The 56,934-nt window shown below is 63.8% G+C and carries 50 protein-coding genes and 2 tRNA genes (1 of these 52 only partly in view); 18 read left to right on the top strand and 34 right to left on the bottom strand.

The window, feature by feature from the left end; all coding sequences use genetic code 11:
• The 6 genes from rplC to rpsL all read right to left on the bottom strand — a co-directional run.
• On the bottom strand, positions 1–582 hold the 5' portion of the coding sequence (rplC, locus tag E4S58_RS13115; RefSeq protein WP_136636893.1) for a 50S ribosomal protein L3. The gene continues 261 nt to the left of window position 1, outside the view; 582 of the gene's 843 nt are visible here — the first part of the coding sequence; its start codon is at positions 580–582; its stop codon lies off the left edge, out of view.
• Positions 583–596: 14 nt separating this feature from the next.
• Positions 597–905, bottom strand: a complete 309-nt coding sequence (gene rpsJ, locus E4S58_RS13110) for a 30S ribosomal protein S10 (RefSeq protein ID WP_009805820.1) — start codon at positions 903–905, stop codon at positions 597–599.
• 152 nt (positions 906–1,057) lie between these two features.
• Entirely contained in the window at positions 1,058–2,233 is a 1,176-nt protein-coding gene (gene tuf / locus E4S58_RS13105) for an elongation factor Tu (RefSeq protein WP_136636877.1), read from the bottom strand.
• An 85-nt stretch (positions 2,234–2,318) separates the two neighbouring features.
• Entirely contained in the window at positions 2,319–4,442 is a 2,124-nt protein-coding gene (gene fusA, locus E4S58_RS13100) for an elongation factor G (RefSeq protein ID WP_136636892.1), read from the bottom strand.
• A gap of 36 nt (positions 4,443–4,478) precedes the next feature.
• Positions 4,479–4,949, bottom strand: a complete 471-nt coding sequence (gene rpsG, locus E4S58_RS13095) for a 30S ribosomal protein S7 (protein ID WP_136636891.1) — start codon at positions 4,947–4,949, stop codon at positions 4,479–4,481.
• A 12-nt stretch (positions 4,950–4,961) separates the two neighbouring features.
• Positions 4,962–5,333, bottom strand: a complete 372-nt coding sequence (rpsL, locus tag E4S58_RS13090; RefSeq protein WP_005862801.1) for a 30S ribosomal protein S12 — start codon at positions 5,331–5,333, stop codon at positions 4,962–4,964.
• 366 nt (positions 5,334–5,699) lie between these two features.
• On the opposite strand from rpsL, the gene E4S58_RS13085 reads away from it, so the two are divergent.
• Positions 5,700–6,503, top strand: a complete 804-nt coding sequence (locus E4S58_RS13085; protein ID WP_136636890.1) for a glycosyltransferase — start codon at positions 5,700–5,702, stop codon at positions 6,501–6,503.
• Here E4S58_RS13085 and E4S58_RS13080 read toward each other — a convergent pair.
• The 8 genes from E4S58_RS13080 to rplK all read right to left on the bottom strand — a co-directional run bounded on the left by E4S58_RS13080 (position 6,493) and on the right by rplK (position 20,074).
• Positions 6,493–7,383 (bottom strand): DMT family transporter, encoded by an 891-nt coding sequence (locus E4S58_RS13080; RefSeq protein WP_136636889.1) that lies wholly within the window; start codon positions 7,381–7,383, stop codon positions 6,493–6,495. The two genes, E4S58_RS13085 and E4S58_RS13080, sit on opposite strands and share 11 nt — an antisense overlap.
• Before the next feature lie 272 nt (positions 7,384–7,655).
• Positions 7,656–11,897: a DNA-directed RNA polymerase subunit beta' gene (rpoC, locus tag E4S58_RS13075; protein ID WP_136636888.1), complete on the bottom strand. Its 4,242-nt coding sequence runs from the start codon at positions 11,895–11,897 to the stop codon at positions 7,656–7,658.
• Between the two features lie 71 nt (positions 11,898–11,968).
• On the bottom strand, positions 11,969–16,105 hold the full coding sequence (gene rpoB, locus E4S58_RS13070; RefSeq protein ID WP_136636887.1) for a DNA-directed RNA polymerase subunit beta: 4,137 nt from the start codon (positions 16,103–16,105) through the stop codon (positions 11,969–11,971).
• A 257-nt stretch (positions 16,106–16,362) separates the two neighbouring features.
• The gene (gene rplL / locus E4S58_RS13065) at positions 16,363–16,746 is read right to left on the bottom strand and encodes a 50S ribosomal protein L7/L12 (RefSeq protein ID WP_136636886.1); all 384 of its coding nucleotides are present in this window, start codon (positions 16,744–16,746) and stop codon (positions 16,363–16,365) included.
• A gap of 71 nt (positions 16,747–16,817) precedes the next feature.
• Complete coding sequence (gene rplJ / locus E4S58_RS13060; protein WP_136636885.1) at positions 16,818–17,330, bottom strand: 50S ribosomal protein L10; 513 nt, start codon at positions 17,328–17,330, stop codon at positions 16,818–16,820.
• Between the two features lie 421 nt (positions 17,331–17,751).
• Positions 17,752–18,819: a glycosyltransferase family 2 protein gene (locus E4S58_RS13055; RefSeq protein ID WP_136636884.1), complete on the bottom strand. Its 1,068-nt coding sequence runs from the start codon at positions 18,817–18,819 to the stop codon at positions 17,752–17,754.
• 129 nt (positions 18,820–18,948) lie between these two features.
• Positions 18,949–19,647 carry a 50S ribosomal protein L1 gene (rplA, locus tag E4S58_RS13050; RefSeq protein WP_136636883.1) on the bottom strand — a complete coding sequence of 233 codons (699 nt, stop codon included), beginning with the start codon at positions 19,645–19,647 and terminating at the stop codon, positions 18,949–18,951.
• A 1-nt stretch (position 19,648) separates the two neighbouring features.
• A complete protein-coding gene (gene rplK / locus E4S58_RS13045; protein ID WP_136636882.1) occupies positions 19,649–20,074 on the bottom strand; it encodes a 50S ribosomal protein L11 in 426 nt (141 codons plus the stop codon).
• Positions 20,075–20,386: 312 nt separating this feature from the next.
• On the opposite strand from rplK, the gene E4S58_RS13040 reads away from it, so the two are divergent.
• Positions 20,387–20,962: a hypothetical protein gene (locus E4S58_RS13040; RefSeq protein WP_136636881.1), complete on the top strand. Its 576-nt coding sequence runs from the start codon at positions 20,387–20,389 to the stop codon at positions 20,960–20,962.
• Between the two features lie 70 nt (positions 20,963–21,032).
• Here the strand turns inward: E4S58_RS13040 and nusG are convergent, their stop codons facing one another.
• The 7 genes from nusG to E4S58_RS13005 form a co-directional block, all read right to left on the bottom strand.
• Positions 21,033–21,566: a transcription termination/antitermination protein NusG gene (gene nusG, locus E4S58_RS13035; RefSeq protein WP_136636880.1), complete on the bottom strand. Its 534-nt coding sequence runs from the start codon at positions 21,564–21,566 to the stop codon at positions 21,033–21,035.
• Positions 21,567–21,748: 182 nt separating this feature from the next.
• Positions 21,749–21,940 (bottom strand): preprotein translocase subunit SecE, encoded by a 192-nt coding sequence (gene secE / locus E4S58_RS13030; RefSeq protein WP_136636879.1) that lies wholly within the window; start codon positions 21,938–21,940, stop codon positions 21,749–21,751.
• Positions 21,941–22,129: 189 nt separating this feature from the next.
• A tRNA-Trp gene (locus E4S58_RS13025) sits at positions 22,130–22,205 on the bottom strand.
• A gap of 85 nt (positions 22,206–22,290) precedes the next feature.
• Positions 22,291–23,268, bottom strand: coding sequence for a zinc transporter ZntB (locus E4S58_RS13020; protein ID WP_136636878.1), 978 nt, complete (start codon positions 23,266–23,268; stop codon positions 22,291–22,293).
• Between the two features lie 98 nt (positions 23,269–23,366).
• The gene (locus tag E4S58_RS13015) at positions 23,367–24,029 is read right to left on the bottom strand and encodes a CatB-related O-acetyltransferase (RefSeq protein ID WP_205965391.1); all 663 of its coding nucleotides are present in this window, start codon (positions 24,027–24,029) and stop codon (positions 23,367–23,369) included.
• A gap of 182 nt (positions 24,030–24,211) precedes the next feature.
• Positions 24,212–25,387: an elongation factor Tu gene (gene tuf, locus E4S58_RS13010; RefSeq protein ID WP_136636877.1), complete on the bottom strand. Its 1,176-nt coding sequence runs from the start codon at positions 25,385–25,387 to the stop codon at positions 24,212–24,214.
• 102 nt (positions 25,388–25,489) lie between these two features.
• On the bottom strand, positions 25,490–26,089 hold the full coding sequence (locus E4S58_RS13005) for a hypothetical protein (RefSeq protein WP_205965390.1): 600 nt from the start codon (positions 26,087–26,089) through the stop codon (positions 25,490–25,492).
• Between the two features lie 153 nt (positions 26,090–26,242).
• Between E4S58_RS13005 and E4S58_RS13000 the strand changes: the two genes are divergently transcribed.
• Both E4S58_RS13000 and E4S58_RS12995 read left to right on the top strand, forming a co-directional pair.
• Positions 26,243–27,646, top strand: a complete 1,404-nt coding sequence (locus E4S58_RS13000; RefSeq protein WP_240789559.1) for a cytochrome P450 — start codon at positions 26,243–26,245, stop codon at positions 27,644–27,646.
• 90 nt (positions 27,647–27,736) lie between these two features.
• Positions 27,737–29,554, top strand: coding sequence for a putative bifunctional diguanylate cyclase/phosphodiesterase (locus tag E4S58_RS12995; RefSeq protein ID WP_136636876.1), 1,818 nt, complete (start codon positions 27,737–27,739; stop codon positions 29,552–29,554).
• On the opposite strand, the gene E4S58_RS12990 is transcribed toward E4S58_RS12995, so the two are convergent.
• Entirely contained in the window at positions 29,539–31,755 is a 2,217-nt protein-coding gene (locus E4S58_RS12990; protein ID WP_169052672.1) for an ATP-binding protein, read from the bottom strand. The two genes, E4S58_RS12995 and E4S58_RS12990, sit on opposite strands and share 16 nt — an antisense overlap.
• Before the next feature lie 125 nt (positions 31,756–31,880).
• Positions 31,881–32,243 carry a response regulator gene (locus E4S58_RS12985; RefSeq protein WP_136636874.1) on the bottom strand — a complete coding sequence of 121 codons (363 nt, stop codon included), beginning with the start codon at positions 32,241–32,243 and terminating at the stop codon, positions 31,881–31,883.
• An 84-nt stretch (positions 32,244–32,327) separates the two neighbouring features.
• Between E4S58_RS12985 and E4S58_RS12980 the strand changes: the two genes are divergently transcribed.
• Complete coding sequence (locus E4S58_RS12980; RefSeq protein ID WP_240789558.1) at positions 32,328–34,742, top strand: CheR family methyltransferase; 2,415 nt, start codon at positions 32,328–32,330, stop codon at positions 34,740–34,742.
• Entirely contained in the window at positions 34,700–34,891 is a 192-nt protein-coding gene (locus tag E4S58_RS18040) for a hypothetical protein (RefSeq protein WP_240789557.1), read from the top strand. The genes E4S58_RS12980 and E4S58_RS18040 overlap by 43 nt, the downstream gene beginning before the upstream one ends.
• A 6-nt stretch (positions 34,892–34,897) precedes the next feature.
• Here the strand turns inward: E4S58_RS18040 and E4S58_RS12975 are convergent, their stop codons facing one another.
• The gene (locus E4S58_RS12975) at positions 34,898–37,207 is read right to left on the bottom strand and encodes a DNA topoisomerase IV subunit A (protein ID WP_136636873.1); all 2,310 of its coding nucleotides are present in this window, start codon (positions 37,205–37,207) and stop codon (positions 34,898–34,900) included.
• A 151-nt stretch (positions 37,208–37,358) separates the two neighbouring features.
• Here E4S58_RS12975 and E4S58_RS12970 point away from each other — a divergent pair, with 151 nt between their 5' ends.
• From E4S58_RS12970 to E4S58_RS12955, 4 genes are all read left to right on the top strand, one after another.
• Positions 37,359–37,925, top strand: a complete 567-nt coding sequence (locus E4S58_RS12970) for an SH3 domain-containing protein (protein WP_136636872.1) — start codon at positions 37,359–37,361, stop codon at positions 37,923–37,925.
• Between the two features lie 15 nt (positions 37,926–37,940).
• Complete coding sequence (locus E4S58_RS12965; RefSeq protein WP_136636871.1) at positions 37,941–38,771, top strand: SDR family NAD(P)-dependent oxidoreductase; 831 nt, start codon at positions 37,941–37,943, stop codon at positions 38,769–38,771.
• A gap of 73 nt (positions 38,772–38,844) precedes the next feature.
• Positions 38,845–39,042: a twin transmembrane helix small protein gene (locus E4S58_RS12960; protein ID WP_136636870.1), complete on the top strand. Its 198-nt coding sequence runs from the start codon at positions 38,845–38,847 to the stop codon at positions 39,040–39,042.
• Between the two features lies 1 nt (position 39,043).
• Positions 39,044–39,616, top strand: coding sequence for a cob(I)yrinic acid a,c-diamide adenosyltransferase (locus tag E4S58_RS12955; RefSeq protein WP_136636869.1), 573 nt, complete (start codon positions 39,044–39,046; stop codon positions 39,614–39,616).
• Here E4S58_RS12955 and E4S58_RS12950 read toward each other — a convergent pair.
• The 3 genes from E4S58_RS12950 to E4S58_RS12940 all read right to left on the bottom strand — a co-directional run bounded on the left by E4S58_RS12950 (position 39,613) and on the right by E4S58_RS12940 (position 42,199).
• A complete protein-coding gene (locus E4S58_RS12950; protein WP_169052671.1) occupies positions 39,613–40,566 on the bottom strand; it encodes a GGDEF domain-containing protein in 954 nt (317 codons plus the stop codon). The two genes, E4S58_RS12955 and E4S58_RS12950, sit on opposite strands and share 4 nt — an antisense overlap.
• Positions 40,544–41,062, bottom strand: coding sequence for a methanogen output domain 1-containing protein (locus tag E4S58_RS12945; RefSeq protein WP_136636867.1), 519 nt, complete (start codon positions 41,060–41,062; stop codon positions 40,544–40,546). The genes E4S58_RS12950 and E4S58_RS12945 overlap by 23 nt, the downstream gene beginning before the upstream one ends.
• A 150-nt stretch (positions 41,063–41,212) precedes the next feature.
• The gene (locus E4S58_RS12940) at positions 41,213–42,199 is read right to left on the bottom strand and encodes a 2-hydroxyacid dehydrogenase (protein ID WP_136636866.1); all 987 of its coding nucleotides are present in this window, start codon (positions 42,197–42,199) and stop codon (positions 41,213–41,215) included.
• Positions 42,200–42,307: 108 nt separating this feature from the next.
• On the opposite strand from E4S58_RS12940, the gene E4S58_RS12935 reads away from it, so the two are divergent.
• The 4 genes from E4S58_RS12935 to E4S58_RS12920 all read left to right on the top strand — a co-directional run bounded on the left by E4S58_RS12935 (position 42,308) and on the right by E4S58_RS12920 (position 45,107).
• Complete coding sequence (locus E4S58_RS12935) at positions 42,308–42,949, top strand: SH3 domain-containing protein (RefSeq protein WP_420821282.1); 642 nt, start codon at positions 42,308–42,310, stop codon at positions 42,947–42,949.
• A 57-nt stretch (positions 42,950–43,006) separates the two neighbouring features.
• Positions 43,007–44,344, top strand: a complete 1,338-nt coding sequence (locus E4S58_RS12930) for a mechanosensitive ion channel family protein (protein WP_136636865.1) — start codon at positions 43,007–43,009, stop codon at positions 44,342–44,344.
• Positions 44,345–44,429: 85 nt separating this feature from the next.
• Positions 44,430–44,504: transfer RNA gene (locus E4S58_RS12925), tRNA-Gln, on the top strand.
• 207 nt (positions 44,505–44,711) lie between these two features.
• Entirely contained in the window at positions 44,712–45,107 is a 396-nt protein-coding gene (locus tag E4S58_RS12920) for a (R)-mandelonitrile lyase (protein ID WP_136636864.1), read from the top strand.
• A 64-nt stretch (positions 45,108–45,171) separates the two neighbouring features.
• On the opposite strand, the gene E4S58_RS12915 is transcribed toward E4S58_RS12920, so the two are convergent.
• From E4S58_RS12915 to E4S58_RS12890, 6 genes are all read right to left on the bottom strand, one after another.
• Positions 45,172–47,049, bottom strand: a complete 1,878-nt coding sequence (locus E4S58_RS12915) for a bifunctional sugar phosphate isomerase/epimerase/4-hydroxyphenylpyruvate dioxygenase family protein (RefSeq protein ID WP_136636863.1) — start codon at positions 47,047–47,049, stop codon at positions 45,172–45,174.
• Positions 47,046–47,891: a shikimate dehydrogenase family protein gene (locus E4S58_RS12910; RefSeq protein ID WP_136636862.1), complete on the bottom strand. Its 846-nt coding sequence runs from the start codon at positions 47,889–47,891 to the stop codon at positions 47,046–47,048. The genes E4S58_RS12915 and E4S58_RS12910 overlap by 4 nt, the downstream gene beginning before the upstream one ends.
• Positions 47,888–49,405 carry a tripartite tricarboxylate transporter permease gene (locus E4S58_RS12905; protein ID WP_136636861.1) on the bottom strand — a complete coding sequence of 506 codons (1,518 nt, stop codon included), beginning with the start codon at positions 49,403–49,405 and terminating at the stop codon, positions 47,888–47,890. Before E4S58_RS12905 ends, E4S58_RS12910 begins: the two co-directional genes overlap by 4 nt.
• The gene (locus E4S58_RS12900; protein WP_136636860.1) at positions 49,405–49,974 is read right to left on the bottom strand and encodes a tripartite tricarboxylate transporter TctB family protein; all 570 of its coding nucleotides are present in this window, start codon (positions 49,972–49,974) and stop codon (positions 49,405–49,407) included. The genes E4S58_RS12905 and E4S58_RS12900 overlap by 1 nt, the downstream gene beginning before the upstream one ends.
• 109 nt (positions 49,975–50,083) lie before the next feature.
• Positions 50,084–51,082, bottom strand: coding sequence for a Bug family tripartite tricarboxylate transporter substrate binding protein (locus E4S58_RS12895; RefSeq protein ID WP_136636859.1), 999 nt, complete (start codon positions 51,080–51,082; stop codon positions 50,084–50,086).
• Between the two features lie 132 nt (positions 51,083–51,214).
• Positions 51,215–52,123, bottom strand: a complete 909-nt coding sequence (locus E4S58_RS12890; protein ID WP_136636858.1) for a LysR family transcriptional regulator — start codon at positions 52,121–52,123, stop codon at positions 51,215–51,217.
• Positions 52,124–52,235: 112 nt separating this feature from the next.
• On the opposite strand from E4S58_RS12890, the gene E4S58_RS12885 reads away from it, so the two are divergent.
• Together E4S58_RS12885 and E4S58_RS12880 are read left to right on the top strand one after the other, a co-directional pair.
• Entirely contained in the window at positions 52,236–53,927 is a 1,692-nt protein-coding gene (locus tag E4S58_RS12885; RefSeq protein WP_136636857.1) for an FAD-dependent oxidoreductase, read from the top strand.
• Positions 53,924–54,733 carry a sugar phosphate isomerase/epimerase family protein gene (locus E4S58_RS12880; protein ID WP_136636856.1) on the top strand — a complete coding sequence of 270 codons (810 nt, stop codon included), beginning with the start codon at positions 53,924–53,926 and terminating at the stop codon, positions 54,731–54,733. The genes E4S58_RS12885 and E4S58_RS12880 overlap by 4 nt, the downstream gene beginning before the upstream one ends.
• Before the next feature lie 22 nt (positions 54,734–54,755).
• On the opposite strand, the gene E4S58_RS12875 is transcribed toward E4S58_RS12880, so the two are convergent.
• The gene (locus tag E4S58_RS12875; RefSeq protein WP_136636855.1) at positions 54,756–55,244 is read right to left on the bottom strand and encodes a winged helix-turn-helix transcriptional regulator; all 489 of its coding nucleotides are present in this window, start codon (positions 55,242–55,244) and stop codon (positions 54,756–54,758) included.
• A gap of 169 nt (positions 55,245–55,413) precedes the next feature.
• Here E4S58_RS12875 and E4S58_RS12870 point away from each other — a divergent pair, with 169 nt between their 5' ends.
• Entirely contained in the window at positions 55,414–56,019 is a 606-nt protein-coding gene (locus E4S58_RS12870; protein WP_136636854.1) for a 2-hydroxychromene-2-carboxylate isomerase, read from the top strand.
• 25 nt (positions 56,020–56,044) lie between these two features.
• Positions 56,045–56,764, top strand: coding sequence for an SDR family NAD(P)-dependent oxidoreductase (locus E4S58_RS12865; protein ID WP_136636853.1), 720 nt, complete (start codon positions 56,045–56,047; stop codon positions 56,762–56,764).
• The last annotated feature ends 170 nt before the right edge of the window (positions 56,765–56,934 follow it).

Raw genomic sequence — 56,934 nt, 5'->3', positions numbered from 1 at the left:
GGCGCCCTTGACCATGATCAGACCACGTTCGCTGTCGGTCTTGATGACCTGCAGGTTCTGCGTGGTGACACGGACGGCACCCATGTGACCGGCCATTTTCTTGCCCTTGAACACCTTGCCCGGGTCCTGACACTGACCGGTCGAACCATGCGACCGGTGAGAGATCGAGACACCGTGCGTCGCGCGCAGGCCGCCGAAGTTGTGCCGCTTCATGGCACCGGCGAAACCCTTACCGATCGAGGTGCCGCAGACGTCCACGAACTGACCTTCGAAGTAGTGATCGGCGGTGATTTCCTCACCCACGGCGATCAGGTTCTCGGGGTCGACGCGGAATTCCGCGATCTTGCGCTTGGGTTCGACCTTGGCAGCCGAGAACACGCCACGCATGGCCTTCGAGGTCCGCTTGGCCTTGGCCGTGCCCGCGCCCAGCTGGACGGCGGTGTAACCATGTGCGTCAGCGGTACGCTGTGCAACGACCTGAAGCGTATCGAGCTGAAGGACGGTCACAGGAATCTGCTTGCCGTCTTCCATGAAAAGCCGGGTCATGCCGACTTTCTTTGCGATGATACCGGAACGGAGCATCTGATGTCCCTCCCTTACACCTTGATCTCGACATCCACGCCGGCGGCGAGGTCGAGCTTCATCAGCGCGTCCACCGTCTGCGGGGTCGGATCCACGATGTCGAGCAGACGCTTGTGCGTCCGGATCTCGAACTGATCGCGGGATTTCTTGTCAACGTGAGGACCACGGAGAACCGTGAACTTCTCGATCTTGTTGGGCAGCGGGATCGGGCCACGGACCTGAGCGCCGGTGCGCTTCGCCGTGTTGACGATTTCCTGCGTGGACGTATCCAGGACGCGGTAATCGAATGCCTTCAGCCGGATGCGAATGGTTTGACCTGACATGTCAATTCAGCCTTCTTCGGCGTTTGAGTTGAGAGGAAGAAACAGGACCACCCTGCCCCTTCGTCGAACCCTTTATTGATTGGAGCCCCGATAAACGGGGCTCCGGTATTTTGCAATCCGTAAGGTGCGCCCGAAGGCGCGACCTGTACGAATTATTCGACGATTTTCGACACGACGCCCGAACCAACGGTCCGGCCGCCTTCGCGGATGGCGAAACGCAGGCCGTCTTCCATGGCGATCGGGGCGATCAGCTCGACAGCGAACTTCAGGTTGTCGCCGGGCATAACCATCTCGGTGCCCTCGGGAAGGGTCACGGTGCCGGTCACGTCGGTGGTCCGGAAGTAGAACTGCGGACGGTAGTTCGCGAAGAACGGGGTGTGACGGCCGCCTTCTTCCTTGGTCAGGATGTAGACCTCGGCTTCGAACTTCTTGTGCGGCTTCACCGAACCCGGCTTGCAGAGAACCTGGCCACGCTCGACCGCTTCACGGTCGATGCCACGCAGCAGGGCGCCGATGTTGTCGCCGGCTTCCCCACGATCCAGCAGCTTGCGGAACATTTCCACGCCGGTGCAGGTCGTCTTGGTGGTATCCTTGATACCGACGATTTCCAGTTCGTCGCCAACGTTCACGATGCCACGCTCGACACGACCGGTCACAACCGTACCACGACCCGAGATCGAGAAGACGTCTTCGATCGGCATCAGGAAGGGCTGGTCAACGGCACGTTCCGGCTGCGGGATGTACTCGTCCACGGCAGCCATCAGTTCCTTGATCTTCTCTTCGCCGATCTGCGGCTCGGTGCCGTTCATGGCGTGCAGAGCGGAACCTGCGATGATCGGAATGTCGTCGCCCGGGAAGTCGTACTCGGACAGCAGTTCGCGGATTTCCATCTCGACGAGCTCGAGCAGTTCCTCGTCGTCGACCTGGTCAACCTTGTTCATGAACACGACCATGGCGGGGATGCCGACCTGACGGCCAAGCAGGATGTGCTCGCGCGTCTGGGGCATCGGGCCGTCGGCTGCGTTCACGACCAGGATCGCGCCGTCCATCTGGGCGGCACCGGTGATCATGTTCTTGACGTAGTCGGCGTGGCCGGGGCAGTCGACGTGGGCGTAGTGACGCGCGTCGGTTTCATATTCCACGTGTGCGGTGGAAATGGTGATGCCGCGGGCTTTTTCTTCCGGCGCGCCGTCGATCTGGTCGTAGGCTTTGAAGTCACCGAAATACTTGGTGATCGCCGCCGTCAGCGTCGTCTTGCCGTGGTCAACGTGACCGATGGTGCCGATGTTGCAGTGCGGTTTGCCGCGCTCAAACTTTTCCTTGCCCATGGTAGGCTCCCTTTTGTCTTACGGATGGCGGGGTCATCCCCGCCCTACGGTGATGGGTAGGGCGGGGTTCCCCCCGCCACCCGGGTTAAGCGTATTTCGCCTGGATCTCGTCCGAGATGTTCTGCGGAACCGGATCGTAGTGGTCGAACTGCATCGTGAACTGCGCGCGGCCCGAGGACATGGAGCGCAGGGTGTTGATGTAGCCGAACATGTTGGCCAGCGGCACGAAAGCGTCGATCGCGATCGCGTTGCCGCGGGGCTCCTGGCCCGACACCTGCCCACGACGGGAGGTGAGGTCGCCGATGATGCCGCCGGTGTATTCTTCCGGGGTGATCACTTCGACCTTCATCATCGGTTCCAGCAGCTTCGCACCGGCCTTCCGCATCCCTTCACGCATGCACATACGTGCCGCGATTTCGAACGCGAGGACCGAGGAGTCGACGTCGTGGAACTTACCGTCGATCAGCGCGACCTTGAAGTCGATGACCGGGAAGCCTGCCAGCGGACCGGAGTCCATGACCGACTTGATGCCCTTTTCGACGCCGGGGATGTATTCCTTCGGAACCGAACCACCAACGATGCGGGATTCGAACGAATAGCCTTCGCCCGCTTCGGTCGGGGTGATGATGAGCTTGACCTCACCGAACTGACCCGAACCACCCGACTGTTTCTTGTGGGTGTAGGTGTGCTCGACCTCTTTCGAGATCGTCTCGCGATAGGCCACCTGCGGCGCACCGATGTTCGCCTCGACCTTGAATTCGCGCTTCAGACGATCGACGAGGATGTCGAGGTGAAGTTCGCCCATGCCCTTCATGATGGTCTGACCGGACTCGAGGTCGGTCTCGACGCGGAAGGACGGATCTTCTGCCGCAAGGCGCTGAAGGCCCTGGGACATCTTTTCCTGGTCGCCCTTGGTCTTCGGCTCGATCGCGATCTCGATCACCGGCTCGGGGAAGGTCATCGTTTCAAGAACGACAGGTTCCTTGTCCGAACACAGGGTGTCACCGGTGGTGGTGTCTTTCAGACCCGCCAGCGCGATGATGTCGCCTGCGAAGGCTTCTTCGATCTCTTCCCGGTTGTTGGAGTGCATCATCATCATACGACCGACGCGCTCTTTCTTACCTTTGGTGGAGTTCAGGATCGAGTCGCCCTTGTTGAGCTTGCCCGAGTAGATCCGGGTGAAGGTCAGCGAACCGACGAAGGGGTCGTTCATGATTTTGAACGCCAGGCCGGCAAAGGCCATGTCATCGTCGGCGCGGCGTGCGATGTTCCGCTCTTCGTTTTCGTCGCCCGGCTTGAAGCCCATGTAATCGACAACGTCCAGCGGGCTGGGCAGGTAGTCGATCACGGCGTTCAGCAGCGGCTGGACACCCTTGTTCTTGAAGGCAGAACCGCCAAGAACCGGAACGAAGTGCAGCGCCAGCGTGCCCTTGCGCAGCAGTTTGCGCAGGGTGTCGACGTCAGGCTCTTCGCCTTCCAGGTAGGCTTCCATCGCGTCGTCGTCTTCTTCGACGGCCGCTTCGATCATCTTGCCACGCCACTCGTCAGCCACGTCCTTCAGATCGTCACGGATCGGGCCTTTTTCCCAGGACGCGCCCAGATCTTCGCCTTTCCAGACCCACTCTTCCATAGTGACCAGGTCGATCAGGCCTTCCAGCTCGTTCTCGGCACCGATCGGCAGGGCGACAGGCACGGCGCGCGCGCCGGTGCGGTCTTCGATCATCTTGACGCAGTTGAAGAAGTCCGCGCCGATCTTGTCCATCTTGTTGACGAAGACGATCCGCGGAACCTTGTACCGGTCGGCCTGGCGCCACACGGTTTCGGTCTGCGGTTCGACACCGGCGTTGGCGTCCAGAACACAAACGGCACCATCGAGAACCGCCAGCGAACGTTCGACTTCGATGGTGAAGTCCACGTGTCCGGGGGTGTCGATGATGTTCATGCGGTACTTCGTGTCCGAGGTACCGTCAGCGGTCGGCTCTTCCTGGCGCTGCCAGAACGTGGTCGTCGCAGCGGAGGTAATCGTGATGCCACGCTCCTGCTCCTGCTCCATCCAGTCCATGGTGGCGGCACCATCGTGCACTTCACCGATGTTGTGGGACTTGCCGGTGTAGAACAGGATCCGTTCCGAACAGGTCGTCTTGCCGGCGTCGATATGCGCCATGATACCGAAGTTCCGGTACCGCTGGAGGGGATAGTCGCGTGCCATGTTATGCAGCCTTTGGTCGAAAAGTTTCGGTCGGAATTACCAGCGGTAGTGGCTGAATGCCTTGTTCGCATCGGCCATCTTGTGCGTGTCTTCACGCTTCTTGACGGCGGATCCGCGCGAATTGACGGCATCCAGAAGCTCACCCGCCAGGCGCTCTTCCATGGTGTTCTCGTTGCGCGAACGCGACGCGTTGATCAGCCAGCGGATGGCCAGGGCTTCGCGGCGCTCGGGGCGCACTTCGACCGGAACCTGGTAGGTGGCACCACCAACGCGGCGCGAGCGAACCTCGACCGACGGCTTGATGTTGTCGAGAGCTTCGTGGAACAGCTCGACCGGGGCGCGCTTGACCTTGGCTTCGATGCGCTCGAGGGCGTTGTAGACGATACGTTCGGCAACAGCTTTCTTGCCGTCGATCATCAGGTTGTTCATGAACTTCGTCAGAACCCGATCGCCATACTTGGCGTCGGGCAGGACTTCGCGTTTTTCAGCGGCGTGACGGCGGGACATCTGGTAATCCTCTTACTTCGGACGCTTCGCGCCGTACTTCGAACGACGCTGCTTACGGTCTTTGACGCCCTGGGTATCCAGCACGCCGCGGAGAATGTGGTAACGGACGCCCGGAAGGTCTTTCACCCGGCCGCCACGGATCAGGACGACAGAGTGTTCCTGAAGGTTGTGGCTTTCGCCCGGGATATAGCTGATGACTTCGTAGCCGTTGGTCAGGCGAACCTTGGCCACCTTACGCATTGCCGAGTTCGGCTTCTTGGGCGTGGTGGTGTAGACCCGGGTGCAGACGCCGCGTTTCTGCGGGCACTGTTCCAGGTGCTGGGATTTGGAGCGTTTGACTTTGGGCTGCCGGGGTTTCCGGATCAGCTGCTGGATCGTTGGCATCGGGCGATATTCCCCATCTCTCACATATGTGCGCACCTTGTGGGTGCCGTTTCTCTCTTCACGCTGCGCGCGTCCACGCAACGCATAAAAAACCGCATGCGTCCCCTCGTTCGCGGGGAACGACGCGGCGGGTTTTACAGAGGATCGGGGCGTTGCAACCCGGATCTTGACCACTTCGAATTTGATAGCCGGCGGGGAGACCCCGGGCCGATTGGCGCGCGTATACGCAGAGTCGCACCCCTTGTCAACACGGCCCCCCGCCCGGCTTGCCGCCGAACGGTCCGGCTGCAATACTCTGCCGAACCGCCGGTCACAAGCCCGGATCCGTCCCGGCCCACCACGCCGCGCAACATGCAGGACGCCCCCATGCAGGTCATCGGCCTTTGCCGTTTCTCCTATCCCGCGCTCGGCGGCTTCCAGGTCGAACACGACGATCCGGCCACCCGCGCCGCCTACCTCTATGCCCCCGACCGGATGGAGGCCCGCTTTCGCACGTTCGAGGCCTTTACCCTGCCCGGCCTGCGCGCCCAGACCGATCCCGATTTCACCTTCCTGATCGTGGTGGGCGATGACCTGCCCGCCGCCTGGCGCACAAGGCTGGACCGGCTGACCGCCGATATCCCCCAGGTCGTGATCCAGGCCCATCCGCCCGGCCCGCATCGCAAGGTGATGCAGGCCGCGATCAATTCGGTCCGCGACAAGGGACGGATCACGCTGCAATACCGCCTGGACGACGACGACGGCGTGGCGGTGGAATTCACCGCCCGCCTCAGGGCCGAGGCCGCCGCGCAGACACGGGCATTGACCGGCAACCGCCACATCGCCATCGACTTCCGCGACGGCTTCATCGCCGCACCCGGCCCCGAGGGCCTGCGCCTGCGCCGCACCACCGCGCCTTTCATGACCGCCGCCCTGGCGGTGATGTTCGAACCTGATGTGCAGCTGACGGTGATGAACTTCAGCCATGTGAAGCTGGAAAAGTTCATGACCTGCGTGCCCGTCGGCGGTCCTCCGATGTACCTGCGGGGCTACGGCGACTGGAACGACAGCCGTCAGGATGCCCCTGCCCTGCCCGACGACCTGCGCCCCCCCACCCCAGAGGAAGAGGCGCTGATCCGCGCACGGTTCGGCGTCGATGTCCGACGGGTCCGCGCGATCTTCAGTGCATAGTGGCCAGAGCCGCCCGCCGACGCACCCGCACTTCGCGCAGGAAGGAATAGATCCCCGACCCCACCACGATCGCCGCCCCCAGCAGCGTCAGCCCGGTCGGCCAGTCCCCGAAGACCACCAGCCCCAGCACCAGCCCCCAGATCAGCGCGGTGTAGCGGAAGGGCGAAACGAAGCTGACCTCACCGACGCGCATCGCCTGCACCGAGGCCAGGTACGCCCCCAGAACCATCACCGCCGCACCGCCGATCAGCGCGCCCGACCGCCCGTCCAGCGGCGCCCAGCCCTCGACCAGCCCCAGCCCGCCATAGAAGACAAAGATCATCCCCGAGGTGATCGAGGTCACCAGCAGCGTCGGCGCCTCGCGCGACAGCTTGCGGGTCACGATATCGCGCATCGTCAGGCAGCCGACCGCAATCAGGGTATAGATGGCGTAAAGGTTGAACCCCTCGGGCCCCGGCCGCACGATCAGCATCACGCCACAGAACCCCACCAGCGCCGCCGTGATCCGCCGCCAGCCGATCGGTTCGCCAAGGAAGAGTGCCGCCGCCAGCATCACGGTCAGCGGCGCAAACTGCAGGACCGCCGTGGCATTGGCCAGCGGCATGTTGAAAAGCGCGTTGAGGAAGAAATAGGCCGTCGCGACCTCGGCCACACCGCGCAGCACCGACAGGCCCAGATCCCGGCGCGACAACCCGCGCCGGAAGGCGCCGGTTCCCCAGGCCACCGCCAGGAAGGCCAGCGTTACCGCGCCGTTGCGCAGCGTCAGGATCTGATACAGCGGCACCTGCCCCGCCAGCAGTTTCATGAAGGCATCGTTGAGCGTGAAAAGCGCCATCGACAGCGCCATCACCAGCGCGCCCTTCGTGTTGTCGGTCAGCATCCGCCCCTCCCCGTCGTCGTTGCAAACCCATGCCACGGCCCATGACCAAACGGAAGCGCAGGACGGCCCTTGCGGAACTGGAGGGCCCTGCCCTCCAGACCTCCCGAGGTATTTCGGACCAGAAGAAGAGGGGCGCGCGCGTCCGGGCTTCCTCTGGTTCTCATATCCCGGGGGAATTGGCCGCAGGCCAAGGGGGCAGAGCCCCTGCTCAAAAGCAATCAGGCCCCCGGGTGTCCCCGGGGGCCTGATAATTTACGCATTCCAGTTACGGATCAGTCGCGGCTTTCCGGCGTTTCGACGAAGGTGTCGAACTCGTCGCCACCCACGACATCCTCCTGGATCGGAGCGGCCAGGGCGGCGGCCTGTTCGGCCTCCTCACGGCGCGCTTCCAGCACGATGTTGTCGCGGTCGGACGCGATGCGGCGCACGCGCTGCGTGGCGCCACCCGTCCCGGCCGGGATCAGGCGACCGACGATCACGTTCTCTTTCAGGCCGACCAGCTTGTCGCGCTTGCCCTGAACCGAAGCTTCGGTCAGCACGCGCGTGGTTTCCTGGAACGACGCCGCCGAGATGAACGACCGGGTCTGCAGCGACGCCTTGGTGATACCCAGCAGGATCGGCTGACCCTCTGCCGGACGGCCACCGCGGGCCAGCGCCTTCTCGTTCGCTTCGTCGAACTCGATCTTGTCGACCGTTTCGCCCTTCAGCAGCACCGTGTCGCCCGAGTCCGAGATCTCCCACTTCTGCAGCATCTGGCGAACGATCACCTCGATGTGCTTGTCGTTGATCTTCACGCCCTGCAGTCGGTAGACGTCCTGCACCTCGTTGATCATGTAGTCGGCGAGAGCTTCCACGCCCATGATCGCAAGGATGTCGTGCGGCGCCGGGTTGCCGTCCATGATGTAGTCACCCTTCTGCACGAAGTCGCCTTCCTGCACCGGGATGTGCTTGCCCTTGGGCACCATGTATTCGACGGCTTCCATCGACTCGTCGGCCGGCTGGATCGTGATGCGGCGCTTGTTCTTGTAGTCGCGGCCGAAGCGGACGTAACCATCGATCTCGGCGATGATGGCGTGGTCTTTCGGACGACGGGCTTCGAACAGTTCGGCCACACGCGGCAGACCACCGGTGATGTCCTTGGTCTTGGCGCCTTCACGCGGGATACGCGCGACGACGTCACCGGCCTTGATGTCGGCCCCGTCTTCAACAGACAGGATGGCATCCACGGACATCGGGTAGGTCACCGGGTTACCGGCTTCGTTGCGCACCGGCTCACCATCGTCACCGACGATCAGCAGTTCCGGCTTGAGCTCGTTGCCTTTCGGCGAGCCGCGCCAGTCGGACACGATCCGCTGCGTCATGCCGGTCGCTTCGTCGGTGTCCTCGCGCACGGCGATACCGGTGACGAGGTCGACATAGCGCACCTGGCCCGCTTTCTCGGCGATGATCGGCAGGGTGTAGGGATCCCATTCGAACAGCTTGGTGCCGCGGGTGATCTTTTCGCCGTCCTTGACGAAGATCTTGGTACCGTAGCCCAGCTTGTGGCTGGCACGTTCGTCGCCGTTGTCGTCGAGAATCCGCAGCTTCATGTTCCGGCCCATGACGAGCGTCTCGCCATTGGCGTTGTCCAGAAGCTGGGGATATTCGAACGACACGGTGCCGTCGACCGAGGCTTCGAGGAAGGACTGCTGACCACCCTGGGCCACGCCGCCGATGTGGAAGGTCCGCATCGTCAGCTGCGTGCCCGGCTCACCGATCGACTGTGCCGCGATGATACCCACGGCTTCGCCCTGGTTCACCATCGTACCGCGCGCAAGGTCACGGCCATAGCACATGGCGCAGACACCGTCTTCCGCTTCACAGGTCAGCGGCGACCGGATGCGCATGGTCTGGACGTTGGCCTCTTCGATCGAGTCGGCGGTGCGTTCGTCGATCAGCGTGCCCTTCGGCACCAGAACCTCTTCGGTGCCGGGGATCAGCACGTCTTCGGCCGCAACACGACCCAGGACGCGTTCCCCGATGGTCGCAACCACCTCACCGTCGTTGACGGCAGCTTCGGCGGTCACGGCACGGTCGGTGCCGCAGTCGACTTCGCGCACGATGCAGTCCTGCGCCACGTCGACCAGACGCCGGGTCAGGTAGCCCGAGTTCGCCGTCTTCAGAGCGGTATCCGACAGACCCTTACGGGCACCGTGGGTGGAGTTGAAGTACTCCAACACGGTCAGACCTTCCTTGAAGTTCGAGATGATCGGCGTCTCGATGATGTCGCCGTTCGGCTTCGCCATCAGGCCGCGCATCCCGCCCAGCTGTTTCATCTGCGTGACCGAGCCCCGCGCACCGGAGTGCGCCATCATGTAGACCGAGTTCGGTTCCTGTTCTGCACCGGCGTCGTCATGCTTGACGGCCGAGATGGTCGACATCATGGCCTCGGTGACCTTGTCGTTACACTTCGACCAGGCATCGACAACCTTGTTGTACTTTTCGCCCTGGGTGATCAGGCCGTCCATGTACTGCTGTTCGAAATCCGCGACCTGTTCGCGGGTTTCCTCGACGAGGTCCCACTTGTTGTCGGGGATGACCATGTCGTCCTTGCCGAAGGAGATCCCGGCCTTGAACGCTTCGCGGAAGCCCATGGTCATGATCTGGTCACAGAAGATGACCGACTCTTTCTGACCGCAATACCGGTAGACGGTGTCGATGACCTGCTGCACTTCGCGCTTGCGAAGCAGACGGTTGACCAGTTCGAACGGCGCCTTGGCGTTCATCGGCAGAAGCGCACCCAGCCTCACGCGGCCCGGGGTGGTTTCGAACCGCATCATCACCTCGTTGCCCTCTTCGTCGATCTGCGGAAGGCGGGCGGTGATTTTCGCGTGCAGGTGCACGGCGCCGGTGTCCAGCGCGTACTGGACTTCGTCGATGGAGGAGAAGGTCATGCCTTCGCCCTTCATCCCCTCGCGGGCGATGGTCGTGTAGTAGAGACCAAGGATCATATCCTGCGACGGAACGATGATCGGCGCGCCGTTGGCGGGCGACAGAACGTTGTTCGTCGACATCATCAGGACGCGCGCTTCCAGCTGCGCCTCGAGGCTCAGCGGCACGTGGACAGCCATCTGGTCGCCGTCGAAGTCGGCGTTGAACGCCGAACAGACGAGCGGGTGCAGCTGGATGGCCTTGCCTTCGATCAGCGTAGGTTCGAACGCCTGGATGCCAAGACGGTGCAGCGTGGGCGCGCGGTTCAGCAGAACCGGGTGTTCACGGATGACCTCGTCAAGGATGTCCCAGACCTCGGGACGCTCTTTTTCCACCAGCTTCTTCGCCTGTTTCACGGTGCTGGACAGGCCCTTGGCTTCCAGACGCGAGTAGATGAACGGCTTGAAGAGTTCGAGCGCCATCTTCTTGGGCAGGCCGCACTGGTGCAGCTTGAGCTCCGGACCGGTCACGATGACCGAACGACCCGAGAAGTCGACGCGCTTACCCAGAAGGTTCTGACGGAAGCGGCCGTGCTTACCTTTCAGCATGTCCGACAGCGACTTCAGCGGGCGCTTGTTCTGGCCCGTGATGACGCGGCCGCGACGGCCGTTGTCAAACAGCGCATCAACCGACTCCTGCAGCATCCGCTTTTCGTTACGGACGATGATGTCGGGCGCGCGCAGTTCGATCAGACGCTTCAGACGGTTGTTCCGGTTGATCACACGACGATAGAGGTCGTTGAGGTCGGAGGTCGCAAAGCGGCCGCCGTCCAGCGGAACCAGCGGGCGCAGTTCCGGCGGGATCACGGGGATCACGGTCAGGATCATCCACTCGGGACGGTTGCCGGATTCCAGGAAGGATTCCACGACCTTGAGCCGCTTGATGATCTTCTTGGGCTTCAGCTCGCCGGTGGCTTCGGCCAGTTCCGCGCGCAGGTGCTCGGCCTCGGATTCGAGGTCGATCTTGGCCAGCATCTCGCGGATGGCTTCGGCGCCGATGTTCGCCTGGAACGCGTCGCCGCCATAGGCGTCCTGCGCATCCATGAACTCTTCTTCCGTCAGCATCTGGCCTTCGGTCAGGTCGGTCAGGCCTGGGTCGATCACGACGTAGTTCTCAAAGTAGAGCACGCGCTCCAGATCACGCAGGGTCATGTCCAGCAGAAGGCCGATCCGCGACGGAAGCGACTTCAGGAACCAGATGTGCGCGACGGGGGCCGCCAGTTCGATGTGGCCCATACGCTCGCGGCGGACCTTCTGCAGCGTAACTTCCACACCGCATTTCTCGCAGACGACGCCGCGATACTTCATCCGCTTGTACTTGCCGCAGAGGCATTCGTAGTCCTTGATCGGCCCGAAGATACGGGCGCAGAACAGGCCGTCGCGCTCGGGCTTGTAGGTCCGGTAGTTGATGGTCTCGGGCTTCTTGATCTCGCCGTAGGACCACGAGAGGATCCGCTCGGGCGATGCCAGCGACACCTTGATTTCGTCAAAGACCTTCTGGGGGGCCAGAGGGTTGAACGGGTTGTTGGTCAGTTCCTGGTTCATGTCTTTTTCCTAGATGACAGGGCGGGAGGGATGAGGGCGGGCGATCCGAAGACCGCCCAAAGGCATGCGCCTTATTCCTCTCCCTCCGCGTCCAGGAGTTCCATGTTCAGGCCGAGGCCGCGGACTTCCTTGACGAGAACGTTAAAGCTCTCGGGAACGCCCGCTTCGAAGTTGTCCTCGCCCTTGACGATCGATTCATAGACCTTCGTCCGGCCGGCCACGTCGTCCGACTTCACCGTCAGCATCTCCTGCAGGGTGTAGGCGGCGCCATAGGCTTCCAGAGCCCAGACTTCCATCTCACCGAAGCGCTGACCACCGAACTGCGCCTTACCACCAAGCGGCTGCTGGGTGACGAGCGAGTACGGCCCCGTCGAACGGGCGTGGATCTTGTCGTCGACAAGGTGGTGCAGCTTGAGCAGGTACTTCACACCGACCGTGACCTTGCGCGAGAACTGCTCGCCGGTCCGGCCGTCGTACAGCACCGACTGACCCGAGGTGTCGAACCCGGCGCGCGCCAGCGCGTCGTTCACGTCCGCCTCTTTGGCACCGTCGAAGACCGGCGTTGCGATCGGCACACCGCGCGTCACGTTGCTGGCTGCCTCGATCATCTGATCGTCGTCCATGTTGGCGAAGCCTTCGTCATAGACGTCTTCACCATAGACGATCTTCAGCGCGTCCTTGACCGGGGTCATGTCGCCGGTGCGGCGGTATTCACCCAGTGCGTCGTCCACCTGGATACCCAGACCGCGTGCGGCCCAGCCCATGTGGGTTTCAAGGATCTGACCGACGTTCATGCGCGACGGCACGCCAAGCGGGTTGAGGCAGAAGTCGACCGGGGTACCATCCTGAAGGAACGGCATGTCCTCCATCGGCACCACGCGCGAAATCACACCCTTGTTCCCGTGACGACCCGCCATCTTGTCGCCCGGCTGAAGCTTGCGCTTCACGGCGATGAAGACCTTGACCATCTTCATCACGCCCGGGGGCAGATCGTCGCCGCGGCGGACCTTTTCGACCTTGTCCTCGAAGCGGGCGTCGAGGGCACGTTTCTGCGCCTCGTACTGCTCGTTCAGGGCTTCGACGATCTGGGCGTCCTGGTCCTCGGCGAGGGCCAGCTGCCACCAATGCGAGCGCGGCAGGGTCGCCAGAAGCTCTTCGTCGATGGTCGAATTTGCCTTGACGCCCTTCGGACCCTTCACGGCAACCTTGCCGAGGATCAGGTCCTTCAGACGCGCATAGATGTTCCGGTCGAGGATGACGAGTTCGTCGTCCCGGTCACGGCCCAGGCGCTGGATTTCCTCGCGCTCGATCTGCAGTGCACGTTCGTCTTTCTCCACGCCATGGCGGTTGAAGACGCGCACTTCGACGACGGTCCCGTAGTCGCCCGGCTTGACGCGAAGCGAGGTGTCACGGACGTCCGACGCCTTTTCCCCGAAGATGGCGCGCAGAAGCTTTTCTTCCGGCGTCATCGGGCTTTCGCCCTTCGGAGTGATCTTGCCCACGAGGATATCGCCCGGCTCGACGTCAGCGCCGATGTAGACGATGCCCGCTTCGTCGAGGTTGCGCAGGGCTTCCTCGCCGACGTTCGGGATGTCGCGGGTGATTTCTTCCGGCCCAAGCTTCGTGTCACGCGCGGCGACTTCGAATTCCTCGATGTGGATCGAGGTGAACACGTCGTCCTTTGCGATCCGTTCCGAGATCAGGATGGAGTCTTCGTAGTTGTAGCCGTTCCAGGGCATGAAGGCGACGACGACGTTCTTGCCGAGCGCCAGTTCACCCATGTCCGTGGACGGACCATCCGCGATGACTTCGCCCTTCTCGACCGTGTCACCGACCTTCACCAGCGGACGCTGGTTGATGGTGGTGTTCTGGTTCGACCGCTGGAACTTGCGCAGACGATAGATGTCCACGCCCGCGTCACCCAGTTCAAGGTCTTCGGTCGCCCGGATCACGATACGCTGTGCATCGACCTGGTCGATGACACCGGCGCGCGTGGCCTGGATGGCCGCGCCCGAGTCGATGGCGACCTTGCCTTCGATCCCGGTGCCGACCAGCGGCGCCTCGGCCCGCAGAAGCGGAACCGCCTGACGCTGCATGTTCGAGCCCATCAGGGCGCGGTTGGCGTCGTCGTTTTCCAGGAACGGGATCAGCGAGGCCGCGACGGACACCAACTGCTTGGGCGACACGTCGATCAGGTCCACGTTTTCACGCGGGGCAAGGGTGTATTCCCCCTGCTGACGGGTGTTGACCAGTTCGTTCTGGAAGTTGCCGTTTTCGTCGAGGTTGGCGTTCGCCTGCGCCACGGTGTGACGCATTTCCTCGGTCGCGGACATGTACTTCACCTCGTCGGTGACATGCCCGTTCTCGACCCGGCGGTACGGGGTTTCGATGAAGCCATACTTGTTCACGCGGGCGAAGGTCGCCAGCGAGTTGATCAGACCGATGTTCGGGCCTTCCGGCGTTTCAATCGGGCACATCCGGCCATAGTGCGTGGCGTGAACGTCGCGCACCTCAAAGCCAGCGCGTTCGCGGGTCAGACCGCCCGGCCCAAGCGCGGAAAGACGACGCTTGTGCGTCACTTCGGACAGCGGGTTGGTCTGGTCCATGAACTGCGACAGCTGCGAAGAGCCGAAGAATTCGCGGACAGCCGCAGCCGCCGGTTTCGCGTTGATCAGGTCCTGCGGCATGACCGTGTCGATCTCGACCGAGGACATGCGTTCCTTGATCGCGCGCTCCATGCGAAGCAGCCCGACGCGATACTGGTTTTCCATCAGTTCGCCGACAGAGCGGACACGACGGTTGCCAAGGTGGTCGATGTCGTCCACTTCGCCACGGCCGTCGCGCAGTTCGACCAGCGCCTTGATACAGGCGACGATGTCTTCGCGGCGCAGGGTCCGCTGCGTGTCTTCCGCATCCAGCGCAAGACGCATGTTCATCTTCACGCGACCCACGGCCGACAGGTCGTAGCGTTCGCTGTCGAAGAACAGCTGATCGAACAGGGCCGACGCGGCTTCGACGGTCGGCGGTTCACCCGGACGCATCACGCGGTAGATGTCCATGAGCGCGGTGTCGCGGTTCATGTTCTTGTCTGCCGCCATGGTGTTGCGGATGTACGGACCGACGCTGACGTTGTCGATGTCGAGGACCGGGATATCGGTGATGCCCGCTTCCAGCAGCTCCTGCAGGGAACCGCCGGTGATCTCGCCGTCCTTGTCGTATTCCAGCGTCAACTCGTCACCGGCTTCGACGTAGATCGCGCCAGTTTCTTCGTTGATGATGTCCTTCGCGACGAACTTGCCGACGATGCGGTCGAACGGCACCAGCAGGTTCTGGACCTTGCCTTCGTCGATCAGCTTCTTGACGGCGCGCGGGGTCACCTTCTTGCCGGCTTCGGCAATCACTTCACCGGTGTCGGCGTCGACCAGGTCATAGGTCGGGCGCGTGCCACGAACGCGCTCGGGGAAGAACTTGGTCACCCAGCCCTGGCCGCGGCGCAGGCTGTAGTCGACGGTGGTGTAATACGCATCCATGATGTCTTCCTGGTCGAGACCAAGGGAATACAGCAGGGTCGTGACCGGAAGCTTCCGGCGACGGTCGATGCGGGCGAAGACGATGTCTTTCGCGTCGAATTCAAAGTCCAGCCAGCTGCCGCGGTACGGGATGATGCGGCAGGCGAACAGAAGCTTGCCCGAGGAATGGGTCTTGCCCTTGTCGTGGTCGAAGAACACGCCCGGCGAACGGTGCATCTGGGACACGATCACGCGCTCGGTGCCGTTCACGATGAACGTCCCGTTCGGGGTCATCAGGGGCATGTCGCCCATGAAGACGTCCTGTTCCTTGATGTCCTTGACCGACTTGGCACCGGTGTCTTCGTCGATATCGAACACGATCAGGCGCAGGGTGACCTTCAGCGGGGCCGCGTAGGTCATGTCGCGCTGCTGACATTCCTCGACGTCGTACTTCGGCTTCTCAAGCTCGTATTTCACGAATTCGAGGATCGAGGTCTCGTTGAAGTCCTTGATCGGGAAAACCGACTGGAACACGCCCATGATGCCTTCGCCGTCAAGCGGCTGGGGCTGGTCGCCGGATTTCAGGAACAGATCGTAGGACGCTTTCTGAACCTCAATGAGGTTCGGCATTTCGAGAACTTCACGGATCTTGCCGTAATATTTCCGAAGACGTTTCTGACCGAGGAAGGTCTGAGCCATGACGTAAGTCACCTTTCGTTTCACATCAGAACGCAAATGCCGTCGGGCCCGGCACTGCGCCCTTTTCGAAACAGGGGGTTCGGATCCATGCCTGGCCACCTCCCGTATGGTGGCCTCCCGATCCTGTGAACCTCGCCTTAGGCAGGGCTTTCGCAAAAGCCCTCTCTGAGACAGGTTCGGCTGAACCCGGATTTCCCGGATTCAGCCTGATAAACGTCGCGTAGGGTGCGTGCTGGCACGCACCGCCTACGCCCCGATTACTTGAGTTCGATCTCTGCGCCAGCTGCTTCCAGCTTGGCTTTGATCTCTTCGGCTTCCGCCTTGGACGCGCCTTCTTTGACGGCCTTGCCACCAGCTTCGACGAGCTCTTTGGCTTCTTTCAGGCCCAGACCGGTGATGCCGCGGACTTCTTTGATCACGTTGATCTTGGAAGCGCCGGCCGACTTCAGGATGACGTCGAATTCGGTCTTTTCTTCTTCAGCTGCGCCACCGGCGTCGCCGCCTGCGGGGCCGGCCATCATGACAGCGCCGCCAGCTGCGGGCTCGATGCCGTACTCGTCTTTCAGGATGGTTTTCAGTTCTTGTGCTTCGAGAAGCGTCAGACCAACGATCTCTTCTGCCAGTTTCTTCAGATCAGCCATTTTACTGTTTCCGTATCTTTAGATGTGTTCCAACGTTAAGGTGTTCAACCCTACGCCGTATCTCAGGTTGCTTACGCCGCCTTGTCCTCGATCGTGGACAGGATGGAGGCGATGTTCGAAGCAGGTGCGCCAATTGCCCCGGCGATGTTCGAAGCGGGTGCGCCGATGCAGCCGACGATGGAAGCGATAAGCTCCTCGCGGGACGGCATCTTCGACACGGCTTCAACGCCGGCACGGTCAAGAGCGTTCTCACCCATTGCACCGCCAAGGATCTCAAACTTTTTGTTTTCCTTGGCGAAGTCCTCGGCCACCTTTGCTGCTGCAACGGGGTCTTCGGAATAGGTCAGAACGGTCATCCCCGTCAGGAGCGAGCCGATGCTTTCGCAGGGCTTTCCGTCCAGGGCGATCTTGGCAAGCCTGTTCTTGGCGACGCGGACGCTTGCATCGGCTTCACGAGCCTTTGCGCGCAGTGTCTGCATCTCAGCAACCGTGAGGCCGGTGTAGTGGGCAACCACGACAACGCCAGAGCTTTCGAAGATCTGGCCGAGCTCGTCGACCACTTTCTCTTTCTGGGCTCTATCCACAGTTTCACTCCAAGTAGTGGAGGGTCAGACCCTCCGGCTCAGTTCAGCCGGGACATAAAGCCCCGACTATTCGGGTCCTTACGGGTCCGTCCAATCTCGCCCCGGGTGCTCTACTGGAGCCACCGAAGAAATCTGGGTCTTACCCGTCTCAGGCAGGAATTACAGGATCTCTCCAACCCACCGTCTCGGACGAATCGTCATTGGCCCCGAATCCGGGGCAACAACAGGTGGCGGTTTAGTGAATCGCAAAAGGAAAGTGAAGACCTTTTCGACTTCACTTCACCCGGAAAGGGACGTCGCACCGGAACGGCACCGCAACGTCGCTTTGTATGGTTACGGAAAATAACACGTTTCACGCGCAGGTGCAGCAAAAAAACGTGGCGCGGCAAACCGCCGACCCCGCCCCGGCGACAGCCCGCCGTTACACGAGCCGACGCTGCGGGCGGTCGGCAAAGTCGAAGGACAGCGGCGCAAGCTCGACATCGACCAGATCGGCCTCTTCTGTGCCCCCTGCCCCGGCGCGCAGGGTCGAGAACAGCAATTCGCTGCCCAACTGCGGGCCAATCAGGTCGTCGGGGGTCACGTCCAGATCCAAGCGCGCGCGCACCTCGCCCAGCAGATCCAGCCTGTCGCGATCGAAGACGAAGAACAGATCATAAAGTCGGCGCAGTTCCGGCACGGGATCCGGCAGATCCAGGGCCGCGGAGATGACCTCGCGGATCGGGCCGCGGAACCCGCGCGACGACAGCCGCCAGGGCAGCTTGGCCCGCCAGGTCTCGAACCCCTGGTCGACGAAGTGCAACAGATGCGCGCCCTCGGCCCGGCCCAGCACCGGACCTTCGATCGGATCGCCGCCCGCGCCTTGCGCCCAATGCTGGCGCAGGGTCACGCCGGGCAACCCGGCGCGGGTGCAGGACTTGCCGTGCACATGCCCCATCAGCCCGGCCCGCACCTTCATCGCCGGGGCCAGGTCGCCATAGACCCGCCGCTGCATCCAGGGCTTCATCAGGCACCGGAAATGGTGCCCGGGGCTGTCCGGGGTCTGCAGGTGTTCGACCGGCTCCACCCGGAAGGTCGGGACATCCTTGGGCTGGGCCTGGACTTCCTCGGCCAGCGTCCGCCCGTCCAGGTGAAGCAGTTCATCACTGTCGACGTTCAGGAACCAGCCACCGCAGACCGTGTCGTAGACATGGCTCATCGCGGCGTTCTGTCGCTTGGTGAACCGCGCGGCCGGATCCAGGCCGAGCCTCTGCCAGAACTCGGTCGTGCAGCGGATGACCTCGACCCGGCTGACCCCGGACATCAGATCGGCGGCCGGATCGGCAGGATCGTCAAAGCACAGCACGATCCGGTCGGCCTCCTGCGCCAGGTACCACGCCACGAAGCGCACGACCGTCTCGACCGGTTCACGCAGAATGGTGCCCACGGTCAGCCGCGACCGGGGCAGCAACCGCAACGCGGGCCGGGAGAGAGGGGTATCGGTGCTCATGTGCCTGCCTTTTTGCGAAAAGCTACCCCCAGAATGTGGAGAAAATGAGTCCCCCGCCCCCACCAATCCGACCAAATGAAAAGGGGCGCGCCAGCGGCACGCCCCTTCCCTATCCGTTGATCGCGCGGATCAGTTGCCGGTCGCGCTTTCGATCGACACCGACACGCCCGGGCCCATGGAGGACGACAGGGACACCTTCTTCATGTAGGTGCCTTTCGCGCCCGCGGGCTTGGCTTTGGAGACGGCATCCACGAAGGCGCGGATGTTCTCGATCAGCTTGGCATCGTCGAAGGACGCCTTGCCGACACCTGCGTGCACGACACCGGCCTTTTCGGCCTTGAACTGGACTTCACCGCCCTTGGCTGCCTTGACGGCATCCGCGACGTCCATGGTCACCGTGCCGACCTTGGGGTTCGGCATCAGGTTACGCGGGCCAAGCACCTTACCCAGACGGCCGACGATCGGCATCATGTCCGGGGTTGCGATGCAGCGGTCGAAATCGATCGTGCCGCCCTGGATGGTTTCCATCAGGTCTTCGGCGCCAACGATGTCCGCACCAGCTTCTTTCGCTTCGTCAGCCTTGGGGCCACGGGCGAAAACAGCGACGCGAACGTCCTTGCCGGTGCCGTTCGGCAGACCGACGACGCCACGAACCATCTGGTCGGCGTGACGCGGGTCGACGCCCAGGTTCATCGCGATCTCGATGGTTTCGTCGAACTTGGCCGAAGCGTTGGCCTTGATCAGGGCAACGGCGTCTTCGACCGAGATGTCTTCCTTGCCGGCGAAAGCTTCGCGAGCAGCGATCGTGCGCTTACCAATCTTTCCCATCTTACTTCACCTCGATGCCCATGGAGCGGGCGGAGCCCAGGATGATCTGCATCGCGCCTTCGATGTCGTTGGCGTTCAGATCCTTCATCTTCGCTTCGGCGATCTCTTTCACCTGGGCGACAGTGATGTGGCCGGCAACCGACTTACCGGGCTCTTTCGAACCGGATTTCAGCTTGGCCGCCTTCTTGATGTAGTAAGACGCGGGCGGCGTCTTGATTTCCATCGTGAAGGATTTGTCCTGGTAGTAGGAAATCACGGTCGGGCACGGCGCGCCGGGCTCCATTTCCTGCGTCTTGGCGTTGAACGCCTTGCAGAATTCCATGATGTTGATGCCGCGCTGACCCAGCGCGGGGCCCACGGGCGGGGACGGGTTTGCCTGCCCGGCGGGCACTTGCAGCTTGAGGCTGCCGATCAGTTTCTTGGCCATTGGCCTTCTCCTTTCCAACGCCACTGGAACGCGTTCCAGTGGCTTTCGTCGTGTGGTCAGGTCCGGACAACGCGTCGCCCTCGCCTCCCACGGGAATCCGCCGCGCGGAATCGATGCCCGCACGACAGGGCGGCCGGATACACCCGACAGCCCCATATTGCAAGTCATCCGACCCGCACTGGCATCCCTCGCGCGAATCTGGTCTGCAGGCCCCATTGAACCGTCATCGTATTAGCCCGGTCCGGCCATCTGGCCGCCACATTAACCTTCTTTAACACGCTGAACTTTTTTGATCTCGAGACGTTAACGATCATGACCCTACTTACAGACCAGTTCCCCGCGCGCATTCTGGATGCGGCCCCTGCTCCGCGCCGGTGTTACGAGGCCGTCGATTACCTGGACCACCTGCTTGACGAACGCCCCGACCTGTTCAGTGCCGCCGTGCCCTTTGCCGGTCACGAAGACCTGGCCGAACTGGTCATGACCCGCCTGTGGAGCCGCAGCAGGACCGCCGACCTGCAGGCCCTGGCCGAGATCGCTGAACACCCCGAAACCGACTTCTGGGTCGGCTTCGCCATCCTGCTCCGTGTCTTCCCTGACCCGACGTCTGCCCCGGCCCTGGTGACCCTGGCCGCGCGGATCGTGGCGCGGATCAATTCCGGCACATGGCGTCTGCAGCATTCGGTGACGCCGATCATCTCGACCCGCGGGCTGGAGCTTTATGCGCGTCTGTCGGAAAACCGCCCGGACCTGCGCCTGACGGACGAGGCCATCGCCCGCGCCGAGGCCCATGCCGCCTGGCTGGAGCGCGGCCGCAAGGCGACGCCGCGCTACACGACCTTCAACGGCACCCCGATCTGGGCCGCGAACACGTCCGACACGGACTGATCACCGCCACCACCGGCACAAGCAAAAGGGGCCCGCGGGCCCCTTCTTCGTGTCCGGATCGCGGGGCGTGTCAGCCCTGCTTGGTCACCTGGGTGAATTCCAGCTCGACCGGGGTCTCGCGGCCGAAGATCGACACCGACACCTTCAGGCGCTGGTTGTCGTCGTCGACTTCCTCGATCATGCCGGTGAAGTCCTCGAACGGACCGTCGTTGACCTTGACCTTCTCGCCGATCTCGAAGTGGATCAGGGTGCGCGGGGTTTCCTCGCCCTCGGCCACGCGGCCCAGGATCGCGGCGACCTCGGCGTCACGCATCGGCATCGGGCGGCCCTGCGGCCCCAGGAAACCGGTGACGCGGTTGATCGAGTTGATCAGGTGGTAGCCCTGGTCCGACATCTCCATCCGCACCAGCACGTAGCCGGGCATGAAGCGGCGTTCGGTCGTGACCTTCTTGCCGCGCCGGATCTCGATCACCTCTTCGGTCGGGACCAGCACTTCTTCGATTTCGTCCTCAAGACCCTGCTCGGCAACCGAGGTCCGGATCTGCTCCGCGATCTTCTTCTCGAAATTCGACAGAACACTGACCGAGTACCACCGCTTCGCCATCTCGCTACGATCCTTCTTCCCCGGGCCATGCCGGTTGCCTCAATTACGTCCGCCCGATCGGGCCATCCCCGAAACACGGGGCCGCTGAACTCGAATCGTCGCTGGCCATGTCGGGGGAGTAGGCGTCACCTACCGATTTCGCACCGCCAAGGCAAGACTTTGACGGCGAATGCGGCGCCCGGTCAGCCGAAGATGCTGAGAAGCCCCTGCAGACCGCTGCGGATGAGCAGGTCGACAAGCGCGAAGAAGACCGAGGTCAGCGCCGCCATGATGAACACCATCACGGTCGTCAGCATCACTTCCCGCCGGGTCGGCCAGGTGATCTTGGCGATCTCGGAACGGGTCTGGTTGATGAACTGGATCGGGTTTGCCATTGGGTCTTCCGTCATTGGGGCGTCGGTGCCGTGGCCGGTCACATAACGGCTGGAGCCCGCGAATTCAAGGCGAACGTGGCGCCCGTGATGCGCGTCGCGGCGGAGGGCGCTGCCCTCCGGACCTCCCGGAGTATTTCCGGCAAGATGAAGCCGGGGACCTGCGGGTCGTAGCGATTTCGGATTGACGGCTGGCAGGGGCAGAGGGACTCGAACCCACGACCCTCGGTTTTGGAGACCGATGCTCTACCAACTGAGCTATACCCCTAGGCCGTGTCGTGGGATAGGTCAGCCGCCGGACAAGATCAAGCGGGTTTTCGATGCCGTCGCGCGATTTCCGGGATCTTCCCCCGTCACAGCCACCTGGCCCGGCGCAGGATCGCGATCTGGATCAGCACCACGATCCCCAGCCCGCCGCAGACCAGCCAGAAGGCCATCGGATTGTCGGCCCCCGGCATGCCGCCGACGTTGATCCCCAGAAGGCCCGTAAGGAAGCCAAGAGGCAGGAAGATCGCCGACAGGATCGACAGGATGTACATGTGCCGGTTCAGCCGGTCCGAGATCTGGCCCGAAAGCTCTTCGCGCAGGACCGCAAGGCTGTCCTTCATCTCGTCCAGGTTTTCCACCAGCCGCACCAGTTTTTCCCGCGCCTCGCGCATGTGGCGGCGGTCGACGTCGGAAAAGATCTCGAAATCATCGCCTTCGAGCCGCTGCAGCGCCTCGCGTTGCGGCGCGGCGTGGCGGCGCAACTCGATCACCTGCAGGCGCATCGCGACAATCCGGTGCCGCAGGTCCTGGTCCGGGTCGCCGATCACCTGGGTTTCCAGCGCATCGGTTTCCGCGTCGAGATCCGCGATCATCGGCTCGAGCCGCGCGTTCAGCAGTTCGGCCAGCCGCGCCAGGAATTCGCCTGCGGTCTCGGGCCCCTCCCCCGCTGCGATCTCAGTCGCGATGTCTTCCAAGGCGCGCACCCGCTGACGCGACAGGGTGACGATCCGTGCCCGTTCCGCCCAGATGCGAATGGCAACCATGTCCTCGGGATCCTTGCCCTCGTTCAGGTTGACGCCACGCAGCACGGCAAGAACCCCCTTGCCGATCCGGCTGGCCCGGCTGCGGGTCGAGGCCGTGGTCAGCGCCTCGGGGATCGTTTCGTCCAGGTAGGGCATGTGATCGGCGATCCAGTCCTCGGCCTGGTGGTGATCGGCCTTCAGATGCACCCAGCCCAGGGTATCTTCGCGCAGGGTGCGATCGATGTCGTCGCCGCTCAGCTTCTGGCCGCTTTGCGGGCCGTTCAGCGCATAGGCGAAGAGGATGGGGCTGGCGTCGGGCATGGTCCTGTCCTGGGCTGCGGGTCGGGAGGGTCAGATTAGGGCATCGGCCCGGCGGGGAAAGGGAAAACCACGCCGGGCCGCGCCGGTTGGGTCGCGACCTAGACCACCGCCCTGAGCGCGGCGACATCCCCCGAGGCCAGCAGCGGCACCAGATCGCGCACCTCCTCGGGCGGGCGGTCCCACCAGGCCAGTGCATCGAGCGCCGCGCAGGTGTCCTCGTCGAACCGGCGGCGGACGACCCGGCCGGGGTTTCCGACCACGATTGACCAGTCCGGCACATCCCGCGCCACCACGGCACCCGCGCCGACGATCACGCCATTGCCGATCGTCACGCCCGGCAGGATCATCGCATTGTGCCCGATCCAGACGTCATGACCGATGCGCGTGTCCTGCCCCCGCGCGAATTCCTTCGCGAAATAAGGCATCTGGTCGGGATCGAACACGGCGAAGGGATAGGTCGTGAACCACTCAAGCGGGTGGTTGGCCGAAGAGGTGATGAACCGCGTGCCATGCGCGAACTGGCAATAGCGCCCGATGTGCAGATGCTCGGGCCCGCCGGGATGCAGGTAGGGCGCGATCCGGGCGGCATAATCGGTCACGGGGTCGAAATCATTGTAATAGGTGAAGTCGCCCACGTGGATATTGGGATGGTCGATCACCGATTTCAGCCAGACCGTATTCGTATAAACGGAACCGTCAGGCAGGGTTAGGGGATGGGTGAGGGTCGCGTCCATGAAGACGCTGTCGGGGGATACCGGCATTCTGAACTCCTGTCATTTCGTGAGAAAAGGGAAATTCAGTTACTGGTCCACGGCACCCTCCATCGGTTGCCCCCTAGGTAAGGCTCGTGGCGCGCCGGGTCAAGGAACGGCAAAACGCCGCCCCGGAAAGGGCGGCGTTTCAGCTTTACGTAGGGTGCGTGCTGGCACGCACCGTCCGTCGATCACTCGACGATCTTGGACACGACGCCCGAACCAACGGTCCGGCCGCCTTCGCGGATTGCGAAACGCAGGCCGTCTTCCATGGCGATCGGCGCGATCAGCTCAACCGCGAACTTCAGGTTGTCGCCGGGCATGACCATCTCGGTGCCCTCGGGAAGGGTCACGGTGCCGGTCACGTCGGTGGTCCGGAAGTAGAACTGCGGACGGTAGTTCGCGAAGAACGGAGTGTGACGGCCGCCTTCTTCCTTGGTCAGGATGTAGACCTCGGCTTCGAACTTCTTGTGCGGCTTCACCGAACCCGGCTTACACAGAACCTGGCCACGCTCGACCGCTTCACGGTCGATACCACGCAGCAGGGCACCGATGTTGTCGCCAGCTTCCCCACGGTCCAGCAGCTTGCGGAACATTTCCACGCCGGTGCAGGTCGTCTTGGTGGTGTCCTTGATGCCGACGATTTCCAGTTCGTCGCCGACGTTCACGATGCCACGCTCGACACGACCGGTCACAACCGTACCACGACCCGAGATCGAGAAGACGTCTTCGATCGGCATCAGGAAGGGCTGGTCAACGGCACGCTCGGGCTGCGGGATGTACTCGTCCACGGCAGCCATCAGTTCCTTGATCTTCTCTTCGCCGATCTGCGGCTCGGTGCCGTTCATGGCGTGCAGGGCGGAGCCCGCGATGATCGGAATATCGTCGCCCGGGAAGTCGTACTCGGACAGCAGTTCACGGATTTCCATCTCGACGAGCTCGAGGAGTTCCTCGTCGTCGACCTGGTCAACCTTGTTCATGAACACGACCATGGCGGGGATACCGACCTGACGGCCAAGCAGGATGTGCTCGCGCGTCTGGGGCATCGGGCCGTCGGCTGCGTTCACGACCAAGATCGCGCCGTCCATCTGGGCGGCACCGGTGATCATGTTCTTGACGTAGTCGGCGTGGCCGGGGCAGTCGACGTGGGCGTAGTGACGCGCGTCGGTTTCATATTCCACGTGTGCGGTGGAAATGGTGATGCCGCGGGCTTTTTCTTCCGGTGCGCCGTCGATCTGGTCGTAGGCTTTGAAGTCACCGAAATACTTGGTGATCGCCGCCGTCAGCGTCGTCTTGCCGTGGTCAACGTGACCGATGGTGCCGATGTTGCAGTGCGGTTTGCCGCGTTCAAACTTTTCCTTACCCATCTTCCTCAGGAGCCTCGTGGATTGGGGGGCCGCCAGAGCCCGGTTTTACTTCGGCGGCGATGTAAGGGGTTCGGGACGATTATTCAAGCCGCGAACGGAATGTTAACCCTCGGCGACCGCCGGTGCTGGCTCTTCGGTCACGGTCGCGGCGGCGGCAGGCTTGGTCTCTCCAAGGCCCGGGAACCATTCGGGATTTTCCAGCATCCAGGTCTGGATCACCTTGGCCGCGTTGCGCGACAGGTTCTGCATCTGCTCTTCCTTGGTCTGCGTGATGCCCGACCCGACAAGCGTGTCCCCGGTGAGGGATTCGAACACGGTGAACTGCTTGGCCTCGGAATTCAGCTTCTTGCCCAGCGCGTCATCCCACAGCGTCACGCGGATGATCAGCACGCTTTTCGGCGACACCACCAGCGGCACCCCGGCGGGCGCGATCGAATAGCCTTCGACGGAAATGCCGATGTGGTACAGACGGTCGCCCTCGTACCGCCCGAACCGCTCGGCCACCGCGTCGGTCAGCGAGGCCACCCATTCTTCCTGCGTCGCACCACGCGACAGCGCCGATTGCCGCGCCTTCGAGGCGACGACGACATTATGGCCCAGGCGGAAGTTGCCCAGATCGGCCGGAGCCTCGTTGAGGTCGGCAGTGCTGGTGCAGGCCGCAGCCAGCATCAGAAGCATGAGAGCGGCGATATGACGGATCATGCGGGGCTCCTTGAAGCGCGTGAACAGGCTGAACCCGGATAGACGATGCCCGCCGCCGTTGCAAATCCTTCCCCACGCTCGAAAGTTGCCGTCCCGCCCCGCCGCACCTATCTTTTCCGAACCACCCCCGCCCGTCCGCAGCCCGAGCCGCCGATGACCGACACCGCGATGCACCCCGAAACCGCCCCTCTGGCCGAGCCGGTGAAGGCCCCTCTGGTCACCCGGCCACTTGGCCTTTTCGGCAGCCTCAGGGCCGCCCGGGCCAATCTGCTGGACATCCTGCCCGAGCTTGCGGTGCGCCAGCCGATGGTCTCCGGCAAGACCGGTGCGCGCTGGCACATGGTGATGGACCCGACCGCGCTGCGGCGCGTCCTGCTTGAGAAGGTCGAAGACTATCCGAAGTCCGTGGTCACCAAGAACCTGCTGCGCCCCGCGATCGGCGAAAGCCTGTTCATCGCCGAGGGGCCGCATTGGCGCTGGCAGCGCCGCGCTGCCGCCCCGGCCTTTTCGCCGCGCAACATTGCCAACCTCGCCCCGGTCATGACCGCCGCCGCCGAAGCCGCCGCCGACCGCATCGCCGCCGCCAGCCCCCGCGCGGTCAACGTCTATGACGAGATGGTGCGCACCACCTTCGACGTGATTTCCGACACGACGCTGTCGGGCGAACAGCATTTCGACCGCGCCGCCATGCACCGGGCCATCGACAGTTATATCGATGTGGCCGGGCGCGTTTCCCTGTTCGATATCATTGGGATGCCCGGGTGGGTGCCCCGCCCCGGACGCATCCTGTCAGGCAACGCCGTCACCCGCATGAAACAGGTCGCCGATGACGCCATCGCCGACCGGCGCAAGGGCCAAGGCCGCAGCGTGCCCGACCTGCTGGACCTGTTGATGGCCGGGCAGGATCCCGAGACCCAGCGGCAGATGCGCACCCCCGAAATCCGCGACAACCTGCTGACCTTCATCGTCGCGGGGCACGAGACGACGGCACTGACCCTTGGCTGGGCGCTCTATCTCTGTGCCTTTGCCCCCGACATCCAGCGCGCGGCGGCCGAGGAAGCGCGCGGCGTATTGCAGGGACGCGCCGCCACGATGAACGACCTGCCGAACCTGCCGCTGACCCGCCAGATCGTTGACGAGACCCTGCGCCTCTATCCCCCCGCGGGCCTGCTGTCGCGCACCGCCCGGGCCGCGGACACGCTGTGCGACCGGGAAATCCGCCCCGGCGATACGGTGATGGTCCCGGTCTATGCGCTGCATCGGAACCGCCTGCTGTGGGACAAACCCGATGCCTTCGACCCGGCGCGCTTTGCCAATGGCACGCCCGTCGACCGTTATGGCTATCTGCCCTTCGGCGACGGCCCCCGCATCTGCATCGGCATGGGGTTTGCCCTGCAAGAGGCGGTCATCATCCTGTCGACGCTTCTGTCCCGCTTTCATTTTCAACAGGTTGAGGGGCGCAAACCCAAGCCCGTGATGATCATCACCCTGCGCCCCGAAGGTGGCGTCTGGCTGACGGCGACCCCGCATGAGCCCCGCCACCGCACGGTTCGTTAACAGATCTTTAAGCATTCTGACCAAATGATGAACGCTCATGCCGATTGAGGTATGATCCCGATACCGGCGCTCGCATAGGCAGGGGATGCAATGACCGTCACGATCACCGACGACAGCACATTCGACATCGAACTGACCGGCCGAGAGCTTGAACCTCTCATGTCCGTCATTCGCGAAACCGCACAATCCGCCACCTCCGCCGCCGCCACGGCGGTGCTGATCTACAGCGATCCCACCGCGGATCGCAGCCACCCGATCACCCTGACCGATGAAGGACCGATCGACCGGGCGCTGCAGGAATTCTGCCTCGACACCGATCAGGACGATCACGCCGAGACCGCGCAGCGGTTCAAGACAGGACGCCCCTGCCGGACCCGGCAGGTCCGGCTGCATGGCTCAGACTACATCCTCGTGGTCTTTCCCTTCGCCGGGCAACGCGACCGGTCCCATGGCGTCCTGGCCTTCGCCCTGCACGCCGGTAACGGCAATCTTCAGGCCACCGTCGACATCTGCAGCCACATGACGCGCTGCGCGGAAATGATCTGGACGGCGCATGATGGCCTGTCCGACCTCGCGCTCGAGGTGGTGACCCTGGCCAACCATGCCGCACGCCTGCAGCGGATCGCGGAAATCGACCCGCTGACGCAGTTGGAAAACTCGGCCTCGTTCGAGGAAAAGGTGCGCTCCCGGCTTGAAAGCGGATTGTCGAATGCGGCCTTCGTGGCGCTGGATATCGACCACTTCAAGCTGATCAACGATCTGTATGGCCACCAGTTCGGGGACCTGTATCTCAAGACGATCTCCCGTGCGCTGCGCTCGGCCTTTCCCGATGGCAGCATCATCGGGCGGCTCGGCGGGGATGAATTCGGCGTCCTTACCCCGATCCCGTCCAGCGGGCGCCCCTATCTCGAAGGGTTGCTGACCCGAAGCCGGACGGCGATCCAGCGGGCCAGCGCGATGCTGGGCAAACCCGATCTCGGCAAGATCAGCATCGGCGCCTGCCAGTACCCCGATCATGGCGAGGATTATCCGACGCTCTATGCCCACGCCGACGCCGCGCTCTATGCCGCCAAGGAATCCGGGCGCAGTTTCAGCGCGATCTACCAGCCCAGCCAGCACCGCCGCTACAACAGTGCCGACCTGTCCCGGCGCTTCCACGCGGCCGTGGCGGATGGTGATATCCGGCCTTACTTCCAGCCCGTGGTCGATCTGAACACCGGCGCCTGCAGCGGGTTCGAAATCCTCGCGCGCTGGCGCAGCAAGTCAGGACAAAACCTCGAGCCGTCCGAATTTTCGGCCATCTTCCGCGACCATACCATGGCCGAACTGATGACCCGCACCGTCATGCATGCCGCCTTCCGCGACTATGCCGACGCCGTGACCCCGACCGGCCTGCCGCTCAGGCTGGCGCTGAACGTGACCTTCTTCGACCTAATGAACCCCGAGTTTGCCTTCGAGGTTCAGCATGCCGTGGCCGACACCGGGTTCGACTGGGCCCGCCTGACAATCGAAGTGACAGAACAGACGATGCTGGGCGAACCCAACGGCCAGATCTTCAGATCTCTCAAGGAGTTGCGGGCCCGTGGCGCGCTGATCGCCCTCGACGACTTTGGCACGGGGTACGGCGGGCTGCGGCACGTCGCCAACTGGCCCGTCGACATGGTGAAAATCGACAAGTTCTTCGTCGATGGCCTGGCCGGAGGCGACCGCGATCGCGCCGTGCTCGAGGCCGTGCTGTCGATGTGCGACAGCCTGGGGCTGACGGTCATCGCCGAGGGCATCGAGACCCAGCAGCAGATCGCGACACTGCGGGCGCTTGGCTGTCCGCTGGCCCAGGGATACGCCTTCGACCGGCCTCTTTCGGGGGCCGACCTGCGCACCTTCCGTCAGACCTACGACCTGTCCTGATCGGCCCGCGCAAGCCCGGATACCGTCTGCGACAGCAGGCCCAGATTGACAGGTTTGTGCAAGACCGGCCCCGGCAGATCGGACGCATCCCCGACCGCCCGGTCGGATGTCACAAAGATCACCTCCAACCCGGGATGCCGCGCCTGCGCGGTTTTCGCCAGCACCACGCCGTCCATCTCGCCCTCGATCCGCAGTGCCGTGATCAGGACGTCGAACCGCCCCTTGTTCTCAAGCAGGTTGAGTGCATCTTCCGCATCCGCCGCATCCGTCGCCAGCGCATTCAACGTGGTCAAGGACGCACGCAGCATGCCCTTCAGCGTCTCGTGCCCTTCCACGATTAGGATCTGGATACCGGTCAGATCCACGGGTGTCGGCCGGGGCGGCAGCTCCTGCGGCGAGGTGTTTCGGGCGACCGGCAAGGTCAATTGCGCCACGGCCCCGCCGCCGTCACCGATCGAGAGCTCCAACCGGCCACCGGTTTCCCGCGCGAAGCTGTCGATCAGGGCCAGACCGAACCCGGTGCCGCCGACCGCGCCCCGCGTGGTGACCTGCGGTTCCTTCAGGTGCTCGATCAGCGCGGGGTCGAATCCCGGCCCATCGTCGGACACGCTGAGCGTGACCTCTTGCCCGACACGCCGGACACGGACCGCGATCGCGCCCCGCCCGGCACCTTCGACGATCGCATTGCGCGCGTTCAACACCAGGTTCAGCAACGCCATTTCGATATCCGTCGGATCACAGGTCACGGCGATCTCCTCCTCGGGGAGGTCGCGCGCCAGGACCACGCCGCGTGGCAGACCGCGTTCGGCCAGATCCGTAGCGGCGATTACCGCGGCCACGATGTCGAAGGTCCGGCGGAGCCCGGAGGAAGTGACCGAGAGCCGCTGCAGCCGTTCCGCCAGGTCCCCGCCCCGCCGGCAGGCATTCAGGATCGTCGCATATTGATCGGGAGTGCTGGTCGGCGCGATCAGTTCGGCAGTCCCCACGGCCAGCTTGATGATCCCGAAGATATTCGTGACCTCGTGCGCGACGCCCGAGGCCAGCTGCGCCACGGCGTTCATCCGTTCCGTCTGCGCCATGGTCGCGCGCAGCGTCCAGGCGTCCGTCATGTCGTTCACCGAGATCACTCGCCGACCGCTGCCGAGTGCATCAAGTCCGGCGTCGAAGGCCATGAACTGCAACACAAGTTCCTTGCCGTCCGGCCGTCGCCAGGCCGCCATGACCGCCCCTTCGCCCCATTGCGCCCGCCGTACCGGATGGGCGTTCCCGGTCAATTCAGCGCCGCTTTCAAGACCCCGGAAATCTGCCGTCTTCAACCAGGTGCTGGCGGACTGGTCGCCGATCAGGTCGTGCAGCCGCGGGTTCGTCAGAACCGCCGCGCCGTCCTCCCCCAGCACGACCACCCCCGTGTCCAACCCTTCCAGGATCAGCTCCAGCATCTTGAGGACCCGATTTTCCTGCTGGCCCAGACGCTTCTGATAAAGCGCGACACTCAACACCAGCGACAGGGTCACGGCCGTCAATGCAACGGCCAGCAGGGCCAGCCGGGCCTTCGGACCGATCCATCCCATGTCGGTCATATGGTCACCCGCCAGCGTCAGGCCGATCGGAACCAGCAGGGCGGGTGCCATGAACCGCCGCGCCATCCGCCCCTCGGGGTTCGAGGAAAACAGCACCTCGACCGCAGGCACCTCGTGGTGCAGCAACAAGCCCGACAGCGCCAACAGGAACACCGCCCAGGACGTGTGGATCGACAGCCCCCTGAACAACGAATATTGTTCAAGTTCCTGGACGTCGAACAGGAACGCCACGACCCCGCCCAATGAAACCGCGATCGCCGTCAGCAAAAGCACGAGCGGCAGCCGCCGGGACAGGTCCATGATCTGCGCCGCCCCGATCAGCGTCACGAACACGGCCGTTGCGATGGACATGCGATCACCGGGCGCGTCCGGCGACAGGTTCAGCATGAAGATCACCTGGTTCACCCACGCCAATACCGGGGCGGCGATGGCCAGGGCACGCGCAGTTCCCCCCGCCGCAGGCGCCGCGACGATCAGGATCTGACCAAGCGCCAGCGCCAGGAAACACGCACCGGTGACCGGCACCATCGCCGCCATGGCGTCGCCACCGCGCACGAGGAGAGTCAGCCCGAGGCCCCACCCGAGCAACAGGTTGGCAACTGCCAAGACGAGCACAGCCATGGCGAGCCACCATGACCAAAGGCGCGCCAGCATTTCCGGCGTGCCGTTCGCTATAGGTGGTGCGACCGTTACCATTTCCCCCTACCTGTCGAAACATCGCCGAAATGCAATTCGCCCAGAAACGCTTACGTCACGTATTTCAGGATCGTCGCGTTGATATCCTGCAGAGATGCAGATTTCCTTAACACAGCCCGCGCCATGCGCAGACCATCCTTCAATAGCGGCGTGTCGAATAGCAAGGACTGACCCGAAATGACGACGATCGGCAGGGTTGGGTCGACCGCAAAGATCTCGTGTACAAGTGTAACTGCTCCGCCACCGGGCATGACTACGTCCACGAAAACTATGTCGAATTCTCGGTCCTCGAGCAAAACGCGCATCTGATCTGCCGACGACGCAACGGAAACTTCGTGGCCAAGCATCTCGATCCCGTTTTGAAAAACAGAAAGATATTCAACGTCATCATCCGCGATCAAAACTCGGGGCATCTTATTCTTCCGGATTGTTTCAACTTTCGTTTGCCGCCGGGGCAATGCCGTTTATGATGCGTTAGCAACGAACGGCTTTCCCCTATGAATGGCAAAACGGCACAGAACGGCAAGACAATTCCTCTCGTGGGGCTCGGCGCATCAGCCGGGGGTCTTGAACCGCTTGAAGAATTCTTCAATCTCGCGCCCGTCGACGCGGGGTGGTGCTTTGTCGTGATCCAGCACCTATCGCCGGACTACCGGTCGATGATGAAAGCCATCCTGGAACGCCGCTCGACCCTGCGGATCCAGCACGTCGCAGACGGTCTCTCGATCGAACCGAACACGATCTACCTGAACAAACCCAGTGAATTCGTACGACTTGACGGCGACACGTTTCGAACCCAGGCCTATGACGATCCGGACACCCTGCCCCACCTGCCGATCGACTACTTCCTGAATTCCATCGCCGATCGTCCGCCGGAATCGACCGCAGCCGTGATCCTCTCGGGTTCGGGGTCCGACGGCGCGCGCGGGGCAACGGCGCTGTTCGCGCAGGGCGCGGCCGTCTTCGTGCAGACGCCGACCGAGGCCGATTTCTCGTCGATGCCGCAGTCGATCCTCAAGACCGGAGCGGTCAGCCGGATCATGTCGGCCGCCGACATGCCCCAGGCGATCCGCGACTACTTTTCAACCGGGAAGACTGACCAGCAGGAGAACCAGCTGGACACGGCGAAAATGTCCGAGGAAATCCAGAGACTTCTGAAAGACCACACCAATCTGGACTTCAGCGCCTACAAGCCCGACCTTGTCCAGCGGCGGATCGTGCGTCGACAGGAACTGCACGGCTTTCGAAACGTCGAGGAATATCGCCAGCTGCTTCTTGCCAACCCCGCCGCGCTGGACGAGCTCTACGAAGACCTGCTGATCGGCGTCACCCAGTTCTATCGCAACCCCGAGGCCATCGCGGCCTTGCGCAAGAACGTCCTGGACAAACTGGTCGCGGCCAAGCAGGACGACACGCCGATCCGCATCTGGATCCCTGCCTGCGCAAGCGGTGAAGAAGCCTATACGATCGCGATCGAACTGAGCGAAGCGATCCGCGCGGCCAAGTCGTCGTGCCGGTTCAGGGTGATCGCGACGGACGTGCATCGCAGGTCCATCGACAAGGCCTCGGCCGGGCTTTTCGATGAAGAGGCCCTGGCCAAGATGGACCAGTCCCTGCGGGATCGCTATTTCCTGAAACATCGCGACCAATACGTGGTCGATCCGTCGCTGCGGCAGAAGCTGATCTTCTCGGTCCATGATGCGCTGGCCGATCCGCCCTTCATGCACCTTGATTTAATTTCGTGCCGCAACCTTCTGATTTACCTCAATACCGAACCCCGGTCGCGGATCATCTCGATGTTCCTGTTCGGGCTGAGCAAGGACGGCTACCTGCTGCTTGGCCCATCCGAGACCCTTGGCAGCTATGCCGAGGAATTCACCAATGTGAACGCCCGCTGGCGCATCTTCCAGAAAAGTTCTCACCGGCACGGGCATCGGCGTTTCTTCCTGACCGATCGACCGCGCGGCACCCCGAGACGAGAACATGCGCCCGATGCGATCCCTACCGTCCCCCGGCTCAATCATATGACGTCCCCCCAGATCAACGAACCGCGCAGCCGTGACCTTCTGATCCGCAGCTACAGCGCGCTGCTGAAGCGTTACGCGCCCTCTTCCATCCTGATTTCGGCCGACGGCCGCGTGCTCAATTGGTTCGGCGCGGCCAGCGCATTTATCGACACGCTGAACAACCTCGCCGACTGGACGATCGAGGACATCGTGCACCCCTCACTGCACTTTGCCATCAACGTCGGGCTTGAGAAGCTTCGCAGAAATGCGATGGAAAGCTACAATCGCAAGGTGAAGGTCGAATTCGACAATTCCAAGCCGCAGTGGTGCAACCTCACCATCGAACCGCTTGAATACCAAGACAATCCTCAGTTCCTTCTGATCTCGATCAAGCTGGACGAAGCGCCTTACACCCTGGACGGGACTAATGAAAACCCGACATCCGTGGTCACCGATGACGCGGCGATCCTGTCGCAGCGCATCACCGAGCTTGAGCGGGACCTGCGCCTGACCGAAGAGACCCTGCAGCAGGTCACCGAACGCCTCGAGGCCAGCGGTGAAGAGCTTCAGGCCTCCAACGAAGAGCTTCAGGCCTCGAACGAGGAACTGCAGGCGTCGAACGAGGAACTGCAAAGCTCGAACGAAGAGCTTCACGCAGTCAACGACGAGCTGGTGAGCGTCAGCGCGGAACACGAACTGAAGATCGAGGAACTGTCGGACCTGAACTCGAACATGGATCTGGTTCTGAACAAGCTGAAGGTCGGAGTCATCTTCCTGGACCAGTCCGGGCACATCCGGCGTTTCAGCCAGCTGATGTCGCGGCGTTTTCAGCTGCAGAACCACGATATCGACCGGGCCTCGACGTGGTCGGCCCCCGGTTCGACTTCGTCAACCTCAAGCGCCTGACAGATGAAACCCTGAACACCGGCGAAGCAGGGTTCGCGACCGGCGACTACGACGGCATGTCGATCGAAATCGAAAGCCACCCGATCCTGTTGCAGGACGACGCCATGACAAAGAACGGGGTCGTCCTGATTATCCGGGGAGTGGACTGACCCTGATCAGGTGAACTTGTTGTCACGCGGGAACCCGCGCGGCGCCATGCGCCCCGCCGTGGCGCGCTTGGCAAGCCATTCGGCCAGATCGGGCTCCGTACGGGTGCGACCCGCCGGATCAAGCCAGGACAGGCCGTTCGACAAGGTGATGGTCGTGACATCGGACAGACCGCCATCCTTGTACTTCTGCAACCGAACGCCCTTGCCACGGTTCATTTCCGGCAATTCGTCCATCGGGAAAACCAGCAACTTGCGATTTTCCCCGACAACCACGACAGCATCCCCGTCAACCCGCTTGCAGACCAGGGCCGTGACGCCATCCTTGACGTTCAGAACCTGTTTGCCGCTGCGGGTCTGGGCCAGAACCTCGTCTTCCGGCACGACGAAGCCGTCGCCCGCGCTGGACGCGACCAGCAACCTGCCCCCCGGCTTGTGGATAAGGATATCGACGATATCGGCCTCGTTCGGCAGATCGACCATAAGACGCAGCGGCTCGCCCATCCCGCGCCCGCCGGGCAAGTTCGCGGCGGACATGGTGTAGAACCGGCCGTTGGTCCCGAAGACCAGCAGGCGATCCGTCGTTTCAGCATGGAAGGCAAACCGTCCTTCGTCGCCGTCCTTGAACTTGAACTGCTGGGTCAGATCGACGTGGCCCTTCATGCCGCGCACCCAGCCCATCTTCGAACAGACCACGGTGATCGGTTCGCGTTCGATCATCGCCTCGAGAGGAACGTCCTCGACCTCGCCCGCCTCTTCGATCAGCGTGCGCCGCGCGCCGCCTTCCGACTTGGCGCCAAAGGTCTTGCGGACCTCGCGGATCTGGTCGGCGACCGTGGACCACTGCCGGTCTTCGCTGTCCAGAAGATCCTCCAGCCCCGCGCGTTCCTCCATCAGGGCGTCGCGTTCGCGGATCAGCTCCAGCTCTTCCAGGCGGCGCAAGCTGCGCAGACGCATGTTGAGGATCGCTTCGGCCTGAACCTCTGTCAGCTCGCCTTCCGCGTCCAGCCCGATCGGCGAGATGTAAGAGGCCTCGTCCGTCGCGCGCCCCCGCTTGACCGACCAGTCCTCGGCCATCAGCGCGGCCTTGGGGTCGTCATCGTAGCGGATGATGTCGATCACGCGGTCGAGGTTGAGGAAGGCGATGATGAAGCCTTCCAGCACTTCGAGCCGGTGGTCGATCTTTTCCATCCGGTGCGTGGACCGGCGGATCAGCACGTCCCGGCGATGATCAAGGAAGGCGCGCAGCACCTCTTTCAGAGAACAGACCTTCGGCGTCACACCGTCGATCAACACGTTCATGTTCAGGCTGAACCGCACTTCCAGATCCGAATTCCGGAACAGCATGTTCATCATCACATCCGGGTCCACCGACCGCGACCGGGGTTCGAACACCATGCGGATGTCGTCGGCACTTTCGTCCCGGATGTCGGCAAGGATCGGAATCTTCTTGGTCTGGATCAGGTCGGCGATCCGTTCGATCAGCTTGGACTTCTGAACCTGGTAGGGGATCTCGGTCACGACGACCTGCCACTGGCCACGGCCCAGGTCCTCGACCTCCCACTTCGCGCGCAGGCGGAAGGATCCGCGCCCGGTGCGATAGGCCTCGGCCACGTTCTCGCGCGGCTCGACCATGATGCCACCGGTTGGGAAATCCGGGCCGGGCACGAAGTTCAGCAGCGTCTCGTCCCGCGCGTCGGGCGTCTTGATCAGGTGCAGCGCGGCATTGCACAGCTCGTCAATATTGTGCGGCGGGATGTTCGTCGCCATACCGACCGCGATGCCCGACGACCCATTGGCCAAAAGGTTGGGAATTGCTGCGGGAAGCACGACAGGTTCGGACAATGTGCCGTCGTAATTGTCGCGAAAGTCCACGGCATTTTCCGCCAGACCTTCCATCATCGCCTCGGCGATGGCAGTCAGACGTGCTTCGGTATACCGGCTCGCCGCAGGGTTGTCCCCGTCAATGTTGCCAAAGTTGCCCTGTCCGTCGACCAGCGGATAGCGCACGTTGAAATCCTGCGCCAGGCGCGCCATCGCGTCATAGATCGCCTGGTCGCCGTGCGGGTGAAAGTTGCCCATCACGTCGCCCGAGATCTTGGACGATTTCCGGAACCGCCCGCCCGCCGTCAGCCGCAACTCGCGCATCGCATAAAGGATACGCCGGTGCACCGGCTTCAACCCGTCGCGCGCATCCGGCAGCGCCCGATGCATGATCGTCGACAGCGCATAGGTCAGATACCGGTCACCAATCGCCCGAGAGAGCGGCTCGGTCGTCTCATTGCCATCCATGTTGGGGTCGTCAATCACGTCGGTCATAGATGATGTGTACCTTGCAGGCCTGCGACCGTAAAGATGACAGTTTCCATGGACCGGAATTCCATACTCTGCCCGTCAACCGAATCGTTTTATAAGGGAACCAATTGGTTACCCGAGTGTTTACCCGACACCCCTGACAACGGATCGGACGATGTACAAGTTTATTTTCCTGACCTTCGCATTTCTCGCATGGGCGCTTTACGAGATGAGCGGCGGCGCGAATTTCCAGCCCAACCGCCCCGTAGCTGAAGCCGCGCCCGCCGAACCCGTCGTCACGACGGCCTCCGCAGATGCGAAAGCAGCCACACGCGCCACCGATCCGCGCCCCGAACCCGCCGCCGAGGTTACCCGCGCCGCCTACACCGCCCCCAGCTATGACCTTCGCGCTCCCGCAGAAGCTGAGCTGGCAGCGGTCGACCCTTCTGTCCTTGCGTCATTCTCCAACGTCCTGAAACGGGACGAAGAAACCGCCACCGTCATCCCCGCCGCCGTGCAACCCGAAGTGGTCGAGGCCGTCGCCGACATGCGTGCCGTGACCGGCAATCGCGTGAACATGCGCAATGGCCCCGGCACGGCCTACTCCATCGTCAGCCGTCTAGAGCGCGGCGATGAGGTGGAAGTGCTGGCCGAGCCCGGCAATGGCTGGCTCAAGCTGCGCGTGTCCGACTCGGGCCGTATTGGCTGGATGGCCGATTTCCTGGTCAGCTCGGCGGATTAAGGCTAAAGACCCCGCGTGACGAAAAAATCGATCCTGATTACCGGATGTTCATCCGGCATCGGCCATCATGCCGCGCATGGGCTTCGGGATCGCGGCTGGCGCGTGTTTGCGACCTGCCGCAGGGATGAAGACGTCGCGCGCCTGCAAGGCGAAGGTTTCGACAGTTTCCGCCTCGACTACACAGACAGCGCCAGCGTGAATGCCGCCTTTGACTCGGTGATTGAGTCAACCGGTGGAACGCTGGATGCCCTCTTCAACAACGGCGCGATCGCCCTTCCCGGCGCAAACGAAGACATCCCGCGCGACGGGCTTCGGCTGGTTTTCGAGACCAACCTGTTTGGCCCACACGAGCTGACCCGGCGTGCAATCCGCGTGATGCGCCGTCAGGGGCACGGGCGGATCGTCAATTGCTCGTCGGTGTTGGGCTTTGTCGCGGCCCCTTGGCGGTCGTCATACATCGCGTCGAAATTTGCGCTCGAAGGGCTGACGGATACGCTGCGGATCGAGATGCGCGACACGCCGATCGACGTCGTGCTGATCCAGCCGGGCCCGATCGCATCGGACTTTCGCCGTAACAGCGCGACCTATTTCGAAAAATTCGTGGATTGGGAACAGTCAGCCCGGGCCGAGCAGTATCGAGCGTCCCTTCTGAAACGGCTTTACGACGCGAAGGGGCGGGACCGGTTCGAGCTCACACCAGAGGCCACGACGCAGGCGCTGATCCGCGCCTTGGAAGATCCGAGGCCACGCGCGCGCTACCGCGTGACGACGCCAACCAAGGCGATGACGGTGGCGCGCCGCCTGTTGCCCACGCGGGCCATGGACTGGATCCTGTCGCGCGCCTGAGCCCTGCGCGCTTATGGCGGGTTCGCTTTTCCGCGCCATCCCGCTACATCTGGGGAAACGCCGGGAGGTTCCCATGATCAATGATCCGCTTTTCATCATCGTCGCCATCGCCGTCGCGGTCGTCGCGGGCATTCTGCTGTACGGGATCGGCGGCTTCGCCGTCGGGTCGGACGGCAAGCGCGCCAACAAGGTCATGCAGGCCCGCATCATCGCCCAGTTCATCGCCGTGGCCCTGATCCTGCTGTTCGTCTTCATCCGGGGGGGCAACTGACATGGTCGTCCTCTCCAAGATTTATACGCGGACGGGCGACGCGGGTGACACGGCCCTTGGGGACGGCACGCGTGTGCCCAAACCTTCGCTTCGGGTCGAGGCCTACGGCACCTCGGACGAAACCAACGCCACGATCGGCCTTGCTAGGCTGCACGCCGAGGGCGACATGGACGCGGCCCTGTCTCGCATTCAGAACGACCTGTTCGATCTGGGCGCGGACCTGTGCCGCCCTGACATGGACGCGGACGACACTGCCGAATACCCGCCGCTGCGGATGATCGCCTCTCAGGTCGATCGGCTGGAGGCCGAGATCGACGCGATGAACGCCGCCTTGACGCCGTTGCGCAGTTTCGTCCTGCCGGGCGGGTCGCCGCTGGCCGCCCATCTGCATCTGTGCCGGACCGTTTCGCGCCGGGCCGAGAGGCTTGCCGTCGCGCTGATGACCGAGGAAGGCTGCAATCCCGTGGCGGTCAAATACCTCAACCGGTTGTCGGACTGGTTCTTTGTCGCCAGTCGCATCGCAAATGACGACGGCGCCGCAGACGTGCTTTGGGTCCCGGGCGCCAACCGTTAGGCCAGTCGGCGCGGCGACTTGGCCGCGGATTTGTCGGCGTACATGCGTGCGTCCGCCCGACGCAGCAGGTCATCAAGTGCCAGTTCTTCCTCGGGGAAGCTGGCCGTGCCGATCGCCGGCGTGATCTTGAGCACGACAGGGGTCTGTCCCAGCTTGCGCGAGACGGGAATGCGGCGGGACATGGCGACCCGCAACCGTTCGACCACCTTTTCCAGTTCGTCCGGCGGACAGCCCGGCAGGTAGATTGCAAATTCGTCGCCGCCCATGCGCCCGGCAATGTCGCCGCTTCGGATCGTCGTCCGCAGAGCCTGGCCGATATCCTTCAGCACCTCATCCCCCGCCGCGTGACCGAGCGTGTCGTTGACCATCTTGAAGCCGTTGAGGTCGGCGTAGACCAGCGCGCCGACCTTTTCGCCCTCCATGGCCGCACTGACGCGATCCCGGAAGCCCGTCGCGTTGAACAGGCCGGTCAGCCGGTCGGACATCGAAAGCAGGCGCCAGTGGTTCGCTTCGGCCTTCAGCCGCGCCTGTTCGGACAGGCGATCGGTCTGGTCCGTGCGGGGTGGCAGGTCGCTTTCTTGCGCGGTGACGAACTTGGCCACGATCGCCTGACGGCCGTCTTCACGCACCAGCACATAGGATTGACTGCGATCTTCGGATCGCACGGCGATGCAGGCGACACCTGCCTTGCGCCCCGACGGCAGACGCAGGGAATGGAGGCTTGGGCTGGTGGACCCGAGGGCGTCCTGCACGATGTCCTCGGGGATGGCATCCAGGGGCGGCGGCGCACCTGGCCCCAATTCGCGCGGCAGCCCCTTGTAGTAGCTGTCGTTGGCAAACAGCACCCGTCCCGTGTCGTCCGCCAGAAGGGCGACCCCGGGAAGATGGGCAATGATCGCGATCGCGCCCCGGGCAAAGTCAGGCAGATCAGCCGAAGAACTCTTGTCCATCTCCGTCATCTTCCCATTCGAGATTTACTTTCACCAGACAGCGCCCGTGGCCCCGCGCCAGCGATTCAACGACATTGACCCGGGCATAGCCCGTCGCATCGGCCGCCACCCGTCCGAAGACATTCGTCGTCATCATGCACAGCGATGGCCGCCCGTTCACTTCGGACGCGAAGGGACAGTGCGAATTCGTGAAGGTGAGCTTCGAACCGTCGACCGACTCCACCTCGAACGTGCCACCGATCGAGGCCTTGAACGACTTGAGGTGTTCGGCGACCTCTTCGGGCGTTGCCTTGCCCTGGCACGGCAGGCGCGCGGCGGCAGACTGGCCCATGCGGCGGCCGACCATGCCGATGAAGGTTTCCGCATCGTTCAGGCCGACGACCTGTTCGATCGTCTCGGACAGCGTACCGACGAGGGTGTTGAGAAAATCTTCCCGGCCCCATTCGGGTTCCGAGGCGCGGGGCGGCGGGGCGTCGAATTTCGACAGGTCAGTCAAACGACCACCTCCTGGTCAGTGGTGCCGCCGCACCACGCGACGGGTCAGTCACCGACCAAGTTCTGCCGAAATCCCAAATAAACGATTAATCGCACCCATACAAAAGTACAGCGTCGATTTTGCAGTTTTGTGAAATCGCCCCGAACCGCGTCACAGCATGGCGGGGAAGACCTGATCCGGTGGCCGATGCCCGTCGGCGAACGTCTTGATATTGATGATGACTTTTTCGCCCATCTCGGCCCGACCTTCCCGCGTGGCCGATCCCATGTGCGGCAAGAGCACGACGTTCGACAGCCCCTTCAGTTCGGTCCCCGACCCGCCTTCGTGATCGAAGACATCCAGGCCCGCGCCGGCAAGGTCACCCGATTTCAGCATCCGCGCCAGCGCGTTTTCGTCGATCACCTCCCCGCGGGAGGTATTGACGATCACGGCCTCGGGTTTCATCAGCTTGAGCCGCCGCGCGTTCAGCAGATGGAAGGTCGAGGGCGTGTGCGGGCAGTTCACCGTCAGCACGTCCATGCGCGACACCATCTGGTCCAGGCTTTCCCAATAGGTCGCGCCCAGGTCCTTTTCGGTCTCTTCGCGCAGGCGGCGACGGTTGTGGTAATGCACCTGCATACCAAAGGCATTGGCGCGCCGCGCCACGGCCTGACCGATACGCCCCATGCCGAGGATCCCCAGGCGACGCCCGGCGATCCGGCCGCCCAGCATCATGTTCGGGCTCCAGCCTTCGAACCCGGCGCCCTGCATCATCGACAGACCTTCGGGGATGCGGCGGGTGACCGACAGGATCAGCGCCATGGTCATGTCGGCGGTGTCGTCGGTGACAACGTCAGGCGTGTTCGACACCAGGATCCCGCGTTCGCGGCATGTCGCGACGTCGATATGATCAACACCTGCGCCGTAGTTCGCGATCAGGCGCAGGTTCGGACCCGCCTGCGCCAGCAGCCCGGTGTCGATCCGGTCGCGCAGATTGGGCACCAGGACATCCGCGGTCCGCATCGCCTCCATCAGTTCGGCCCGCGTCATGGGGCGGTCATCCGGCCCCAGGGTGACGTCGAACAGCTCCGCCATGCGGTCCTCGACCCGCTTGGGCAGGCGTCGCGTAACGACAACACTCAGACGTCGAGTTGACATTCAGGGCCTCCTCCGGCTTCCAACGGCTTCAGGTTACGGGCAAAGTGGCCCAAAGAAACCGGAGGCACAAGAACCGCCGGCGCGTTTGGGGCAAATTCGGGCAGGGCCATGTTGCAGAAATGGTTGAGCGCACTGGCGCTTTCACTGGTTATCACGGGTTCACTGGGTGTGATGGGCGGCACGGCCCTGGCGCAGGGCGACACGCCCACCGACACCATCGCCACGACCGAGGCGCCCGCCGCGCCGAACACGGTCGATCTGGCCGCGATGAGCCCGCCCGCAGAGATCCCTCAGCAGACCCAGGCCGAAGCGGAAGAGCCGCGCGTCGGCCCGATCACCCGCCTGCCCCTGCCCCGCTATGTGTCGATGAAGGCCACAAAGGGCAACGTCCGCCGCGGACCAAGCGTCACGCACCGCATCGACTGGGTCTTCATGCGCCGCAACATGCCGCTGCAGATCGTCGCTGAATTCGGCCATTGGCGCCGCGTCGTCGACCAGGAGGGGGCCGGCGGCTGGATCCACCATTCGCTTCTGTCCGGGGTCCGCACGGTTCTGGTGCAGAAGGACATGCTGGATCTGCATGTCCGCCCGAACGAAAAAAGCCCCGTCGCGGCCCAGCTGGAAATCGGCGTGATCGCCCGGCTGCACCAGTGCACTCTGGATTGGTGCCGGGTCTCGGTCGCGGGCTACAAGGGCTGGTCGCCGAAATCCGCACTTTGGGGGGTCGAGGCCGACGAGGTAAGGGATTGATCCCGCAGACATGACGGGTAGGATCAGGCCATTCCTTGATCTGATTTCGGCCTGCAAATGCTTCGTATCCTGCCTGTTCTCTGCCTGACGGCGCTATGCCTGATCCCGGCAACCCTGACCTCGGCGCAGACCTCGGACCAGCCGACCGGCACGATTTCGGTCGCCGACAGCGCGCAACAGGACGCCGCCATCGCCACCCGCATCCGCGCCATCCTGGCCGAGCTTGAGGGCTACGAGGATGTCACCGTCACCGTGTCGTCGGGCATCGTCACCCTGCGCGGCACCACCATCGACGCCAGCGCCGCGACCGAGCTGAACGACCTGGCCACGCGGGTCGAAGGCGTGGTGGCAATCCGCAACCAGGTGACCGAGACCACCGATGTGGCCCGAAGGCTCAACCCCGCGCTCGAGCGGTTCGAGAAACGCGCCACCGATTTCGTCGCCTGGCTGCCGCTGCTGGCCATCGCCTTTACCGCCTTCCTCGTCGTGGTCTTCATCGGCGCGCTGATCACCCGGATGCGCCAGCCCTGGGACCGGATCGCGCCCAATGCCTTCATCGCCGACATCCTGCGCACCGTGGTGCGGCTGGCCTTCGGGATTGCGGGCATTGTCGTGGCACTGGATATCCTTGGCGCCACGGCGCTTCTGTCCACCATCCTGGGCGCCGCGGGGATCATCGGCCTCGCCATCGGTTTCGCCGTGAAGGACACGGTCGAGAATTTCATCGCCTCGGTCATGCTGTCGATCCGCCAGCCCTTCCGCCCCAATGACGCGGTCGAGATCAACGGAGACGAGGGCAAGGTGATCCGCCTGACCTCGCGCGCGACGATCCTGCTCAGCTACGACGGCAACCACATCCGCATCCCGAATTCGACCGTCTTCAAAAGCCGGATCGTCAACTATTCGATCAACGACGAACGCCGGTTCCTGTTCGACATCGGCATCGCGCCCGACAGCGACATGGCCGCTGCGACGCAGATCGCGAAAGAGACCCTGACCGCCCTGCCCTTCGTGCTGCAGGCCCCGGCCCCGAACGCCTGGATCGACGGCATCGGCGACAGCACCGTCACCCTGCGCCTGATCGGATGGATCGACCAGCGCCACACCTCGCTTCAGGCCGCCCGAGGAGAGGCGATCCGTCTCTGCATGGCCGCCCTGACCGAGGCCGGGGTGCAGATGCCCGAACCCACCTACCGCCTGGTCGGCGCCGGTGGCGAAGGCCTTGGCCAGGCCCCCGAACGCCCCGCCCCCGCCACGCCCGCGCCGGTCGCGGACCCCGAGCAGGTGCAGGACGTGCAGGCCCATGCCGAACACGAACTCGAGGCCATCGTGGACGAGGAACGCCGCACCCGCGAGCAGGAAGATCTCCTCACCACCGACGCCCGGACAGAGTGACCCCGGGCCTTCTGTCCTTTGATGCGTTTTTTGCCGGATTTGGGCTTGAACCCATCCGGCGACCAGAGTAATCAGCGCGTCACGTTGGGGTGTAGCCAAGCGGTAAGGCAGCGGTTTTTGGTACCGTGTACCGTAGGTTCGAATCCTACCACCCCAGCCACTTTCTTCAGTCTTGATCCGCAGATCTCCGCGCCACCATCTGGACGCGCCCAATGACGTGCCCATCGGCACGCCAAGCCCTCGGCCGCTGCACCGTCGTCACTATCGTGCGACCCTGCCTCTGTGCACATGCGGGATCGCCTTTGACCGGCGCCCTGCAATCTTCGACATTGGCACCCAGATCACAGACCCACGGAAGGACCACCCCATGCAGATCATTCGCAGCGGCAGCACCCCGTCAGGACCCGGGCCCGAGGACTATTTTACCGGGACCGTGCGCCTTGACCCGCTGTTCCAGATGCCCGCCCCGGGCCGCACCAGCGGCGCGCATGTGACGTTCGAGCCGGGCGCGCGCACGGCATGGCACACCCATCCGGCAGGACAGACGATCATCATCACCTTCGGACGCGGGCGCGTCCAGCGCGACGGCGGCCCGGTCGAGGAGGTCTCGGCCGGCGACGTGGTGATCTTTCCGGCCGGTCAAAGGCATTGGCATGGCGCGGCGCCCGACACGGCGATGTCCCACATCGCGATCCAGGAAAACCTGGGCGACGGGGCCGTCACGTGGCTCGAAAAGGTCAGCGACGCCGACTACAACGGCTGACGCAAGCCGCCCGGTCCAGCCGGGCGGCGCACGCATTGCCCCCGCGCGGGGGAACCGCCCTGCCCTATTCGACGGGGATGCCCTTTGTCCGGCCCAGCCGCTTCTGCGCGGCGATGCGGAACGGGGCGTTCGGCGCGCCGTAGCCCTGATAGCCGGTCCGCTGAACGATCTCGAAGAAGAAACCGTTCGGCGCAGGGCGGCTGTAAAGCTGGTAGAAGGCCCCGTCCTCGTCGACGTCATACAGGATCTGGTGCTGTTTCATGCGCGCCAGGTCCTCGGCCGGCAGGTCGAACCGCGATACCAGGTCGTCATAGTAGTTGTCGGGGATCGGCAGGGCGGCGAACCCCTTTTCGGCCAGCGCATCGGCGGTGGCGAAGATGTCGTCGGTGGTCAGCGCAATATGCTGCACCGGCGCGCCGAAACTGTCGGCCAGGAAGGACCCGGCCAGCGTGCGGTGCGTTTCGGCGCCGTTCAGGGTGATCCGGAACGCCCCGGTATCGGCACCAAGCGCCTGTGACCGGACCAGCCCGTCGGGATCGACAACGTCCACCATCGGCGCCTTGGTCATGCCGAACAGCGACCCGTAGAACAGCGACCAGCTGAGCATTTCGTCATAGGTCATGGTCTGCGCGACGTGATCGACCGTGGTCAGGCCCGCACCGGCGGGGCCTGCGCGCGTCGCGCCGAATTCGGCCTGCCAGACGTCCGCGTGGCTGTCGTCGAGGAAATGCAGCACGCTGCCCCCCAGACCCCGGATGGCGGGGATATCCAGCTGACCGACACTGGGCGCCTGCGCGAAGGGCTTTGAGCCCAGAGCCGCCGCACGGGCCATAGTGTCAGCCGCCGAGGACACCATGAGCCCCACATCGCAGACCGAGGTGCCGTGCATGTTATAGGCCGACCCGGCGAAATCGGAGGTTTCCTCGTTCACGACGAACCGGATGTCGCCCTGTTGCCAAAGCGAGACCGCCTTGGACACGTGCCGCCCGGTTTCGGCAAAGCCGAGCGCGGTCAGCTGCGCCTTGAGCGCATCCCCCTCGGCCCCGCGCGTGGCGAATTCGACAAAGGCGGTGCCCTCGATCGACTGGCGGGACGGGATTGCCGGCAGGTCGATGCCTACGGCCGGTTCGGCGCGGCGCACATCGTCCATCAGCGCGATCAGCGACCGATAGCCGTCACGCGCCACGGCCCGGGCGCTGCCGCCCCGGAACTGGTCGTTGAAGATTTCCAGGCTGACCGGCCCGGTATAGCCCGCAGCCATCACCGCCCGCATGAAATCGGTCACCGGCAGGTCGCCTTCGCCCGGCATGTTCCGGAAGTGACGCGACCAGTACAGCAGGTCCATGTCGATCTTCGGGGCATCGGCCAGCTGGACAAAGAAGATCCGGTCGCCGGGAATGCGGCGGATGGTTTCGGGGTCCAGGCCCCGGCCAAGCGTATGGAAGCTGTCGAGGATCACGCCGACGTTCGGGTGATCGGCCCGGCGCACGATTTCCCAGGCGTCGCGATGATCGTTGACATAGCGCCCCCAGGCCAGCGCCTCGTATCCGATGCGAAGCCCGCGCGCCGCGGCACGCTCGCCCAGCTCTCTCAGATCATCGGCCGCGCGGTCGATGCCGCCCAGAGCCTTGGCGTGGACCGAGGAACAGACAAGAACCAGCTCCGCACCCAGTTGCTGCATCAGGTCGAACTTGCGCTCAGCCCGGTCGAAGGCCTTGGCACGGTACGGATCCGGCAGTCCTTCAAAGTCGCGGAAGGGTTGGAACAGGCTGACCTCAAGCCCCTTGTCGCGGATCCGGTTGCCCACGTCGCGCGCGCTGCCGGTGTCGGTGATGAAATCCTGTTCAAAGATCTCGATCCCGTCGAACCCGGCCTCGGCGATGGCATCCAGTTTTTCCGTCAACGTCCCCGAGATCGAGACTGTGGCGATTGCGGTTTTCATGCGGTTTCGACCTCTTGTTGCAAGCTGTGGCGAAGCGCGCCTTCGTTCACCCCGGTGCCGGAGAACAGCGACCACGCATGCACGCCTTGATGAAAAAATAGCTCCCACCCCGAGATGATCGACAGCCCTGCGGCCCCCGCATCCTGCAGGAACTGCGTGTCGACCGGGGTGTAGACGGCGTCGAAGGCCCACTCGGCCCCCGCCATCGCCGCCGGATCCAGCGGCGTGCCCTCGTGGCCGACCATGCCGACGGGGGTGCAGTTGATCAGGCCTGCGCTGCCCTCGGCCGCCTTTTCGGCGCTGATCCAGATCGAGATATCCATGTCGGGCGCCACGGCCTGAAGCGCCTCGGCCAGCTTTTCCGCCTTGGCGAGGTCGCGGTCGACCAGCCGAAGACAGCGCGTGCCCAGCCCGGCCAACCCGAAGGCCACCGCCTTGCCCACCCCGCCGGTGCCGATCATCAGCACCGGTCCGGTCGACTTTTCAGCCCGGACGGCGCGGTAGCCCGCCATGAACCCCGAATGGTCGGTGTTGAACCCCTTGGGCCCGTCGGCGTGGAAGATCACCGTGTTCACGGCCCCGATGGCCCGCACCAGCGGATCGTCGACCTGCACCCGTGCAGCGGCACGTTCCTTGTACGGATAGGTGATGTTGATGCCGTCGAAACCCGCATCGATGCAGTGATCGAAGACGCCGTCGAAGTCCCGCTCCATAAGCTTGGGCACCAGCCGGTCATAGCTGACCTCGAGGCCGCATTGCGCACCTGCCAGGCGGTGCAGGACGTTGGCGCGGGACCGGGCGATGTTGTCGCCGATCAGCCCCAGTTTCAGCTGGCGGGTCATTGCTTGACCTCCTTGCGTGCCGGGAAGAGACGGGCCTTGGCGCGGGTCCAGATGGGCGTCTGGCTGACGAAGATCAGGATCACCGCGATGAACAGCACCGTCGACAAGGGGCTTGAGAAGAGCCCTCCGAAGAAGCGCCCCAGGTCCTCGCGTTCGGAAATGATCGCGCGGCGCCAGTTGTCATCCAGCAGGCGCGACAGGATCACGCCAAGGATCACCGGCCCGAGAGGATAGCCGTAGTGCCGCATGAAATAGCCGAAGAAGCCGAAGCCCAGCATCCAGTAGACATCCGTCAGCGAATTGTTGACTGCATAGGCGCCGACGATGGACAGCAGCATGATCAACGGGATCAGGACGGCGCGCGGCATCTCGACGATCTTGGTAAAGAGCTTGATGCCGGTCAGGCCGAAGATCAGCATGAAGACATTGGCCATGACCAGCGCGCCGACGATGAACCAGAACATGTCGGGCTGATCGACCATCAGCATCGGCCCGGGGTTCAGCCCGTGGATGAACAGCGCACCGATCATGATCGCGGTCACCGCGTCACCGGGAATGCCAAGGGTCATCATCGGAATGAAGGCGCCCCCAACGGCGGCGTTGTTCGCCGTCTCGGGCGCGACAAGGCCCTCCATGGCGCCGTCACCGAAGTCACGCTCGGGGTTCTTGGTCACCCGCTTGGCGTGGTCATAGGCCATCAGCGCGGCGATATCCCCGCCCGTGCCGGGCAGCGCGCCGATCACCACCCCGATCGAGGACGTCTGGATCGACAGCGGCAGGTGCTTCTTCACCGTGGCGAGCGAGGGCACGATGCGGCTGATCTTCTGCCGGACGGCATCCTTGTCGACGTGGTGCAGCTGCATCAGCGCCTCGGACACGCCGAACATGCCGATCATGACGGCGATGAAGGAAATCCCGCCCTGCATCAGCGGGATGTCGAAAGTGAAGCGTTCGGTGAAGGTCAGCGGGTCGCGGCCCACGGCGCCGATGGCGATCCCCAGGGCGCCCGCGAAGATGCCCTTGACCAGGCTGCCTTCTGACAGCGACCCGACCAGAAGGATGCCCAGCACCGCCAGCAGCATGTAGTCGCGCGGCTGGAACTTCAGCGCGAAGTCCGACACGAAGGGCGCGGCCACGGCCAGCACCCCGATGCCGATGAACCCGCCGATGAAGGACATCACGGTCGTCACGCCGATGGCGGTCCCCGCCTCTCCGCGCTTGGCAAGCGGATAGCCGTCCAGCGCCGTGGCGATCGCCGAAGGCGCACCGGGAATGTTCAGAAGGATCGCCGTGCGCGACCCGCCATAGACCCCGCCCATGTAGATGCCGATCATCAGCGAAATCGCCGGGTAGACATCCCATGAGAAGGTGAAGGAGATCAGGATCGACACGGCCATGGTCACCGACAGGCCGGGAATGGCCCCGACGTAGACACCGGCAAAGGTGCCAAGACCGACCAGCAACAGCAGTTCGGGCTGGGTGAAGACGGTCAGGAAAGCAAGGATCGCGTCCATCAGTTTGCCCCCGAAAGAAGGTTGCGGAACAGTTGGATGAATTCCGCCTCGGGCACGATCCCCGACGGCATCAGCACGGTGAAGACGATGCGGAAGATCACCCAGATCAGGATCAGGCTGCCTAGCGACACGGCCAGCGTCCAGGCCCAGCCGCGCCGCGCCAGCAGCTTGATCGCGACGATCAGGAAAAGCGCCGAGGTCGGCAGAAACCCAAGCGAATTCAGCGCGACGCCATAGGCCACCAGCATCAGGGCAAGGATCACGACGGTGACAGGCAGGATGTCCTTGCGAACCGTCTCACCGGCCACCTTGGGCAGGCGCATGTCCTTGACGAAGATCACGATTGCCGACACCGCCATGACCAGCGTCGTGGCCAGCGGAATGGCCCGGGGCGACGACAGGCCGTTCGGGCCGAAGGCGTTTTCGATGCCCCAGGCGTCCCAGACCAGAAACAGGCTGGCCAGGGCCAGGAAGGCGCAGAAGACCAGTTCGCCGGGGCGCCGCTGCTTCTCGTACCCGCCGGGCGTGGCGTCGGACGTGCCGTCGTGATGATCCGTTTCGATGTTCATGGGTTTCCCTCCCCCGCCCGCCGGATGGCGGAAATGAAAGGCGCCGCACTCCGGGTTCGAAGTGCGGCGCCGACGTGCTCAGGTGGCGTCAGGCGCCGTTCGGTCCGGGTTACGGACGGGCGATGCCGAAGTCTTCGGGCGACGCCTTGGTCAGACCTGCATCCTGCAGCAGCCAGGTGGTGCCCTGCTGCCACTTGGACAGGAACGCCTCGGCTTCGGCCCCGGAGATCCCCATCATCGAGAAGCCGCGGTTGTCCATCAGCTCCTTGAACTCGGGATTCTCGGACCCCTTGGCATAGGCATCCGCCAGCTTGGCGACGACGTCATCCGGCGTCCCCTTGGCCACGAAGACACCGAAGAACGGGCCCCAGGGCAGGTAGGTGTTGTAGGCGTCGTTGAAGTCGGTGACCGGCGGAACCTCGGGCAGCTTGTCGTTGGCCGCCACATCGAAGATCGCCAGCGGCTTCATGTTGCCGGCACGGATGCCTTCGATCGCGGCGCCGAGAACGGCAGGCATGACGTCGATGGCGCCACCCTGCAGCGCGGTCAGCGCCGGGCCGTCACCATCGTAAGGCACGGAAATCACGTCCATCTCGCCTTCGACGGTGTTGATCATCGCGGTCACGACCGACGGCAGACCACCGGGGCCGGTGGCGCCCACGCGCAACTCACCGGGGTTTTCCTTGATGTAGGCCATCATGCCTGCGTAATCGTCGAACGGCGCATCGGGGTTGGCCACCAGGATGGGCGTGCCGCGCGCCAGGATGCTGACCGGGATGAAATCGCCATAGTCCTTGTCGCCAAGGCCCATGACCTTGTAGAGCAGCGGGTTTTCCGCGCCCATCAGCAGGGTGTAGCCGTCGGCCGCCTGGCCTGCGACGTGGTTCAACGCAATGGCACCGACGCCGCCGGTCATGTTCTGCATCACGACCGAACCGCCAAGCGCCTCTTCGGCATGGGGCGTCACGGACCGCATCACCGTATCGGTCGACCCGCCGGCCCCCCACTGGATGATGCCCTGAATTTCCTTGGACGGATAATCGGCCGCGCCTGCAGCCGATGCCCCGAGGACAAGCGCCGACACGGCGCCAAGTACGAAACGCTTCATGAGGTTCCTCCCGTTGTCAAAGTGAACGCGATCCTCCTCGCGTTCGATGACATGGTGATGCGCGATCCGATCCATTAACGTCAAATACGATTATTGCCACATCATTAACCTGAAGTTATTCCGAGGCGCCGGTCAGGACCAGTTCCTGCCGGCCTCCATGATCTCCTTGCGGAACTGCTGAATGCTGAATTCTGCGAAGTTTGACAGGACCCTGTCCTTCTTCGTCACCACGTAGATGTCGATGAAGGTCTCTTCCACGATCGGTCTGCGCACGATGCCCGGCAGGTACACTTCGGCCACCGAAAATTCGTCGATCAGCGCCACGCCCAGCCCGTGCCGCACCAGGCTGACGATGGTTTGCGCGAATCTGCCCCGCATGGTGTGACGGATATCAAGGCCCGCCTCGCGGAATGGGCGCGAGATGATGCGGCCATAGGGATCGGACGGATCGATGCCCACCACGTCTTCCTTCGCCAGATCATGCACCGACACGACGGCCTGATCGGCCAGCGGATGGCCTTCGGGCAGGATCGCCACGACACGCCCCTGGGCCAGCTTGTCGCTCTGGATGCCGGGGTTGTGGATGGCCGAGCTCATGATGACGAACTCGCCGCGTTCCAGCAGCAGGTAATCCGCCGTCTCTTCGATCTTGAGGATGTTCAGGTCGATATAGAGGTCAGGATACCGCGCCCGGATGCTGCGCAGGGCGCGCGCCGCGATGAACTGCGCGACCGATGGCGCCGAGGCGAAGGACAGCTGAACCTCTTCGCCCTTCTGGAGGGAATCCAGCGCGGATTGCAGGTTCTCGACGCCCTTGTAGACCTCTCGGATCTGGTCAAAGACCTTCCCGGCCTCGACCGAGGGCACGAACAATCCGGCGCGCCGTTCGAACAGCCTGACCCCCAGGGTCTCCTCCGTGTGCTTCACGAGGCGGGAGATGCCGGGCGCCGAAACCCCCAGCAATTCAGCCGCGCCGCTGATCGTGCCGCGCAACATGACGGCCCGGATCACTTCGACCTGCCTTAACGTGATTTCGCGCATCGCACCCTCCTGCCCTGGATCGATTTAACATCAGGTTACGCTAAGCCGCAAACAAGCATTTGACGTTATCCCGGTGCAGCGGAACAACAAAGTCGGGAACGGAGGATCCGGCATGGCAGAGCAACCGACAGACTGGGACGACGACTGCGATCTGCTGGTGGCGGGATCCGGGGCGGCCGGGCTGACCGCCGCACTGGCCGCCGCACGGCAGGGGCTGAAGGTGATCCTGTGCGAAAAGGCCCATGTCCTTGGCGGCACGACCGCCTGGTCCGGCGGCTGGATCTGGGCCCCCTGCAACCCTGTCGCGCGTCGCCATGGCTTTGACGAAGACACCAGCGGTCCGCGCCGGTACCTGGAGGCCGTTCAGGGCAACACCTTCAACGCCGAGCTTGTCGAGGCCTTCCTGTCGACCGCGCCCGAGATGATCGGGTTTCTGGAAGACGCCGGGCTGACCTTCGAATGTGGCGCGGGCATTCCGGACACCTACGGGCACCTGCCCGGGGCCGGAACCGGCGGCCGGTCGGTGATCGCCGCCCCCTTCGACGGGCGCGCCCTCGGGCCCGAGATCGACCGCCTGCGCCGACCGATGCGCGAAACCTCGTTCATCGGCATGACGATCCAGGCGGGCGCGGACCTGCGCGCCTTCATGACGGCCACCCGATCGCCGCGCGCCGCCCTGCACGTGGCGACACGCCTGGGGCGACACCTGTGGTCGCTGGCCCGTCATCGCCGCGGGATGGATCTGCGCAATGGCAACGCATTGGTCGCCCGCCTGATGCAGGCCGCGCTGGCCGCCAAGGTCGATCTTCGAACGGACGCCGCCATCACGGCGCTTGAACTGCACGACGGCCGGATCATCAGCGCGACGGTCAACGGCAGCCGGCGCATCCGCGCGGCGCGGGGCGTGGTTCTGGCCTGCGGTGGCTATCCCCACGACCCGGCCCGGCGCGATGCGACCTTCCCGAGGGCCCGGGATCATCGCACCCTTGCCGTGGACAGTGCGGCCGGCGACGGCCTGCGCCTTGGCGAAACCGCCGGGGGACGGCAGGCCACCACCCTGGCAGCCCCCGGCGCATGGTGCCCCGTCTCGTCCGTCACCTGGCCCGATGGCACGACAGGCACCTTCCCGCATATCATCGACCGCGGCAAACCCGGCGTCATCGGCGTGCGCCGCACCGGCGCCCGCTTTTGCAACGAAGGCCTTGGCTACCACGACTATGTTCAGGCGATGATCGAGGCCACGCCGCAGGACGAGCCGGTGCAAAGCTGGCTGGTCTGCGACCACAGGTTCATCCGCCGATATGGCCTTGGCATCGTCCGGCCCGCGCCGATGCCCCTTAGCCGCTGGATCACCTCTGGCTACCTGACGCGCGCGGCGACGATCCCCGAACTGGCCCGCGCCTGTGGCATCGACCCCGAGGGCCTGTCGCAGACGGTCGCCACCTTCAACAGCGGCGCGGCCCGGGGCGAGGATCCCGAATTCGGGCGCGGCACCACGCCCTACATGCGGTTGCAGGGCGATCCCACAGTCACCCCGAACCCCTGCCTCGCCCCGATCGCCACCGGGCCCTTCTATGCCGTCCGTGTCATCCCCGGCAGCTTCGGCACCTTCGCCGGGTTGCAGACCGACGGCGCAGCCCGTGTTGTGGACAAGGACGCCCGGCCGATCCCCGGGCTCTATGCCGCCGGCACCGATATGGCGAGCGTCATGGGCGGGCACTATCCGGCCGGTGGCATCAACTTGGGCCCCGCGCTGACCTTCGGCTATATCGCCGGGCGCCACGCGGCCCGGGGCGCGGCATGACCCGGTCTTTGTCCCTGGCCCATCTGACGGCCATCGACCTGCCGCCCCCGGACCTGATCCAAGCGGCCGCCGAGGCAGGCTTCGACGCCGTCGGCCTGCGGCTTATCCGGGTGACCGACATCAGCCCCGGCTATCCCCTGATGGAGGACCCCGGCTTGATGCGCGCCACGACCGCCGCCCTGCGGGACACGGGGCTGCGCGTCCACGACATCGAGTTCGTCAAGATAGACCCCCATACCGATGTCGCGGCGCTTGACCGGTTTCTCGATGCGGGGGCCACGCTTGGCGCGCGCGAGGTCATCACCGCCCCCTACGACCCCGACCTGTCCCGCCTGACCGACACGCTGGCGGCCCTGACCGAACACGCCAACGCCAGGGGCCTGGGCACGGTGCTGGAGTTCTTCCCCTGGACGGTGGTGCCAACACTGGACGCGGCACTTGGCATCGCGGCCGCAGCCGGACCGACCGTCGGCGTTCTGCCGGACAGCCTGCATTTCGACCGATCCGACAGCGACCTGAGCACCTTGTCACGGCTGACACCCGACCGGCTGCGTTTTGCACATCTGTGCGACGCGCCGGTGCACCCGCCTTACACGACCGACGATCTGCTGCACGCCGGCCGCGCCGAACGCCTGCCGCCGGGCGACGGGGGCATCGACCTGAAGGCCTATCTGGCCGCCCTGCCCCCGGACCTTCCCCTGGCGCTTGAAGTCCCGATGACCCGGCTGACCGCAATCGAGGGGCCACGCGCGGTCATCCGGCACGTCATGACCGCAACCCGGCGGTTTCTGGCGAGTGCTGCTTAGCCCGCCTGCCACCCCTCCAACCTCAGCCCTCGGCCTCGTCCGGTGGCATATGCCGGTCCGCCGCATGACCCGGGCCGCGGATCACCTCGACATCATGCGGGCGCACGGGCTCACCGCATTCAGAACAGCTCAGCACCGGGTCGAACAGCGCGCCGCAGGTCTTGTGCCGATGCAGGATCGGGCGCCCGGCCTCTCCGGCCATGTGCACATCGCCCCAATGCACGATCGACAGGATCACGGGATGCAGATCCAACCCTCTGCGGGTCAGCCTGTATTCATGCCGCGGCGGCCGGTCCTGGTAGGCGACCTTGTCCAGCACGCCGGCCTCGGTCAACTGTCTGAGCCGGTCCGACAGGATACCCCGCGTCACCCCGAGACGACGCTGGAAATCATCGAACCGCCGCACCCCGAGAAAGCAGTCACGCAAGACCATCAGCGTCCAGCGGTCGCCGATCACCGACAAGGTGCGCGCCATCGAACAGCTTTGCTCTGCCAGCTCATCCCACTTCATCCGACGCCTCCGTCACAGATCGCCCTCCGGGTTTAGCGTTGACGCGGACCCATGTCAAAAGTACGTTCGATTTCAGAACTGACTCGTGATTGACAACGGGCCGGTCAGGACATGGGGCCGACACCCGTCACCCGCGGCCTTCTGATCCACCCCGGGGGAGGAGACCCGCATGACCAGAACAGTGGACTTCCACTTCGACTTCGGCAGCCCGAACGCCTATCTGGCGCACAAGGTCCTGCCGGGGATCGCCGAACGGCACGACGCGACCGTCACCTACGTGCCCGTGCTTCTGGGTGGTGTCTTTCGCGCCACCGGCAACCGGTCCCCGGCCGAAGCCTTCGCGGGCATCAAGAACCGGCTGGAATACGAAGCCATAGAACGTGACCGCTTCATCAGACGCCACGGGCTGAACCGGTTCAGCTGGAACCCGCATTTCCCCGTGAACACCCTGCGCCTGATGCGCGGCGCCGTGGCGGCCCGCCACAGGGATGTCTTCGCGCCCTATGTCGACACGGTCTTCACCGCCATGTGGGAAGATCAGGTGAACATGGGTGATCCGGAGGCCGCCCGCGCGACGCTGTCGGCCGCCGGCCTGGATGCCGACACCCTGATGCAGGACGCCGAAAGCCAGCCCATCAAGGATGAGCTGCTGGATCTGACCACCCGTGCCGTGGAACAAGGCGATTTCGGATCCCCCACCTTCCACATCGAGGGCGAGATCTACTTCGGCAAGGACCGCCTGCGCGACGTCGAAGACCACCTCGCCCGGCTCTGACACCACGCCACGGAAAGGAAAACCCATGGAAAACCGAAACAGGACCGTGGCCGTTGTCGGCGCGGGCGATTTCATCGGCGCCGAAATCTGCAAGGCCTTCGCGGCCGAAGGCTTCACCATCTTCGCCGGACGTCGAAACGGCGACAAGCTTGCCCCCTTGGTGGCAGAGATCGAGGCCGCAGGCGGCACGATCCACGCCCGGTCGCTGGACGCACGCAAGGAGGACGAGGTCGTGCAGTTCATGGCCGAAGCCGAGGCCACGGCCCCGCTTGAGGTCTGTATCTTCAACATCGGCGCCAACGTGAACTTTCCCTACGTCGAGACCACCGAACGGGTCTTTCGCAAGGTCTGGGAAATGGCCTGCTACGCCGGCTTCCTGACCGGGCGCGAAGCCGCAAAGGCCATGTTGCCAAGGAACGAGGGCTGCATCTTCTTCACCGGCGCCACGGCCGGCCTGCGCGGCGGAAAGGGCTTTGCGGCCTTCGCCAGCGCCAAGTTCGGCCTGCGCGCCATGGCCGAATCCGCAGCACGGGAACTCATGCCCCAGGGTATCCACGTCGCGCATCTGGTCATCGATTCCGGCGTCGACACGGCCTGGGTCCGCGAACGCATGGCCGAATCCGGTCGCGACCGCGTCCTCATGCGCCCTGCCTCGGTTGCTCAAACCTACATCCAGCTCTGGAAGCAACCGAAGGACGCCTGGACCTTCGAGACGCAGATCCGGCCGAGTGTTGAAGCCTGGTGAGCTGCCAAAGGTCGGCGCCCTGCCCCTCAGGGCGGCCTCCGGTCTTTTTCTGCGCAACAGGTTTGGCGACAGCCCCCCCCCAAACGCCGAACGCCCCGGCCTTTGGGGCGCGGGGCGTTCGGTGTTGGTTGCGGGAGTAGGATTTGAACCTACGACCTTCAGGTTATGAG

This window comes from Pseudooceanicola onchidii, from assembly GCF_004959925.1.
GTDB classification, from domain to species: Bacteria; Pseudomonadota; Alphaproteobacteria; order Rhodobacterales; family Rhodobacteraceae; genus Pseudooceanicola; species Pseudooceanicola onchidii.
This window is presented reverse-complemented; position numbering and strand designations above follow the sequence as displayed.

Excerpts from the sequence above, each read along its gene's own strand:
- E4S58_RS12875 (WP_136636855.1), bottom strand. The coding sequence starts at position 55,244 with ATGAAGTGGGATGAGCTGGCAGAGCAAAGCTGTTCGATGGCGCGCACC.
- E4S58_RS12995 (WP_136636876.1), top strand. The coding sequence starts at position 27,737 with ATGACCGTCACGATCACCGACGACAGCACATTCGACATCGAACTGACC.
- rplK (WP_136636882.1), bottom strand. The coding sequence starts at position 20,074 with ATGGCCAAGAAACTGATCGGCAGCCTCAAGCTGCAAGTGCCCGCCGGG.
- E4S58_RS12950 (WP_169052671.1), bottom strand. The coding sequence starts at position 40,566 with ATGGACAAGAGTTCTTCGGCTGATCTGCCTGACTTTGCCCGGGGCGCG.
- E4S58_RS12940 (WP_136636866.1), bottom strand. The coding sequence starts at position 42,199 with ATGTCAACTCGACGTCTGAGTGTTGTCGTTACGCGACGCCTGCCCAAG.
- E4S58_RS12955 (WP_136636869.1), top strand. The coding sequence starts at position 39,044 with ATGGTCGTCCTCTCCAAGATTTATACGCGGACGGGCGACGCGGGTGAC.
- rpoB (WP_136636887.1), bottom strand. The coding sequence starts at position 16,105 with ATGGCTCAGACCTTCCTCGGTCAGAAACGTCTTCGGAAATATTACGGC.
- E4S58_RS12880 (WP_136636856.1), top strand. The coding sequence starts at position 53,924 with ATGACCCGGTCTTTGTCCCTGGCCCATCTGACGGCCATCGACCTGCCG.
- fusA (WP_136636892.1), bottom strand. The coding sequence starts at position 4,442 with ATGGCACGCGACTATCCCCTCCAGCGGTACCGGAACTTCGGTATCATG.
- E4S58_RS12930 (WP_136636865.1), top strand. The coding sequence starts at position 43,007 with ATGCTTCGTATCCTGCCTGTTCTCTGCCTGACGGCGCTATGCCTGATC.
- E4S58_RS12900 (WP_136636860.1), bottom strand. The coding sequence starts at position 49,974 with ATGAACATCGAAACGGATCATCACGACGGCACGTCCGACGCCACGCCC.
- rpsL (WP_005862801.1), bottom strand. The coding sequence starts at position 5,333 with ATGCCAACGATCCAGCAGCTGATCCGGAAACCCCGGCAGCCCAAAGTC.
- rplL (WP_136636886.1), bottom strand. The coding sequence starts at position 16,746 with ATGGCTGATCTGAAGAAACTGGCAGAAGAGATCGTTGGTCTGACGCTT.
- E4S58_RS12970 (WP_136636872.1), top strand. The coding sequence starts at position 37,359 with ATGTACAAGTTTATTTTCCTGACCTTCGCATTTCTCGCATGGGCGCTT.
- E4S58_RS12895 (WP_136636859.1), bottom strand. The coding sequence starts at position 51,082 with ATGAAGCGTTTCGTACTTGGCGCCGTGTCGGCGCTTGTCCTCGGGGCA.
- tuf (WP_136636877.1), bottom strand. The coding sequence starts at position 25,387 with ATGGGTAAGGAAAAGTTTGAACGCGGCAAACCGCACTGCAACATCGGC.
- E4S58_RS12935 (WP_420821282.1), top strand. The coding sequence starts at position 42,308 with ATGTTGCAGAAATGGTTGAGCGCACTGGCGCTTTCACTGGTTATCACG.
- secE (WP_136636879.1), bottom strand. The coding sequence starts at position 21,940 with ATGGCAAACCCGATCCAGTTCATCAACCAGACCCGTTCCGAGATCGCC.
- E4S58_RS12870 (WP_136636854.1), top strand. The coding sequence starts at position 55,414 with ATGACCAGAACAGTGGACTTCCACTTCGACTTCGGCAGCCCGAACGCC.
- E4S58_RS12865 (WP_136636853.1), top strand. The coding sequence starts at position 56,045 with ATGGAAAACCGAAACAGGACCGTGGCCGTTGTCGGCGCGGGCGATTTC.
- E4S58_RS12920 (WP_136636864.1), top strand. The coding sequence starts at position 44,712 with ATGCAGATCATTCGCAGCGGCAGCACCCCGTCAGGACCCGGGCCCGAG.
- E4S58_RS12975 (WP_136636873.1), bottom strand. The coding sequence starts at position 37,207 with ATGACCGACGTGATTGACGACCCCAACATGGATGGCAATGAGACGACC.
- E4S58_RS12885 (WP_136636857.1), top strand. The coding sequence starts at position 52,236 with ATGGCAGAGCAACCGACAGACTGGGACGACGACTGCGATCTGCTGGTG.
- rpsJ (WP_009805820.1), bottom strand. The coding sequence starts at position 905 with ATGTCAGGTCAAACCATTCGCATCCGGCTGAAGGCATTCGATTACCGC.
- E4S58_RS13005 (WP_205965390.1), bottom strand. The coding sequence starts at position 26,089 with ATGATCCGTCATATCGCCGCTCTCATGCTTCTGATGCTGGCTGCGGCC.
- rpsG (WP_136636891.1), bottom strand. The coding sequence starts at position 4,949 with ATGTCCCGCCGTCACGCCGCTGAAAAACGCGAAGTCCTGCCCGACGCC.
- E4S58_RS12905 (WP_136636861.1), bottom strand. The coding sequence starts at position 49,405 with ATGGACGCGATCCTTGCTTTCCTGACCGTCTTCACCCAGCCCGAACTG.
- E4S58_RS13085 (WP_136636890.1), top strand. The coding sequence starts at position 5,700 with ATGCAGGTCATCGGCCTTTGCCGTTTCTCCTATCCCGCGCTCGGCGGC.
- E4S58_RS12915 (WP_136636863.1), bottom strand. The coding sequence starts at position 47,049 with ATGAAAACCGCAATCGCCACAGTCTCGATCTCGGGGACGTTGACGGAA.
- E4S58_RS12910 (WP_136636862.1), bottom strand. The coding sequence starts at position 47,891 with ATGACCCGCCAGCTGAAACTGGGGCTGATCGGCGACAACATCGCCCGG.
- E4S58_RS13055 (WP_136636884.1), bottom strand. The coding sequence starts at position 18,819 with ATGAGCACCGATACCCCTCTCTCCCGGCCCGCGTTGCGGTTGCTGCCC.
- E4S58_RS13080 (WP_136636889.1), bottom strand. The coding sequence starts at position 7,383 with ATGCTGACCGACAACACGAAGGGCGCGCTGGTGATGGCGCTGTCGATG.
- rplA (WP_136636883.1), bottom strand. The coding sequence starts at position 19,647 with ATGGGAAAGATTGGTAAGCGCACGATCGCTGCTCGCGAAGCTTTCGCC.
- nusG (WP_136636880.1), bottom strand. The coding sequence starts at position 21,566 with ATGGCGAAGCGGTGGTACTCGGTCAGTGTTCTGTCGAATTTCGAGAAG.
- tuf (WP_136636877.1), bottom strand. The coding sequence starts at position 2,233 with ATGGGCAAGGAAAAGTTTGAGCGCGGCAAACCGCACTGCAACATCGGC.
- E4S58_RS12980 (WP_240789558.1), top strand. The coding sequence starts at position 32,328 with ATGAATGGCAAAACGGCACAGAACGGCAAGACAATTCCTCTCGTGGGG.
- E4S58_RS13015 (WP_205965391.1), bottom strand. The coding sequence starts at position 24,029 with ATGCCGGTATCCCCCGACAGCGTCTTCATGGACGCGACCCTCACCCAT.
- E4S58_RS13020 (WP_136636878.1), bottom strand. The coding sequence starts at position 23,268 with ATGCCCGACGCCAGCCCCATCCTCTTCGCCTATGCGCTGAACGGCCCG.
- E4S58_RS12985 (WP_136636874.1), bottom strand. The coding sequence starts at position 32,243 with ATGCCCCGAGTTTTGATCGCGGATGATGACGTTGAATATCTTTCTGTT.
- E4S58_RS12890 (WP_136636858.1), bottom strand. The coding sequence starts at position 52,123 with ATGCGCGAAATCACGTTAAGGCAGGTCGAAGTGATCCGGGCCGTCATG.
- E4S58_RS12990 (WP_169052672.1), bottom strand. The coding sequence starts at position 31,755 with ATGGCTGTGCTCGTCTTGGCAGTTGCCAACCTGTTGCTCGGGTGGGGC.
- E4S58_RS13000 (WP_240789559.1), top strand. The coding sequence starts at position 26,243 with ATGACCGACACCGCGATGCACCCCGAAACCGCCCCTCTGGCCGAGCCG.
- E4S58_RS13040 (WP_136636881.1), top strand. The coding sequence starts at position 20,387 with ATGACCCTACTTACAGACCAGTTCCCCGCGCGCATTCTGGATGCGGCC.
- E4S58_RS12960 (WP_136636870.1), top strand. The coding sequence starts at position 38,845 with ATGATCAATGATCCGCTTTTCATCATCGTCGCCATCGCCGTCGCGGTC.
- rpoC (WP_136636888.1), bottom strand. The coding sequence starts at position 11,897 with ATGAACCAGGAACTGACCAACAACCCGTTCAACCCTCTGGCCCCCCAG.